This window comes from Pseudonocardia charpentierae (assembly GCF_031845345.1).
Lineage (GTDB): Bacteria > Actinomycetota > Actinomycetes > Mycobacteriales > Pseudonocardiaceae > Pseudonocardia > Pseudonocardia charpentierae.
In genome coordinates this window covers 1-54569 of sequence record NZ_JAVREJ010000018.1, presented here as the reverse complement: position 1 = coordinate 54569, position 54569 = coordinate 1, and the positions used below count along the sequence as shown (strand labels likewise).

Below are 54569 nucleotides of genomic sequence, written 5' to 3'. Positions count from 1 at the left end.
ACGCGTCGATGCCGATGATGGTCCCGCCGGGGCCCACCTTGTCCTGAAGAAGGGGGAGACACAGTCCCGTACCGCAGCCCACGTCGAGGACGGTGTCGCCGCGCTGGACCGGTAGCTGCTCGACCAGCAGTTCCCGCCAGCGGCGGAAGGCGTCGGTGCGCTGGTCGTAGTCGCGGGCCTGGCTGCAGTAGGCCTCGGAGGTCGCGTGGTGCGCCAGGCCGGGTGACGCGTCGGACCTCGGCTGAATCGTCGACGTTGCGGCGCTGTTCACGACATCACGTCGTGTTCGGTCAGCCAGTCGCCCAGCACGGCCGCAAAGCGGTCGGGGTGCTCGACGTGGGGGAGGTGTCCGCAGTCGGGGAGCAGCGCCAGCCGTCCGTGCGGCAGGAGGCCGACCGCCGTCCGGGCCTGGTGGGCAGGGAGCACGTAGTCACATCCGCCCCAGACGACCAGGGTGGGCGCGGTGACGGCGGGCAGCCGGTCGAGCAGGATCTGGCGTTGCCCCGTGGCGTCGAACAGGGCGCGGGCCGTCGCGGTGGAGGCTTCGAGTTGGCCGCGCCGGCGTCCGAGGTCGTGCTGCTCGGTGAAGAAGTCGGCAGGTGCTCGCCAGGGTTGGGCGAACAGCATCGCCGCGGACATGGTGGTGCGTCCCATGTTCCCGCCGGGCAGGCGGCTGAGCAGGATCGCCAGCTCGCCGACGAAGGGCAGGGTGTCGACGGCCAGCAGGGGGTGCACCTCGCGGCCGAGCCCGGCGCTGTCCACGAGGACGAGGGTCCGGACGCGGGCCGGGTCGGCGAGGGTCAACCGGAGGGCGACGGCGCCACCTGCGGAGTGTCCGACCACGTGCAGCCGATCAACGCCGAGGGTGTCGAGGAAGTCGGCGACGAACGGAGCGGTGTCGCTGCCGGGCGCGTAGGCCCTGGCCAGCGCGGTCTGGCCGTGGCCGGGCAGGCTCAGAGCGAGCACGCGGTGGGTGCGGGCCAGGGCGGGGATGACCCACCGCCAACTCGTCGCGCCCTGCTCGTGTCCGTGCAGCAGCAGGAGTGTCGGCCCGGACCCGGCCTCGAGGTACTGCGTGGTGATCCCGTCGACGGTCACGCGGCGGTCATGGACGACGACCGGGCTCTGCAGGTCAGACGTGGACCCGGTGTCGGTGGGGAGCGAAACGGCAGACATGGAACCTCCGGGTGTACGCGGCTGGTCGGTGAACCGGACTGCGTCACCGGGGGCACGGGCGACACCACTGCATCGAGACCGTCGGCAATGAGCCACCGATCGTCATTGCTAACTATAGTACGCGGCCTGGTCGCCCTCGGCGACTCCTGACCGCGGCGTGTTGTCCGTCGGTCGTTCGTAGGCGGTCCCTGGCCGGTCGGGTCGCGATGGGTTTATCCGGGAGCCCGAGTGTGTAGATCAGCCGGCGACTCGTTCCTTCGGCCGCTCGTCGACGACGCGGCCGCGCGCCTGCATGCAGGTCCGCAGCCTTGAGGGTCGAGGACACCGTTCGTCGGACTGGGGGATCGCTGTGCGTCGTGTGCTTGCCGAGGGTGTGGGGACCTTCGTTCTGGTGTTCTTCGGAGTGGGGTCGGCGGTGTTCGGGGCCGACCGGATCGGCGCGGTCGGCGTAGCGCTCGCGTTCGGTCTGGTGTTGCTGGCTCTCGCCTACGCGTTGGGCCCGATGTCGGGCTGTCATGTCAACCCCGCGGTCACCCTCGGGGTGCTACTGCGCCGGGGGATCACCGCACGTGAAGCGGGCGGGTATGTCGCCGCTCAGCTGGTGGGAGCGATCGTCGCGGGCGGGTTGTTGCGGTTGCTCGTCGCCGTGGGCGGGATCCGGGACCAGACTCGGGTGCTGGGCACCAACGGGTGGGGCGACACCGTCAACGGCGTCGGTGCATTCGTGATCGAGGTCCTGCTCACGTTCCTGCTGGTCACCGTGGTGCTGCTGGTGACGCGGGCCGACGCAGTTCCGGGTTTCGCGGGGCTGGCCATCGGGCTGGTGCTCACGGTGATCCATCTCGTCGGGATTCCGGTGACGGGCACGTCGGTCAATCCCGCGCGGTCGATCGGTCCTGCGCTGTTCGAGGGCGGGACGGCGTTCTTGCAGCTGTGGCTGTTTGTTCTCGCGCCGCTGCTGGGTGCGGTGCTGGCCGCGGGGGTCGTCCACCTGCTGGTCGAGGGCAACCGGAGGCTCGAGGTGGAGGGGGATCGAGTCGCGGCGGTCGGCCGCTGAGGGTGTCGGTGATCGTTCACACCAGTTGGACAACATATGGACTGATTTGCCGGTTCGTGGGCACACGCCCTCCGTCGAGGAGCGGAGGTGTGGGTCGATGGTCACGACCACGAGGTGGCGGGCGCGGGTGCCCCGCGCGCGGTCCCTGCCGGACGTGTTGGCGTTCCTGCGCACGCTCGACCCGGACGCCCGGCTCGTGGTGCCGCCCGGCCCGCCGGGCGAAGCACCGGTGATCGACGGAATCACGCTGGACAGCGGTGCCGCCGCTCCGGGTGACCTGTTCGCCGGGCTGCCCGGCACGCGTCGGCACGGTGCCGAGTACGCCGTCGACGCGGCCCGTGCCGGCGCCCGCGTCGTGCTGAGCGACCGGGTCTGCCTCGTTCTGCCCACCCTGGTCGTCGCGGCTCCGCGGCGGGTCCTCGGCCCGCTGGCCTCCTGGCTGCACGGCGATCCGTCGGCAGCGCTGGACGTGCACGGGGTGACGGGAACCAACGGCAAGACCAGCACCGTGCACCTGCTCGCCGCCGGACTCCGGGCGGCCGGACGACGCGTGGGGTGGGCGGGCAGCCTCGAACTCCGGGCGGGCGACCGTGCCCGGGTCGCCGAGCGCACCACCGTCGAGGCGCCGGCGGTGCAGGAGTTCCTGGCCAGCGCCCGCGACGCCGGTGCCGACGACGTGGCGTTGGAGGTGTCGAGCCATGGCCTGGCTCTGGACCGGGTCGCCGGCACCCGGTTCCGCTCCGCGGTGTTCACCAACTTCAGCCCGGACCACCTCGACCTGCACGGCGATCTCGAGAGCTACTACGCGACCAAGGCGTCGTTGTTCACCCCCGACAGGTGTGAGCTGGCGGTGGTCGGGGTCGACGGTGAGGCCGGCCGGCGGCTGGCCGGGGAGACCCGTTGCCCGGTGGTGACCTTCGCCGCCGGCGGGGGTCCGGCCGACTGGCGCGCGCTCGACGTGCACGCGGGGATCACCGGTACGCGGTTCCGGCTGTGCGGGCCCGGGGTGGACCGGCAGGTCCGGCTGCGGCTGCTCGGTGCCCACCAGGTCGACAACGTTCTCGCCGCGGTGGCGACCGCGGCCGCCGCCGGTGTCGACCCGGACGACGCGCTGCGTGGGATCGAGGAGGTGGGGGTCGTGCCGGGTCGGTTGGAGCGGATCGACGTCGGCCAGCCGTTCCTGGCCCTGGTCGACTTCGCTCACAACGTCGGCGGTCAGCGCCGGCTGCTGCCTTTTCTGCGCTCGCTCACCGGAGGCCGTCTGATCGTCGTACTCGGAGCGACGGGGGAGCGCGACCCGGCCAAGCGGGCGGACCTGGGCACCTATGTGGGTGCGCAAGCCGACGTCGCGGTGGTGACCGACGAAAGCGCGTACTCCGACGATCCGGCCGCGCTACGGGCGGCGGTGGCTGACGCCGCTCAACGGGTCGGTCGGGCCGAGGTGGTCGTCGAACCGGACCGGGCACGCGCTTTCGCGGTCGCCGTCGCGGCAGCGGCCCCAGGCGACGTCGTCCTCGTTGCGGGGCGCGGCGCCGATCGGGTGCAGGTGTCCGCCGCCGGCCGCCGCGAGTTCGACGACCGCATCGCCCTGCGCCGCGCGCTGGTCGAGCGGGCGGCGCAGGCCTGGGACGCCCCGGTTGCCGGCTGACGACGGCTGTTCCGCAACGACCACGGGTTCCGGCGGTGGCCCGGGCCCCGACGACCGGTCCCTGATCCGCGCCGGCGGATCGGTCGCGTTGGCCACGCTGGTCAGCAGGCTCACCGGTTTCCTGCGCACCGTCGTCCTGGTGGCCACGATCGGCCTGTCCCTGGTGAACAGCTCGTACACCGTCGCCAACACCCTGCCGGTCAGCGTGTACCAGCTGCTGCTCGGCGGGGTGTTGAGCAGCGTGGTGGTGCCGGTGCTGGTCCGGGCGGCGCGGGAGGACGGCGACGGTGGCGACGGGTTCGCCCGGCTGCTGCTGAGCATCGGCGCGGTCGGGCTCGCGGCCGCCACCACGCTAGCGACCGTCGCTGCACCGGTGCTCGTCCCGCTGTACCTCTCGACGGGGGACCGGTCGGACCCGGAGCTGGCCGTGGCGTTCGCCTACCTGCTGCTGCCGCAGATCTTCGGGTACGGCATGGGGGCACTGCTCGGGGCGATGCTCAACACCCGCGGGGTGTTCGGTCCGGCAGCGTGGGCCCCGGTCCTCAACAACGTCGTCGTCCTCGCCGCGCTCGCGGTGTACTGGCTCCTGCCCCCGGCGGGTGCCGGCGACGCCGGCGGAATCGGGACGATGCAATTGCTCGTGCTCGGCCTGGGGACCACGGCGGGGGTCGTCGCACAGGCGGCGGTGCTGGTCGTGGCCCTGCGCCGCTGCGCTTTCCGCTGGCGCTGGCGGTGGACGTGGGACCGCCGCCTGTCCGCGTTCGCCGGGTCGGCCGCGTGGGTGCTGGCGTACGTGCTGGCGGGCCAGGTGGGGCTCGCCGTGACCAACCGGGTGGCGTCGGCGGCCGACGAGGGCGCCATCGCGGTCTATGCCAACGCCTGGCTGTTGCTGCAGGTCCCCTACGGAGTGCTCGGGGTCTCCCTGCTCACGGTCCTGATGCCGCGCATGAGTGCCGCGGCGGCCGCGGGTCGCCTCGACCGCGTCGTTGACGACCTCGCGATCGGCACCCGCCTGTGCACGATCACGCTGCTGCCCGTCGCCGTCGGGTTCACCGCCTTCGGCCCGGCCCTCGGTGTGGCGCTGTTCTCCTGGGGTCGCAGCGGTGTGGAGGCCGCGACGGTCCTCGGTGAGACCGTGGCCGTCTCGGCGTTCGGTCTGCTCCCGCTGGCCGTGGTCATGCTGCAGCTCCGGGTGTTCTACGCCCTGGACGACGCCCGCACCCCGACGTTGATCATGCTGGTGATGACGGCTTTCCGGGTGCCTGCCGCATTGTTGGCTCCGCAGGTGCTGTCGGCCGAGCGGGTGGTACTGGGACTGGCCGCCGTGAACGCGGCCGCCTTCGGCGTCGGAGCCGTGGTCGGCTGGGCGTGGCTACGGGTTCGCCTCGGTCCCCTGCATACCCGGGCAACGCTGAGCGTCATCGTGCGCACCGGTGTGTCGGCGGCCCTCGCCCTGCCTGCCGTCCTGGCCGTGGATCGGTTGCTCGGGGCGGCGAGCACGGCCGTGACAGCGGGGCGCACGCTGGTGATCGCCGCCGTGGTGGGTACGGCCGTCTACCTAACCCTGATATGGCTGCTCCGGGTGCCATTCCCTCGATACAGAGGATCGGGTCCGCGCTGAGGGCCGATCATGCGTTCGGCGGAGAGGCCTCGGCACAACTCGTCGGATCGCCATAGGGTTCACGGATGCGCGAAGACGATCATTCTGGTCCCGATCTCTGCGCGCTGCTGGAGAGGGTCGAGTGCGGGGCGCCGACGGACGCGGTCGAGGCGGTCGCCGCCGAGCTGGCGGTCATGGTCGGGGCCCGCGCGGTGAGTTTCCTGATCGCCGACTTCAGCGGCCGTGCACTTGTCCGCTTCGGTCCGCCCGAGGCGCGGACGGGCCAGGGCCGGCAGGGCACCGTGCAGGCTGAGACCGTGGAGCTCGCGGGCAGCGTGTACGACCGCGTGCTCCGCACTCAGAAGGTCGACGTGCGCGAGTGTGACGGAGGCGCGCAACTGATCGTGCCGGTGACCGACCGGGGTGACGCGATCGGCGTTCTGGAGCTGAGCCTGCCCCGCTTCCCCGACGACCGGACCGTCGCCGACGTCGCCGCGATCGCCCACGCACTGGCTTATGTGGTCATCGCCAACCGTCGACACACCGATCTGTTCGAGTGGGGTCAGCGCACCACTCCGTTCTCATTGGCGGCGGAGATTCAGCGCCGACTGCTTCCCGCGTCGTACACGTGCGAAGCCGGGCAGTTCACCCTCGCGGGCTGGCTGGAACCGGCCAGCTCTGTCGGAGGTGACACCTTCGACTACAACCTCGACCGTGACGTCCTGCAGCTGTCGATCACCGACGCCGTCGGGCACGAGGTCCAGGCGGCGCTGCTGGCCACTCTTCTGGTCGCCAGCCTCCGCAACGGCCGCCGCCGCGGCCTGAGCCTTGCTGAGCAGGCATCCAGGGCCAACGACGACCTGGCGGCGAACACCGAGGCGGGCAACTTCGTCACCGGCCAGCTGCTGCGCATCGACCTGCACAGCGGGGCGGCGACCATCATCAACGCCGGGCACCCGCTCCCGCTGAGGCTGCGCCAGGGCCGCGTCGAGGAGATCCAACTCGACATCGACCTGCCGTTCGGCCTGCAACCGGGTCGCTCGTTCCGGGTGCAGCAGTTCCCCCTCGAGCCCGGCGACCGGCTCGTCTTCGTCACCGACGGCATGCTCGAGCGCAACGCCGCACGCCTCGACGTCTCCACGGCCCTGGGCGAGAGCGGCGACCTGCATCCCCGCGAAGTCGTCCATGAACTCGGCGCAGCGGTACTGCGCGCGACCGCAGGCGACCTCCGCGACGACGCCACCGTGCTGGTCCTCGACTGGTACGGCGGCGGCCCGCTGCGTCGCCGCGTCAGTACGGCCGGGGCCAGTGATCAGTACGCCTCGCCCTAGCCATTCGGCTCGGACTACGGAGCGAGCAGAGGAATTGCCACGGTGGCACCGTCCATCAGCGCGTGCGCGACCGCGGACGGAATCACCCTCCGCAGTCGCAAGTACAGGATTGTTTCGAAGACGGAGAACAGTGGTGACGCCAACAGTCGGAACGCCATGAACTTCGCGTCGAACGTCAGGGGCATGACGACATGTTGGAAGGACCAGGCGAACGCCACGAACGAGACCGCGACCGTCGTGCTCCGGGTGAGGACCTGCAAGCGGGGTAGCAGGTAGCCGTTGTAGGTGAGCTGCTCGGTGAGACCCCAGATGAACGGCCACACCAGCACGCCGTACAAAGAGGCCGGTAACGGCAGGTCGCCGAGCAGATAGGGCGGTGCGGGTGCCCCGTACACGATCCAGCCTGCCGCATAGGTGCCGGCGAGGATGAACACGAGGCTCACCGGGATGAGCGCCACGCCCAACAGCAGATCGCGGACGAGGCGTGTCCGGTCGACGCCGACGAGATCGACCAGGCCGATGCCCTCTCGGCGCGTGAACCGCCACAGCAGAGCGAGGCAGCCGGCGTCGATCAACATCCCGTACACCGGCAGCCATGGTTCTGCGTCATGCCAGGGAGTCGGCGACCCCCGTAGAGCGAAGACGACGGCGACGCCCGCTTGCGCGCCGACGGCGAAACCTGCCCGCGCGAACAGCATCGACGCCGGGCCGCGCCACGTGAGTGTGCCCACGGCGCGTCGGCGAACGAGAGCGGCACGGGAGTTCGGGCCCATGACGGATTCCTCCGGCGTTCAGGTCTGACACGCATCGATTCTGGACCTCACGGACGCTCTGATCGTCACTGCCGCAGTGAGGGCGCCGACCGCTGCGATTCCTGCGGCGAGTACGGCGACGGCGTGGAATGCGGCCGCGTCCAGCTGGTGCGGTACCGCGAGTCCGAGGACGGTGACGCCGATCGTGACTCCCACGGGCCGGGCGGTCTGCAGTACTCCGGAGGCCATCCCGCTGCGCTCGGTTGGCACCTGCGCCAGTGCGAGGTGCGTCAGCGGTGTCACTGCGAGGCCGGTGCCGATCCCGGCGACCGCCATGCCCGGGGCGACGTCGAGCAGTCCGGCTCCCTCGTCGACGCCCAGGAGCAACAGCATCCCGCAGGCGATCAGGCCGACCCCGACCGTCGGCACCGGTGCGCCGGGAATGCGTGCGAGCAGGCGCCCGGCGAACGGTGAGATGATCATGAAGGGCAGGATCGTCGGCAGGTACACCACACCCGTCTCGGTCGGGCCGTAGTGCTGGGTCCCCTGGAGGAACAGGCTCAGGTAGACGAGCGTGCCGAAGTAGGCCCCGCCGCCCAGTGCGGTGGTGGCGACCGCCCCTGCGAACGTCCGGTCGTGGAACAGGCGCAGGTCCACGACGCCGTCGGGGGTGCGACGCTCCAGGACGACGAACGCCGCGAGCGCGCTGACCCCGACCGTGGCGGCGGCCATGACCTCTGGTTCTGCCCACCCGATCGCGCCACCGCGTAGCGCGGCGTACAGCAGCGCGGCGAGCCCGAGCGTGAACGTGGCGACGCCGACGTAGTCGAACCGGGCCGGTCCCTGTCGGCGGGACCGGTCACGGAGCTCGGGGAGGGCGGCCCGGGCCGCGAGGGCGATGCCGGTGGCCACCGGGAGGTTCACGAGGAACACCGAGCGCCATCCGAGCGTGTCGGTGAGCACGCCACCCACGAGTGGACCGACCACGAACGACAGGGCCGCGATGGCTCCGGAGATGCCGAGCGCCCGGCCTCGTTCCGCGGGCGGGTAGATGCCCACGAGCAGGGCGAGCCCGCTCGCGGCGACCACCGCCGCTGTCGCTCCTTGTGCTGCCCGGGCGAGGTCCAGTACGAGCATCGACGTGGCGAGGCCGCAGGCGGCGGAGGAGCCGGCGAAGGTCAGCAGACCCAGCACGAAGACCCGGCGGCGGCCGAACCGGTCGGCGAGGTCTCCCGCCGTGACCAGCAGCGCTGCGCTCAGGAGGGCGAAGGAGTTGACAACCCATTGGACCTCGCCCGGACCGGAGGCGAGGGAGCGCTGAATGTCGGGCAGCGCGAGGTTGACCGCGGTCGTGTCCAGCCCGGCGAGGAAGCCGGCGCCGGCGGTGACCGGCAGCGTCCAACGGTTCCGGGTCACGGTCGTCTGTCGCCGCGTCGAGGTCGACATGGTGAGGCCCCCCGTACGGGTTGTGATCATTCGGCGAGGGCGCGGTGCAGGGCGGCGGCGAGTTCCGCGATCTGCCTCCGGGACACCTCGGCGGAGAGGATCGCCTGCGATCCGTGAAATGTGCCGGGCCACTGGTGCAGCTCGACCGGGACTCCCGCCTGCAGCAGGCGCAGCGCGTAGGTGATGCCTTCGTCGCGGAGCGGGTCGAACTCCGCCGTGGCGATGTAGGCGGGCGGCAGACCGGACAGGTCGACGGCTCGCGCGGGCGCCGCGTACGGCGAACCGGCTTGCGACCCCAGGTAGTGCCGCCAGGTCGCGGCCAGCTTGTCGCGGGTCATCCAGGGCGTGTCGGTGAAGTGTCGTGCCGACCAGGTGTCCTGACGGTCGTCGAGCTCGGGTTGGTTGAGCAGCTGGAACCGGATCGGCGGTCCTTGCTGGTCACGCGCGCGCAGGGCGACCGCGGCGGCGAGCCCACCGCCGGCGCTGTGGCCGGCGACCGCGAGGTGTGCTGGGTCGACGCCGAGCTCGGACGCGTGCTCGGCGGCCCAGGTGAGAACGGCGTAGGCGTCGTCCAGGGCGGCCGGGAACCGGTGCTCGGGGGCACGGCGGTAGCCCACCGAGATCACGACCGCTCCGGAGCCGTCGGCGACGCGCGTGGCCCACGGGTGTTCGGTGTCCAGGTCGCCCATGACGAACCCGCCGCCGTGCAACCACACGACGGCCCCCGGCGGCTTGTGTGGGCGGTAGATCCGCACGGCCACGTCGGGATCGGCGGGCACGGTGCGGTCTTCGATCTCCAACTCCGTGGTGTCCGGTGTCGGTGCCGAGGCGGCCAACCCCGCGAGGTTCTTGCGCGCGGTGATCGGGTCGCTCAGATCGGCAGGAGGAAACAGTGGGAGGAATGCTTCGAGCTCGGGATCCATGCCGTTCATCGTCACCGTCGGAGCCCGCGACATCATCCGACAGCCGTCGCGCAAAAGGCGTCATCCGCGCGCCGGTCGGCGCGTAACCTCGCACCATGGAAGCGCTGGTCGAGCGCCTGTCACACCTGGATGCGCAAGCCGAGGGCTCGCTTCGGGTCGTCATGTTCTTCGACACGCTGATCCGCCGACGAGTGGACCTCCCCGCACTCGCCCGCGCCTCGGCAAGCCTGGCCGAGTGCGTCGCGGGGATCAGCCTCCACGGCGCCGAGCGGCCGATCCGTGCCGCGCCGGACGGCACGCCGGCAGCGGCGCCGCCGATCCCCGCGGCGATGACGGTTCCGATCACCCTCGACGAGGAGGAGATCGGTACCGTGTGGCTGGAACGCCCCGGCCCACCCGGCCGCCTGGACGACGTCCTGCTGGACCGGCTCGCCATCGCCGCCGCCGCGGTCGTCGAGCGGTACGGCCCGGCCCGGACCACCATGGCCGACCCCGCCCTCGTCGAACTGGTGATCAGTTCCGGCACCGACGAGGCGGCCCGAGCCCGCGCGCTCCGGCTGCTCGGGTTCGCGGCCGACCTGCCGATCCGCGTGGCCGCCGTGCGGTCCGAACTTGCGCTCGACCGGGTCGCCGTCCTGGCCTGCCCGGGCCGGCAGGCGAAGGCCGCGCCGCTTGCCGACGTCGGCGTCATCCTGGCCACCGGCATCGACCCGACCCGGTTCCCGGCGGGTGTGCGCGCGGGCCTCGGCGCCGCGGTCGGCCCCGACCGGTCGTGGCAGCAGGCCCGCACCGCTCTCCGGTTCACCACCGCACGCCGGCCGGTCGTCCGCCACGACAACCTGGGCGCGTTGGCGCTGCTCGCCCAGGTTCCTCCGGGCGTCATGCGGGACAACGCCGACGTGGCGGCCGTCGGCCGGATCGCCGACAGCGCCGAGGATCTGGAGACGCTGGACGTCTACTGCGCCGCCGGCTCCCTACGCCGGGCAGCCGACCTGTTGCACCTGCACCACAGCAGCGTCGCCCGACGGGTCGAACAGATCGGCAAGGCCCTGGACATCGACCTCGGCGAGCCCGCCGGACTGCTCCGGGCTCGGCTCGCCCTCACCGCGTGGCAGCTGCTCGACAGCTGAGAACCCGGACCGTCAGCGCGCGCCGCTGCCGAGCAGGGCCGGCACGGTGCGGATCAGGATGCCCAGATCCGACTGCAAGGAGCGGCTGCGCACGTAGCGCACGTCCAGCTCGAGCATCTCCAACGTGCCGAGCGCACTCCGGCCGCTGACCTGCCACAGTCCGGTGAGACCCGGCCGCACCTCGAAGCGCGGCGTGAACTCGGCGGGGAACATCTCCGCCTCCCAGCCCAGGCAGGGCCGAGGGCCGACGAGCGTCATGTCACCACGCAGCACGTTGAACAGCTGCGGCAGCTCGTCGAGGCTGGTGCGACGCAGGATCGACCCGACGCGGGTGATCCTGCGGTCGTTGTTCAGCTTGGAGCTGCCGCCGTCGACGGTGTCCTCGCCGCGCAGCTCCCGGGCGATGAGGTCACGCAGCGCGCGGTCGTCGACGCCCTGGAACATCGTCCGGAACTTCAGCAGGGTGAACCGCTGGCCGCGCAGCCCGACCCGCTCCTGACGGAACAGGGCCGGTCCGCTGCCCTCCAACCGGATGGCGAGGACGATCAGGAGCAGTGGAACGACGAGAAGGACGAGCAGGACGACACAGGCCAGAACGTCGACCACTCGCCGAATGGTCTCCGCGCCGTCGCTGCCGACGACGCGTGGTGTCCTCACTGAGTAGCTTTGCGTGGTCATCAACACCCCCCGAGATGTGCTCTGCTTCCCTAGACGTCCGGGAGCGCCTCATGTGGGCTACTCGGCCGAGGTGTTGTCCGCGTCGACACCTGTCCGTTACCGGTTCGCGACTTTCGCTGGGCCATTCGTGAACCGGGGCCGCGCGCGGCGATGGCTGTCGACCAGCACCTAGGCATCCTCCCGGGGCGAGGCCCGTGGCCTTCCTGCGACCATCGACCCCGGACGTCGGCATCTGACGGTGCCGTTGTTCGGGCACTCGGGGCGGAGTTGCGGCTACGGCCGTGCCGCGGCGGGTGCCGAACCTGAGACGAGGGGGTCCACGTGGTGACCAGACCTACGGCCAACGCGATCATTGAAGACGGACCGCGCGCAGGGGAGACGGTGCGACTCGACATCGGACACGAGGACGACCCTCCGAAGGAGTTCCTTCTCGCCGATGAGCACCTCGGAGTGCACACGGCGGACCATGCGGGGCGCCCTCCTACCGGCTCGGTGTCGACCTACCGGCTCGTCGGCCGCGACGAAGAGCGGGGCGGCTACCGCTACCGGGTCGTGCCGCGAAAATGAGGAGAGCCCGGCCGTGACCGGCGCCGACGTACAGTCCAGATCACCCTGGCCGGAATGCCCGGCGCACCGCGACAGCCAGACCGGCGCGCCGCCGGTCGTGGTCGCGGCGCTCGTCGCCGGCCGCCGCTGTGACGGTCGGGGACGCCGGTGACCAGGTCAGCGACAGTCCGATGACCATGGCGTAGACGTCGTGCGGGTCGAGGTCGGGATCGACGACCCCCCCACGATCACCGGGGAGGTGCTGCGCACTTCCGGGACCGCACGACCACGATCCGGCTGCCACGGCGGTTGCGGGAGCTGAACGGGCAGATCTACGACGCGCCGCCGAGCTCGCCCAGCGTCTGGGCCGCGCCGCGCGGCCGAGCGAGATCGCCCGACACCTCGGCCTGGACGTCGAGGTCGTCCTGGAAGGGCTGGCGGCCCACGGCGCGGGTCACACGTCCTCTCCGGACGAACCGGCAGGGGACGACGGCGGGGGCAGCGACTCGAACGGCCGGATCCGCTTTGCGGCTGCGCTCGCGCAGACCGAGCCGGACTTCGATCTCGTCGAGTACCGCGAGAGTCTTGTGCCGCTGATCGCGGCGCTGCCGGAGCGGGAGCGGGAGCGGGAGCGGGAGCGGCGCATTCTGCTGTTGCGGTTCTTCGGCGAGCAGACACAGACCGAGATCGCCGTGCAGGTCGGACACTCCCAGATGCACGTGTCACGCCTGCTGTCTCGGACCCTGGTCCAGTTGCGCCGCCAGCTGGCCACGGACTGACCGACGGCCGGACCCGACCGAGGCGGAGATGCGCCGCCGATGCCCGCCGTGGGCCACGATGTGTCGGTGACCGTCCTGTCGGTGCCCTTCCACCTCGATGAACAGCTCACCGGGTTCGTACCGCCCGTGCCTCCCGATGAGGTGATCGCACCTGCCCTGCCTGCCGGTGATCCCTGGAAGCGGATGGCGGTGTTGTACGCCGAGGTGGCCGACGCGGTGGATCTCGACGAGGTCCCTGTGGTGCTGTCGGGTGACTGTACGACCGCTCTCGCCGTGATGGCGGGGGTGCAGCGGGCGGGGATCGATCCGGCGCTGGTCTGGTTCGACGCGCACGGCGACCTGCAAACGCCGGAGACGTCGACGTCGGGGTATCTGGGCGGCTTTCCTGTGCGCCAGCTCGTGGGGGGTTCCGACCGATCGGTTCCTGATCGGTTGGGCCTGCGTCCGGTGCCGGAATCGGAGGTGCTGCTGGTCGACGCCCGGGACCTCGACCCGCCGGAGGGGGGTTCCTCCGCAGCTCGGCCATCCGGCGCGTGTCGGTCGACGCCGTGGCCGAGGCCCTGCCCGAGGGCCCGGTGCACCTGCACGTCGACGCGGACGTCGTCGATCCCGGCGACCTGCCCGGTCTGCGGTACCCGGCGTCGGCCGGCCCACGATTGCCCCAGGTCCTCAGCGCGGTCCGGGCGGTGCTGTCGACGGTTCCGGTCGTGGCGGTGACTGTCGGCTGCACCTGGCGCGGCGCGGGAACGCCCCAGTTCGCGGCACTCGTGCGGGAGATAGCAGAGTCGCCCGCTGATCCGCGCCCGAGGGTGGCGGTCACCCCTTTCGGGGAGCGGGGTCGGTGTCGAGGATCGCCCAGACCGACTTGCCGTCGTCGTGCGGTGTGACTCCCCAATGCCGGCTGAGGCCCTCGACGATCAGTAGGCCGTACCCGTGGCCGTCGCGGACACCGGGCTGGGGGAGCCAGTGCGGGTCGGGCCGATGGTCGTCGACGGAGATGTGCAGGCGGCATTCGTCGAGCGCGAGGTGGAGCACACAGCTCGTGCGGGCGTGCTCGACGGCGTTGGTGACCAACTCGGTGACCACCGCCTGCGCCGCGTCGTGCAGCTCGTCGGGCAGGTCCCAGTCCTCACTGGTGACTGTCAAGTACGTGCGGGCGAGTGTGGGGGCGGTCGGGTCGTACGGCAGCTCGTGGTTGCGGACGATGCGCGGCGGCCGGGCGGCGAGCAGCCGCTCGGCCTCGTCGACGGAGGTGGCGAGCGGCACGGTGAGGTGCACCCGGGCGGCCCGCAGCATCTTCGCGGTGCGGGGTTCGGGTACGGCGAGTACGAGGCGGGCCAGCGGCCACCCGCCGGCATGGGCCAGCGCTCTGCGGAACACCCCGGTTGCCGGTGGCCAGCGCAGCACGGCCTCGGACAGGTCCACGATCACCCGCCCGCAGTCCAGCAGATGCTTGGACACTGCCGGCCGCACGGACCGGAGCGCCGTCGCCTGCGTCAGGTCGCCGTGGACGGTCAGGACGACATGGTCGCCCTCGTCGCGTTGCCGGGTGATCAGCTGTTCGGGACCCACCGCCGCACCGCATCCGTCCCGTTCGCTGGAGACCGACGACCCCGAGCTGGGCTGCGCCGGCTGCTCGGACGGTACCCACCGCAGCACAGCCCATGCCGAACCGGTTGAACGAGCTGGGACCACGGCCCGGGCCGCAGAAGGTCAGAACGGGATGAACGGCACCACGACGGTCCGGAGGATGATCACTGCCAGGAACACCGCGGCGAATGCCAGGTCGATGCCGACAGAACCGATCCGCACCGGCTTGAGTACGCGACGGACCGGGGCGATCACGGGTTCGGTGATGCCGTGCGTGATTCGGCGGGCCTGGTAGAGGCCGCCGCCACCGGCGGTCGCCGGCGACAGCACGCCGACCCAGTCGACGATGATGCGAGCTACCAGGACGAGTTGGAACAGAACGAGGACGAATCCGAGCAAGCCTGCGATCACCGCATGTTTCCTTCCGCTCGTCTTCGAGTGTCCTCCGCGCAGTTGAGAGCCGGCTGTGAGTTCCGGCCAAATCCGCTTTTCGGGCATACGGGGTGCAGCGCGATGACTTCCGCCGTCCCGATGAGTCCAGCACCCATGACTACGCACATGCTGACAACCGCCGACGTCGACCTCGCCTACGACGTGTACGGCCCGCTCCCCACCACCGATGGCCGTCCGCCGCTGTTCATGATCGCCCAGCCGATGACGGCGGAGGGCTTCGACGCACTGCGCGGGCACTTCCCCGACCGCACCGTCGTCACCTACGACCCACGGGGGCTGGGCCGTAGCACCCGGAAGGACGGACGCGTCGATCACACGCCGACCGATCAGGCGGCCGACCTGCACGCCCTGATCGGTGAGCTGGGCGGCCCGGTCGACGTGTTCGCCAGCAGCGGCGGGGCGGTGACGGCGCTGGTGCTGGTGGCGGCGCACCCCGGCGACGTCGCCACCCTCGTCGCACACGAGCCGCCGATGAACCCGGTCCTGCCTGATGCGCAGGCCGCCGACCGCGCCCGCGCGGCCTTGTACGACGCGTACCAGGCCAAAGGCCGCGGAGCCGGTATGGCCGCCTTTTTCGTGATGACGAGCTGGCAGGGCGAGTTCACCGACGACTACTTCGCACGGCCTGCTCCGGACCCGGCCGCGTTCGGCATGCCCACCGAAGACGACGGCTCCCGTGACGACCCGTTGCTCTCGGACCGGTCGTGGGCGATCACCGACCACCGGCCCGACGTCGCCGCCCTCACTGCGGCCCCGACCCGCATCGTGATCGCCGTGGGCGAGGAGTCGGCGGGTACCTACACCGCCCGCACGGCGGTGGCCACGGCAGAGCTGCTGGGCCAGGCGGCGACGGTGTTCCCGAGCCACCACGGCGGGTTCCTGGGTGGGGAGTTCGGTTGGTCCGGACAGCCCGAGGCGTTCGCCCGGAAGCTGCGTGACGTCCTCGACGTCCGATGAGGCGCGCGCCCGTGTGGAGTCGGTCATCTCCGGTGGCGCCGCTTCCCGGCGCAGTCCAGGCAGGTCTCCGCGGCGGGGAGGGCTTCGAGCCGGGCATCGGGGATCTCGCACCCGCAGTTCAGGCAGCGGCCGTAGGTCGTGGCCCGTAGACGGGACGCCGCGCGGTCGAGTGCGGCGATCTCCTCCCGGGCGCCGGCCAGCAGGCCGAGGATCTGGGCGCGTTCGAAGCCGATCGTCACCCCTTCGGGGTCGTGCTCGTCGTCGTGCGTGGTGAGGGCCTGTTGCTCGGCGAGTGCCTCGATCTGGGCGGCCAGGGCTACGGATCGGCTCGCGGCGTCGGCGCGTGCCGCCACGATCCGGACGGCGATCCGGGCGGCATCGTCACCACTGCTCACCCGATGAGTCTTGCAGTCGTTCCCGGTCTTCACTCCTACGTTCAATCGCCGTGAAGGAGAACGACATGACCGCCACCTACACGTTCGACGTCTTTTCCAGCCTCGACGGCTTCGGCGCCGCGAGCGCCAACTGGTCCGGTTACTGGGGGAAGCAGGGTCCCGAGCTGCTCGACCATCGTCTTGCCTTGTACGGCGCGGAGCAACGGATGGTCTTCGGAGCCAACACCTTCCGGGCGTTCGTGCAGATGCTGGCCTCGAGCACCGAGGAATCCGAGGTGCGCGACCCGTGGGTGACCCGGATGTGGAACACGCCGGCGACGGTGGTGTCGACGACGCTGGAAGAACCTCTCGACTGGCCGAACGCGACCGTGGTCAGCGGTGACGCCGTCGACGTCGTCGCCCGGCTGAAGGAGGAGTCCGATGTGCCGTTGCGCTCGCACGGGAGCCTGTCTTTGAACCGGGCCCTGATGGCCGCGGGCCTGGTCGACCGCGTGCAGGTGACGCTGTTCCCCGTCATCACCGGTCGGACCGGGCTGGACCCGATCTTCGGGGGTGCGGACGACTTCGACCTGGAACTGATCGAGCAGCGGACGCTCGACGGTCACATCCAGGAGCTGATCTACCGACCCACCCTGCACTGACCCCGGGCCGACGTGCTCACGAGGGAACGGGCGGGTCCCACGCCGTCGCCCCGAACTCGACGGCCTGCTCGCTCGCGCTGACGATCGTCACGAGCGCGAGCCGGTGACCGTTCGTCCGCACGCAGAGGGCGTCGCCAGGCTGCAGGTTCCGGAGCTCGATGGCCGAGTCGGCGTAGCCGGTCTCGCGCAGGCAGGTCGCGAACGCGAACGGGCCGTTCACGACGGCGTGGCCGTTGTCGACGGACAACCGGCGTGCGTCGGCGGCGAATCCGACGTCGTGGTCACCGCCGGTGCCGGCGTTCCAGGTCGGGGTGGTCACGTCGTCGAGATCGACGCCATCCGACGGGCGCAAGAATGCGGCAGAGCACCGGGCCGCGATCTCCGCCGGGTCACGGCGTCGGCGGCCGGGGCGAGGCGGTCTCGTTGCCCCGGCCGCCCGTAGCGCTTAACGTAGCCGCTGGTGTGCCGGGAAGTCTGGTCGGCGGTCCCGTCGTCGACCTCTCCTGGAGTCCGCTCATGGCCAGTCCCTCGTCCCGGTCCGGCGGTCTGTTCGGCCGCGGCAGCTGGCCCGAGGTCAGTCGGATCGCCGAGATCCTGCGGGCGGAGACGGTCGGCGGGATCCTGCTGGTCGGGGCGGCACTGCTCGCCCTCGCCTGGGCGAACTCCCCGTGGAGCGCGGCCTACCGGACGCTCGGCGAGATCCGCGTCGGCCCGGCGGCGTGGCACCTGGACCTGACACTGGCGCAGTGGGCCGCCGACGGGCTGCTCGCGATCTTCTTCTTCGTGGCCGGGTTGGAGCTCAAGCGCGAGTTCGTCGCCGGTGACCTGCGGGAGCCACGGCGTGCCGCACTCCCGGTCGTGGCCGCGGTCGGCGGAATGGCCGTGCCCGCGCTGATCTACGTCGCGATCAACGCCGGCGCGGGGACTCTCGCCGGCTGGGCGATCCCGACGGCCACCGACATCGCGTTCGCCCTCGCGGTGCTGGCCGTGATCAGTACGCACCTGCCGGCGGCGCTGCGCACGTTCCTGTTGACCCTGGCGGTCGTCGACGACCTGTTGGCGATCACCATCATCGCGGTCTTCTACACCGGCTCGCTGCACGTCGTTGCACTGCTGGCGGCGCTGGCGCCGCTCGGGTTGTTCGGGTTGCTGGTGCAGCGCCGGGTGCGGTCGTGGTGGGTACTGCTGCCGCTGGCCGCGGCGACCTGGGTGCTCGTGCACGAGTCCGGAGTGCACGCCACCGTCGCCGGAGTGCTGCTGGCCTTCACCGTGCCGGTCCGGCGTCGCGCCGCAGGGGAGGGCCCGGGGCTGGCGGAGTGGTTCGAGCACCGGTGGCGCCCGTTGTCGGCGGGCGTGGCCGTACCGGTGTTCGCGTTCTTCGCCGCCGGGGTCGCGGTGACCGGCGGTGCCGGGATCGGGACGAGCCTGACCCGGCCGGTCGCCCTCGGCGTGGGCGTCGGACTCGTCGCAGGCAAGGCGATCGGCGTGCTCGGGGCGACGTGGCTGGTGCAACGGTTCACCCGGGCCCAGCTCGCCGAGGGACTGAGCTGGTGGGACGTGTTCGGGCTGGCCCTGCTGGCCGGAATCGGATTCACCGTGTCCCTGCTCATCGGCGAACTCGCCTTCGGTGTCGGCACGGAGTACGGCGCCGAGGTGAAGATCGGGGTGCTGAGCGGGTCACTGGTGTCGGCGCTGCTGGCCACCGTGGTGCTGCGCATCCGCAACGGCCACTACCGGCGACTGTGGAACGACGAGCAGCGCGACAGCGACGCCGACGGCGTCCCGGACATCTACCAGCAGGACGATCCCCGGTAGCCGCTCAGGTGTGGAACCGGTACCCCATGCCGGCCTCGGTGATGAGATGCCGCGGGAGGGCGGGGTCGCGCTCGAGCTTCCGGCGCAGTTGGGCGAGGTAGACCCGCAGGTAGCTGGTCTCCTTGCGCTCGCTCGGGCCCCAGATGTGGTGCAGGAGTTCACTGCGGCTGACGAGCATGCCGCGGTTGCGGGCGAGCAGTTCGAGGATGCTCCACTCGGTGGGGTGAGCCGAATCTGCTCCCCCTCCCGGTACACCCCTCTGCGCTCGCGCAAGCAGAACGCAGAAGCAGTACACCGGAGCAGGCGACGATGCCTGAGGCGTTATGGGGCACGGTCGGCAGGTCAGGTTACGGGGCGTCGGCGTCGGGTGCTCGGCGATCGAGTTGTCCGCAACGACGGCAGGACCGAGCGGCGCCGGCGACCACCGCGTGCCCGACGATCGCCGTAGCGCTGGCGAGCAGGACCGCGGCGGGGGTTGCGGCGTCAGCCAGCACGGCGACGAGGACCGCGGTGGTGAGCACCATGGTCACGGCCGCGACGCTCGCGGTCCACGCGGTCGTCGTCGCCAGTCGGGCCGGTGTGTGCAGCGACCGAGCGAGGCGGCCGGTCGCGAGAAGGACGGCGCCGGCGTGCACAGCACCGAGGGCGGTCACCGCGGCCAGCGGGATCGCGACGAGTCGCCAGAGACCGCCGCCGGCGCCGACCCACAGCGTGTGCCAGCCGGCGAGGGCGACCGCTGCGCAGAGTGCGAGGCGTGCGGCGGTCGCCCGGGTCTGCCGGATCGTGAGCTCGCGCTGACATTCCGGGATCAGGTCGCGCGGGCGCCCGAACTCGTCGGTGGCCCGTTCCACGGCGGCGGCGAGTTCGCCACCGGCCGCGTGGTACGGCTCGGCCGCGTCCCGCAAGCCGTCGGCGATCTCGGCGAGCAGGCGCTCCTTCGCCCTCCGCGGCCCGTGCAGCGACGCGTCGAGGACCGCGGTGTACGCCGCGATCGGGTCCGGACCTGCCGACGTCGTCACGGCGTGCCGGGGGAGGGCGCCGGGTCCAGGACCGCTCCGATCGTGGAGGTGAACGTCCGCCAGGCCGATCGTTCGTCGGCCAGGGAGTGCCGACCGGCGTCGGTGATCTCGTAGCACCGCCTGCGCCTGCCGCCGTCGGCGAGCCAGACGCTGCGCACCAGGCCGAGCCGCTCCAGCCGGTTCAGAGCGGGATAGATCGTGCCGGTACGCAGCTCCAGCGCGCCGCCACTGCGGACCCGGACCGCGGTGATGATCGCGTAGCCGTGCAGTGGCTCGAGCTCGACGGCGGCCAGCAGCAGCCCGTCGAGGTGGCCGCGCACGGGATCGGGCTTCATAGGTTGACAGCCTACACATCTACTGAGTAGACAACCTACCTGTTGGCTATCTACTTATGGGGTGAGTATGGCCAAGGTCCTGCTCGCGGTGCACGTGCTCGCCGCGATCCTCGTCGTCGGGCCCGTGGCCGTGGCGACGTCGTTGTTCCCGCGCGCCGTCAGTTCTGGGGGCGGTCGGGTGACGGGAGAAGCCACCGGTCAGCAGGTCGAGACCGCCGGGTTGTTGCACCGGATCTGCCGCGGCTACGCGGCGGTGGGCGTCGTGGTCCCGGTCTTCGGGATCGCGACCGGCGCGCAACTCGGCGTACTCGGCGATCCGTGGCTGCTCGTGTCCCTGCTTCTCACGGTGGCTGCTGGGGCACTGCTCGGGGTGCGCATCCTCCCAGCCCAGCGCGGCTTGTTGGGAGCGGCCGGCGAGCGTGCCTCGACGGCGGTGGCGGCCCGCGTCAGAACGTTGGTCTTGGCCACCGGGGTGTTCAACCTGCTCTGGGCGGTCGTGGTGGTGCTGATGATCGTGCGACCCGGCTCGACGACGGGGGCGTGAGCCGTGCGACTGCTGCGCATCGCCGCAGGCACGGAGGCCGTGACCCTGCTGGTCCTGTTGCTGAACCTGGCCACCGTCCACGCGCCGGGAGTCGCGGCTGTGGTGGGGCCCGTGCACGGCGCCGCGTACCTGACGGCGATCGTCGCGGTGCTGCTGCACGACGGCGCCCCCTGGGCAGCCCGCTGGTGGGCTGCCCTCCCCGGAGTGGGCGGCCTCGTCGCGATCCGCTTGCTGCGACCGGCCTCCGCCTCGCCACCGTGACCGGCTCGCCCGTTCGCTACCGGCCCACGACGGGAGAACCCATGTCCTCGCCGCCCGATACCCCACCTTCCGGCACTTGTACCCGCCGGCGGCTCCTCGTCGCCGCCGGCGCACTCGCGGCGGTCGCCGGCGCGTGCGGCACTCCGGACGCTGCCACGCCGAACCACTCGGCGGCAGCCGTCGATCCGATCATGGATGACTTCGGCGATCTGCCGTTCCCGCGCACCACGCTCGCCGGTGCCGCGACCCGCCTCGCCGCGTCGACCGAAGACCCCGCGATCTTCCACCACAGCATGCGGACCTATCTCTACGGACGAGTCCTCGGCCGCCGACAAGGCGTCGAGCCCGGCCGCGACTACGACGACGAACTGCTCTACCTCGGCTGCGTTCTGCACGACCTCGGGCTCGGTACACGAGGTACCGGCGCCGGACGCTTCGAGTTGGACGGAGCCGACTTGGCGCGGCAGTTCGCCGTCGACAACGGAGTGCCCGATGGACGGGCCGATATCATCTGGGACGCCGTCACGCTGCACACCAGCCCCGATATCGCCGAGCGCAAGCGTCCGGAGATCGGCCTGGTCAGCATCGGTGCCGGGTTCGACCTCGGCGGCGACCCGGCCGCACTGCCCGCGGGGTACAGCGACCACGTGCACCGATGGCTGCCCCGCCTGCATGCGGCCGTGGCTCTGCACGACACGATCGTCGCCCAGGCGGTGAACCGCCCCGAGAAGGCGCCACCGTTCACCCTTGCCGGCGAGCTCGTGCGCCAGCAGACGGGGACGGCGTGGCCGAGCTGGCGTGACATCGTCGGCTCGCCCCGATGGGGCGACTACTGAGCGGTCAACTGGGCAGGCGCAGCTCCCGGAGCGAGGTGACGGCCTGAGCCCACTCGGCTTCGACGCCGATCGTGTCGTGGGGGCGCAGTTCGACGACGACGTCGCGCAGCCGCATGAAGGCGGCGCCCTCGTCGACGACGATGTCGGTGATGTCGCCGGGGGAGACGACGGTGGTGACCTCGTCGTCGGCGGCGAGGCACGTCAGTGCGGCGACGACCTCCGCGGCATGCGGGCCGCCGGTCCAGGAGACGCCGAAGCCCCCGCCGAGGCGCTCCCAGACGCTGACCCCGGCGGCCGTGCTGCCGCTCAGTGGGCTCATGTCGAAGATCAGTGTCATCAGTCGGCCGAACGTCTCGTAGGAGGCGGCGGTGCCGCGTGTCGTTCCGGTCATGGCCACACCGTTGCGGGTGTCGCCCGCCGGTGGACCGTCGACACGCGGCGCCGCAGTGGCGACCACCGGCACGAGCGATTCTCGCCTATCGGCGTTTAGCGTTGCCCGATTCGGTGGACCTGCGGCGGAATCGAGCGTCACCCGCCCGTGGGGTGAACGTTGGAACCGGTAGATGGGCTCGACGTGCTGGACCGAGCCCCGGACCGCCGGAGGACACGTGACCGTGACCGTGCAGGACCACCGCCCCATTCCCACGGCTGCCGCCGGGACGAGTGGGCTGGCGTTGGCGATCCGCCCGCTCGACGACTCCGTGCTCGGCGACACGGTCGCGAAGTTCAGTCGGTGCGGCACCCAGCTCTACGTCAACACCTCGTGTCCACGCGAAGACCAGCTGTGGGCGATCGGAGAGGCGCTGGACCACCTGCGCGGGCTCCCGGCGCTGGGGGCTCAGGAGGTGCAACCGCTGCGGTGGTCCCGCAGCGCGGTCATCCTGCCCTACTGACGGTCGCGGTCAGGTCGGGGAGGATCCCGAGTCGATCGTGTCGGCGAGCCGGCCGAGTACCCGCTCGACGGTGACGAGGCCGACGAGCCGTGCGCGCTCGTCGCACAGCACGGCCGGGACGTGGCGCTCGTCCGTCGGGCGGGTGGCGATGCGCCGCGCGACGTCGGCGAGCCGTTCGGTGGGGAGCACGTTCAGCGGAGGGTGTGCGCCGCCGCGCCGGTCGACGAGGCGGACCGGTCGGTCGTGCTCGTCGACGACGACGACCCACGCGGTGGCGGGGTTGCGGGCGAACGAGGTGGGGGCGGCCTCGATCTCGCTGACGTGCGGCGCGTGCTCCGCGAGATCGAACAGCCCGCCGTACGCGGCGATGGACCGCCGGCGTCGGCAGAGCGCGACCGCGTCGGAATGGGCCTTGCCCATCATGGGCTGCGGAGAGCCGATTCCGTAGCCCTGGGCGAGCGGCACGCGTAGCGACAGGATGCGGTCGAGTTCGGCAGTGGTCTCGATGCCCTCGGCGACCAACCACGCGTCGAGTCGCGAGGTGAACATCCCGAGCGCTTCGACCACTGCAGCCTTGGTCTCGTCCTTGTCGATGCCGGCGACCAGGTCGCGGTCGACCTTGACGAAGTCGGGCCGCAGCACGGTGATGTGCTTGAGCGAGGCGAAACCGGCGCCCGCGTCGTCGACCGCGAGCAGCGCGCCGGCCGCGCGTAGGGGCTCGATCGCGGCGGCCAGGGCGTCGTAGTTGGCCACCGCGGTCTGCTCGGTGATCTCGACGACGATGCCGCGGAGGTCGCCGGCGTCGGCGAACACGGTGGCGACGGCTGCGGTGAGCAGCGCATCGGGGCCGATGTTGATTGAGAGGAAGCAGTTCGGCGGCAGCGCGGATCGGGCATCGAGCGCGGCGCGCAGAGCCCGGGCCTCCAGCTCGGGGCCGACACCCGCGGCGCGGGCGACGGCGAACCAGCGATCGGGTGTGGTGTGCGGTGGGCCGCTGAAGCGGGCCAGCGACTCGTACCCGACGACCGTGCCCCGCGCGGTGTCGATGATCGGCTGGAACTGCATGCTCAGGACGCCGGGCCTGCGGCAGGCCCTGACGATGACGTCCTGAGTCATGTTCATTGCAGGTTCGCCAGAACCTGACGGACCAGTTCCTCGGGAACCTCGGGTAGGTCGTGATCCTCACGGGCGTGGCGGGCGACCTGCTCGAGGATGCCCTGCTCGGTCTCCGCGGCGAAGGTGGCGGTGCACCCAGGCACCACGGCACCGCAGGCGAATTTCTTCATCTGCCTGGCTTCCTGTTGCTTTCTGTAGTGGGCTCGTCACCCTACCGGACTGCTTCTTGGCGATACCCGGCGCCTCGCGGTAACAAGCATCTTGCTTTCAGTGATCAGAAGGACTCACGAGCTGACGTGGTGTGACGGGATTACGGTCGGTCGCCGACGGATACTCATTCGTCCGTGCATCTGCACTTGAATCTGTAATTGCGGGCGTGTCGAGGCCGTGACAAGCTCCACGCTCGCCTGACGGATCCTGACCTGGGCAACTGATGTGACTCACGTACTGCGGCGCGACGCTCCGAGGTGGTCGGGGTGAGCGCCCCCGACCCCGTGGTGGTCAGCGCTGCCTTCCATCACGCACCGATGGGCGTGGTCGTCACCCGTCCGGACGGGGTCGTGGTCGCCTGCAATCCGGCGGCAGGCCAGCTGCTCGGCAGGGATCCTGCCGACCTGCTCGGCGAGGTCCTGTTCGACGCGGTGCACCCCGAGGATCTCGACGACGCGCGCCGCCGCAGTACTCGACTGGTGGCCGGCGGAACAGGGATCCTGCGCCACGAATGCCGTTTCCGCCTGAACACCGGCCGCGTCATCTGGGTTTCCCTGAGCCTGTCGCCGGTGCCGGAAGGCGGAGACCGAGCCGAGCACGTGGTCGTCCACCTCGAAGACATCACCGAACGCAAACGGCGCGAAGCCGAGCTCAGTCACCAGGCCCTGCACGATCCTCTGACCGGACTGGCGAATCGGACGCTGCTGATCGCGCGGATCGGCGAGGCCCTGTCCGGTCGCGGCCGGCACGCCCGCCCCGCGTATCTGTTCTACCTCGATCTCAACGGTTTCAAGAGAGTCAACGACCGGTTCGGGCACGCCGCCGGGGACGCCGTACTCACCCAGCTCGCACACCGGATCGTGGCGCAACTCCGGCCTGGCGACATCGCAGCGCGCCTGGGCGGAGACGAGTTCGCGGTGCTGTGCGAGGACGCCGAACCCCACCACGCCGCCTCCATCGCCCAGCGGCTGCGCACGGCGGCCGCCAAGCCCTTTCTGATCAACAATGACCGGATCACCCTGTCCGCGGCGGTGGGCGGCAGTCCCGCTCATGTCGCCGACCCCGACGAGCTGCTCCGCGAAGCCGACCGGCGCATGTACGAGACCAAGCGACGTACCGTCGGCGTACCGGTTCCGGAACCACGCGGCGCCACGTAGATCCGCTGGTCCTCACCGCCGGTTGAGCAGCGCCCACACCGTCTTGCCACCGGCATGGGGGGTGACGCCCCAGCCCCAGCTCCGGCTCAGTCCTCGGACGATCAGCAGGCCGTACCCCCGTTCGTCGGGAACCACAATCTGTTGGTGTCCTTCGGTGACGGGGCTGTTGTCGCGGACGGCGATCTGGAGGCGTCTCGAGTCGACCGCCAGGTGCAGGACGCACGCGGTGGCAGCGTGTTCGACGGTGTTGCCCACCAGCTCCGTGACCACCGTTGCCGCCGCCTCGTACAGGCCGTCGTCGAGACCCCAGTCTTCGCACGCCGACGCCACGGCGGCCCGGGCGAGGCCTGGAGCCATCGGGTCGTTCGGCAGGTCGTGGTCGCGAACCACCCGCGGGGGGCGCACGTCGAGCAGACGGCGCGCTTCGGTGAGCGTCGTCGCCAGCGGCACCGTCAGATGCACGCGCGAGGCCTCGCCGGACTCGGGCAGGGGATGGTCGGTCGTGAAGCGGTCCGACGCTGGCATGTCCGGCAGTGGGTACTGCAGGACGACCCGCGTGCCATGGCCGTGATGGTCGATCGCGACGTCGGCGCCGAGCCGCCGGATCATGTCGAGCCCGCGGCCGCGGTCAGGGGACCCGGTTGTCGACTCCCGCCACTCCCCGTGGTCGGCCACCGAGAGGCAGAGGTTGCCGCCGTCGAGCCAGCAGGTCAGCTCGACGTGGCCACCGGTGTCGCCGGGTGGGTAGGCGTGCTCGATCGCGTTGGCCGCCGTCTCGTGCACCGCCAGGATCACGTCGTGTTCGACGTCGTCCGGCAGATCCAGCGTGCGAGCCAGCGGCGCGCCTCGGCTCGCACCGCGGCCAACTGTGTCGCCTCGGCCCTCACGTGGTGGACGTGGCGGTCCGGCCCACCGGGGGGAACAGATGACGCAGCCAGAGGCAGGTGCCGCTGCCGCTGCTTCGTCACCGACGATCATCAGCCGTCGAGCACGAGGAACGACCGACGGCCGGGCTCACAGGGCGAACGCCGCGGGCGCCACCGTGTTCAGGCATTGCGTGTCCGGTGCCGAGAGGCCGTCGAGGAAGCTCTGCATGACGGGCAGCGCGCAGGGAGTCGACCAGAGCAGGACATCGTGCGCGGAGTCGGGGAACAGCAGGCGGGTCGCCTTCGGGAGCGACCGGGCCACCAGTTCGCCGTTGCGTGGCGCGGTGATCGCGTCCAGACCGCCGTCGAGGATCAGTACGGGCGTGTCGCCGGTCGCGGGCGTGGCCACCGCCTCGGGTGCGGCGGGGACGTCCCAGCTGCGGCAGTCGCCCAGCAGGTAGGGAGCCTGCGGGAGCAGGCCCAGCACGGCGTCGGGCAGGTCGGGAAGCACGGGCCGGCCTGCGGCGACGATGTCCGCCCTGTCGATCGTCGCCGCTGCCTCCGAGCAGAACACGCCCAGGGCCAGCCCGTAGCCGGTTACCCCGGAGGGCGGCGCACCCGCGAGCAGCGCGGCGGCGAGCACGGAGCCGTCGCCGCGGGCGAGGTTCTCGACGGCCGCCGGCACCGTGGCGATCGTGCCGGGGACCAGGCTCGCCGTGATGGCGAAGTTGACCAGCTTGTAGCCGTCGACGACGACCGGAGCGGCCGTGCCGGTGGCCGGGTTGTCGACGGTGACGGTGCGGGGCGTGGTGGTGAGGTCGCGGGCGAGCCGGAAGAAGTCGTCCCGAAGGGTCGGATGGGCGTCCCGGCAGGCCGGCTGGGCGGCGCAGGCGTCGAACATCGCCGTCAGACCCGAGGCGGCCGAGGGCCAGAAGCTGAGCATGGTGTTGGCCTGCGGAGGCACCACGGAGTCGAGCACGACGCTGCGGATGCCCTCGGGGTGGTCGCGCAGCGTCTGCAGCGCGAGGTCGGTGCCGTAGGAGACGCCGTAGAGGTTCCACTGCTCGATGCCGAGCGCCACGCGCAGGTCGGCGACGTCAGCGGCGTTCTCCGTCGTCGAATACATGCCGAGGTCGGTTCCGGTGGCGGCGAGCCGGTCGCGGCACGCCCGGGTGGCCGCGGCACTGCGGTCGGCGGTGGCCGGGTCGAAGCTGCTCAGCCCGGTCCAGTCGGCGAGGAACGCGTCGATCTCCGGACAGGACAGCAGCGGATCGGATTTCCAGGTGCCCCGCTGGTCCAGGAAGATCACGTCGCGGTCCCTGTTCCAGCCAGCACCGATCCGTGGCGCCGCGCTGAGGAGTCCGCTGCCTCCGGGGCCGCCCGCGAGGTAGAGCAGCGGGTCCGCCCGGGGTGTGGCCGAGGTCGCCTTGGCCCGGGCCACCGCGAGCCGGATCCGACGGCCGTCCGGACGGGCGCGGTTCTCCGGCACGGTCAGGTAGCCGCACTCCACACCGGCGCCCAGATCGAGCTGGGGGACGTTCGGGTAGATCGGGTTGGGGCACGGTGCCGACACGTAGGTGCTGGTGCTGGTCGGCACGGCGCCAGCTCCCGTTGCAGGCGCACAGGCGGCCAGCATCCCGACCACCCCGACCACCCCGACCAGGGCGACGAGCACTGCCGGGCCACCCCACCCCGCCCGGCCCCTCCGTCGTCCCGCTCCATGAGCCACGTCGACTGGCATCCCGATCCGCCTTCCTCCGTCCTCCACGAACCCGGCTCGGGTCGGAGAACCGGCTCCCCGGGCCGAATGCTGTCGTCACGATCGGGCCGCGACAACCGACCTGGGGCGGGGGGCGCACAGGACCTGGGTCCTGGTCCACTCGGGGACCTCGTACCCGGTAGGAGAGACAGGTCGGTTTGACGAGCCGCCAGGTGGCGATCATGGTTTCTGCGTGACGAACATCCGGCGGAACCCCGGGTTCCGAGCCGCGAGGAGTTCGCCGGGCGCGTGGTCGGGCCATGCGTTGCAGCTCGCCCTCGCCCTCGTGCTGACACTCGGGACGGTCCTCGCCGTCGTCGGTGCCGGCGCGGTCGCCGCCGCGTCGCCGGCCGGGCTCGGCGACGCGGCGCCGTCCGCGGTCGGGCTGGTCTATCTCGCGGTCGGCGCCGTCGCCTGGAGCCGGCGCCCCGGGAACCGGCTCGGGCTGTTGATCTGCGTGACCGGGACGCTGTTCCTGCTCGCGTCGCTCTACAACGCCGCCGAGCCGGTGATGGTGTTCCTGGGTGTGCTCGGCGGCCAGTCGGTGCTCGCCGGCGTGCTGCACCTGCTGCTGGCGTTCCCGTCCGGGCGCCTGACCGGTGCACGCGACCGCGCACTGGTCGTCGCGGGCTATCTGACCACCACCGTTCCGCTGTTCCTGCAGTACGCCTACAGCGGCGAGCCCGTCGTTCTCCCGATCTTCGACCAGGGAGCCGACGCCGGGGTCGTGGCCGCCGCGGACCTGGCCCACCGGGTGCTGGCCACCGCGGTCCTGCTGATCTCGGCGGCCGTGCTGGTGCAGCGTCTCCGCAGGTCCGCGGCGGTCGGGGCGCAGCGCCGGACGCGTGCCGTCGTCTACCTGACCGGCATGCTCGTACTGACCTTCATCCCCTTCTCGGCGCTCGTGCTGGAGCCGGTCGCCGCCCTGTCGTCTCAGGCCCGGTTCCTCCTGCAGATCGGCGCCCTCGCCGTCGTCCCGTTCGTCTTCGCGGTCGCGATCCTGCGCGGCGGGTTCGCGCGCACCGCGCAGCTCGAGGAGCTAGGGCTGTGGCTGGGCTCGGCCGACGGTCGTCGACCGGTACGTGAGGCGCTGGCCGCGGCGCTCGGCGACGAGTCCCTGGAGCTGTACTTCCCGTCGAGACCCCACGGGTGGCTGCTCGACGAGGGCGGGCGGGTCGTCGCGCCGGAGCGCGACGGCGCGACCGTCTCCGTCGACGCCGCCGACGGGGCGGTCGCCGTCATCGCCTACGACAGCTCGCTGATCGGCGATCCGTCGCTCGTGCAACAGGCAGGACGCGTCGTGGCGCTGGCCCTGGAACGGGAGCGGCTGACCGCGGAGCTGCTGGCCCGCCGACAGGAACTGCTGGAGTCACGCTCACGGCTGGTCCAGGTCGCCGACGACGAGCGGCGCAGGTTCGCCCAGGACCTCCACGACCTGTTGCAGAGCCGGCTCGTGCTCGCGACGCTGCGCGCCGGGACGTTGGGCAGCGCACCGGGCCTGGACCCGGCGATCCGCCACGACGCCGACGCGTTGCGCGACGATCTCACCGAGGCCGTCCGCGAGCTGCGGCGGCTCGTGCACGGCGTGATGCCGGCCCTGCTGCTGGAGCGAGGGCTGTTCGCCGCGGCGGAGGACCTGCTCGACCGCTCCCCGATCCCGGTGGACGCCCACTGGTGCGGCGTGCTGACCGAACTCCCCGCGGCCGTGTCGACCGGGGCGTACTTCATCCTCGCGGAGGCGACCGCGAACGCGGTCAAGCACTCCCGGGCATCCGCGATCCGGGTCCGCGTCGAGCGGGCAGATGATGCGCTGACACTCGACTTCGCCGACGACGGCGTCGGCGGCGCGACCCCGACCGGCGCCGGCCTGCGGGGCGTGCGCGATCGGGTCGACGTGCTCGACGGGCGCTTCGAGCTGCTCAGCCCGCCCCACCAGGGCACCCGACTGCTGGTGCAGCTGCCGTGCGGTTGATCATCGCCGAGGACGAGACCCTGCTGCGCGAGGGCCTCGTCCTCGTGCTGGAGCGGGCCGGGTTCGAGATCGCCGGGACCGCGGCCGCCGCGGACACCCTGCTGGAGCTGGCCGAGCGCGTGCGGCCCGACGTCGTCGTCACCGACATCCGGATGCCACCCGGTCGGGCGGACGACGGCCTGACCGCCGCGATCCGGATCCGGCGCACGCTGCCCGGTGTGGGCGTCCTGGTCCTGTCCCAGTACGTGCAACGCCGCTACGCCCTCGAGCTGATCGGGACGAACCCGGCCGGGGTGGGCTACCTGCTCAAGGAACGGATCGGCGAGGTTCGCCGGTTCGTCGACGACGTCGAGCAGGTCGGGTCCGGCGGGACGGTGATCGACCCCGAGGTCGTCCGGGTCATGATGACCCGGGCCGCGCACAAGCACGGCGACCTCGAACGACTCACCCCCCGCCAGCGCGACGTCCTCGAACTGATCGCCCAGGGCCGCACCAACGCCGCGATAGCGGCCCGCCTGGGCATCGCCGAGAAGTCGGTGGTCCAGCACGCCTCCCGGATCTACGACGACCTCGGGCTCGAGGTCAATCCTGTCGACCATCGGCGGGTGATGGCGGTCATCCGGTACCTGTCCTGGTGAACGGGACCTGGGTCCATGGTCATCAGGTGCTGCGGGTCATAGCGTCGATCGCCGAGGAGTGTCCGCACGGAGAGGGGTTTTGAATGACGATGGTCCGGCGCGCCCCTGTGGCCCGGGCGGGCGTGGCGCTCGCGGTGACGGCGGTGTTCGCGGCCGGGTGCACGTCCGGACCGGCCGGTTCCGCTCGACCCGCGTCGACCACCGCACCGACCGCATCGACCGCGCCGGCCGCGGCCCCGGCGTTCGCGGCCGACCTCGGCCCGAAGATCACTGCGCTGATGGACGAGCTCAGCGTGCCGGGCGCCATCGTGTACGTCGACGTGCCCGGGAAAGGCACCTGGCTCACCGCGTTCGGCTCGTCCACCACCGAAGGCGCGCCCCCGATGAGCACCGACAACCACATGCGGATCGGCAGCGTCACCAAGAGCCTGACCGCCGAGGTGGTCCTGCAGCTCGTCGACCAGGGCGCCATCGGCCTCGACGACCCGGTGACGAAGTACCTGCCCGGCGTGCCGAACGGCGAGAACATCGCCATCCGCCAGCTGCTCGGCATGACCGCCGGGATCTTCAACTTCACCGAGGACGACTACTTCAACCTCACGCTCGACAAGGACCCCCACAAGCCGTGGACCCCCTTCGAGTGCATCGGCATCGGGCTCGCCCATCCGCCGTACTTCCCTCCCGGCCAGGGCTTCCACTACTCGAACACGAACTACGAGATCCTCGGTGTGATCGCCGAGCGAGTGGGCAAGGCGCCCCTGCAGAAGCTCATGCAGGATCTCGTGTTCGCCAAACTCGGCATGAGGTCGACGAGCCTGCCGGTCTACGACGACACCGCAATTCCTGACCCGCACTCGCAGGGCTACATGTACGGCACGAACGTCGAGGGCAACGTCGCCTACAACGCCGCCCTGGCCGGGAACAAAGCCGCCGCGCAGATCACGGTGGCGCCGGGGACGAAGCCGAACGACGTCACCGACCTCCCCTCGAACGGTGTGGCCAGCGGTGCCGCGATCTCCACCATCGGCGACATGGTCATCTGGGCGAAGGCGCTGGGAACCGGCTCGCTGCTGACCCCGGCCACGCAGGCCGCCCGCACGACGTTCGACCCGCGCGGCAACTACGGCCTCGGCGTGGAGAAGGCGTTCGGCGGCCTGATCGGGCACAACGGGGCCGTGCCCGGCTTCCAGACGTTCGTGGGCTACCAACCCGAGAAGGGCGCCACAGTCATCGTCATGGCGAACCTGCTGCTGGCGCCGAACACCTATTTCGGCGAGGCGCTCCCCGCGGACGGAATCGCGCAACTCGTCCAGCAGACGGTGCTCCCGGAATGATGGGGTCGTCCTTGCTCCGGTGGGGCAGAAGAAGTCAGGACGCCTGGCGCATGGTCAGTCCGGCTAGTGTCCTGCGCCGTTGATTCGGCGTAGAAGTCGTCCGAGTCGTTCGAGGATGTCCTCGGCGGTCTTGGTCCAGATGAACGGTCTTGGGTTGTCGTTCCAGGCCTTTACCCAGGTTCGGATGTCGGCTTCGAGGGCGTGGACGCTGCGGTGGTCACCGCGTTGGAGCAGGTCTTCGGTGAGGTAGGCGAACCAGCGTTCGACTTGGTTGAGCCAGCTGGAGTAGGTCGGGGTGTGGTGCAGGGTGAAGCGGGGATGACGGGCCAGCCATGTCTTGATCGCCGGGGTCTTGTGGGTGCCGTAGTTGTCGGCGATCAGATGGACCTGCAGGTGCGCGGGGACCGTGGCGTCGATCTTGGTGAGGAACTTCTTGAACTCGATCGTGCGGTGCCGGCGGTGCAATGAGGAGATCACGGTGCCGTCGGCGGTGTTGAACGCCGCGAACAGGCTGGTGGTGCCGTGGCGGACGTAGTCGTGGGTGGCACGCTCGGGCATGCCGGGCATCATCGGGAACGTCGGCTGGGACCGTGCCAGGGCCTGGACCTGTGACTTCTCGTCCACCGACAGCACGACTGCACCCTCGGGTGGGTTGAGGTAGAGCCCGACGACGTCGAAGACCTTCTCCACGAACAACGGGTCGTTTGACAGCTTGAACGTCTCGGCGCGGTGCGGCTTGAGTTCGAAGGTCTTCCAGATCCGTCCGATGCTCGAGCGCGACAGCCCGGTCCGTTCGGCCATCTTCGCCCGCGACCAGTGCGTGGCGTTCGCCGGCGTGGACTCCAGCGTTGCCACGACAACGTCCTCGACTTGCTCGGCGGTGATCGACGATGGGCGCCCGGGCCGCGGATCATCGGCCAGCCCGTCGAGGCGGGCCTGCACGAACCGGGCCCGCCATTTACCGACCGTCTGGGGCGAGACTCCGAGGTCGTCGGCGACTGCGGTGTTGGACCGACCCTGCGCGCACGCCAGCACGATCCGAGAGCGCATCGCCAGCGCCTGCGCCGAGGTGGCCCGCCGCGCCCACCGCTGCAGCTGCTCGCGCTCGTCAGCGGTCAGTTCCAGCACGGCTTTGGGGCGTCCGGTACGGGCCATACCTCCAGTCTAGGACTTACCCTGCGAAATACTGGCGCAGGACACTAGTGCGATCACGTAGTCCTTCGTCTGCTGGTCGACGTGGACGGTGTAGGTGGTCGGGTAGTAGGCCGTCTTCTGGTACGACTGGGGCTGCTTGAGGTTCTCCTGCACGGTCGGCTGGGTGAGCAGCCACTCGCGGGTGATCATCGGCTCGATGAACGTGTAGCGGCCGTCCCACGCGCCGTTGATGATGATCTGCTCGAAGTCGTACTTGCCCGGCACGAGCGTGGTGTCGCCGGAGTCGACCAGGTGCACACCCATGCCGGGCACGACCTGGGCCGCGACCGGAGGCCCCGGGGGAACGACGTAACCCTGGGGCAGGTACTTCGGCTCGGGAAGGTTTTCGGCCTTCGTCGCATAGCCCGGGTCGTCCGGGTTGATCGCCTGCATCGTGGACATGTCGACCATGTCGAAGTGGAAGTCGAAGTGCGGCTTCCCGAACAGTTCGGGAGGTTCGTGTCCCTGTGGGTTCCAGTTCAGCATGACGTGGTTGAGGGCGGTTCGGGCAGCCTGGTCGGGAAACGCGAGCATCACCATTTCTGCAGGGCCGGTGTCCTGAGGTAGACCGTCCATAGCGGTTGCGGTGAGCCGTAGACCGACTTCAGTGGGCTGCCCCGCGTCGTCCAGCGTGACGAAGGTCTTCACCGTGCCGTTCCCGAGTGGCTGTGAGGGGCCGAAAACGGTTTCGCCGCCCGGCCTGTCGGTGGCAATGATATCGGTAGCTCTGGCGGTGCACGAGCAGGCGAAGGCGACGACGGTGCAGACGGCCACCGCCAGTCGAGTACTCCGGCCCATGTGGTGGGAACGCACGATCCTCCTCCATCCTGATCAATTCACACTCATCCGGGGGGAGCGAGGCAAGGAGCGTGGCAGCGTCGCGCCCGTTCTGCGATACGTACTTCTACGTACTGCGGGGCGCGCGACGACGGCGTCGGTCGGGTATGACGATGCGATGAGATTCGGGATCGCCACGTTCATCACCGACGAGGGCATCCGGCCCGACGTGTTGGGGCGTGCTCTGGAGGAGCGGGGCTTCAGCTCGTTGTTCATCGCCGAGCACTCCCACATCCCCGTCAGCCGGGAGTCGCCGTACCCCGGGGGAGGCGAGCTGCCGCGGAAGTACTACCGCACGCTCGATCCTTTCGTCGCGCTGACGGCGGCCGGCACGGTGACGTCGCGGCTGCTGCTCGGCACGGGGATCGCGCTGCTGCCACAGCGCGACGTCATCCACACCGCGAAGCAGGTCGCCAGTCTCGACGTCGTGTCCGGCGGGCGCGTCGCCTTCGGGGTCGGGGTCGGGTGGAACCGGGAGGAGATGCGCAACCACGGCACCGATCCCGCCACTCGCGGGGCGCTGATGGACGAGCAGTTGGCCGCGTTGCAGCAGATCTGGACCGGCGAGCAGGCCGAGTACCACGGCGAGCACGTCGACTTCGACCCGATCCACCTGTGGCCGAAGCCCGTGCAGAAGCCGTATCCGCCGATCTACATCGGTGGCGAGAGCCCGGCGGCGTTGCGGCGGCTGGCGACCTACGGCGACGCATGGCTGCCGCGCGTGCGCACCCCACCGACGGAGATCAAGCGGGTGCGGAGCTGGCTGGCCGAGCAGGGTCGTGACGAGGTCCCGTTCACGGTGTTCGGGGCGGACACCGACGAGGGGCGCCTGGCGGGGTTCGCCGAGGCCGGGGTCGAGGAGGTCACCCTGACACTCGACACGCTGCCTGAGGACGACACGCTGCGGTCACTCGACGCGCTGGCCGCGGTCGCCGCCGCGCACCGGTGACCCGTCGTCGAGGGGGAGCAGGTCGTCAGGCAGCGGCGCGCCGCAGGTCGGCCTCCCGCGCAGCCGCGACGACGTGCGGAGCGAGTGCCGCGGCGATGCGTGCGTAGCCGGCTGACGAGGGGTGGTAGCGGTCGTCGGAGAACAGCTCGGGTTCGCTCGCGAAGGCGTCGGCGAGCTGCCCGGCGATCGGTGCGACGACGGCGCCCGCCGCCTCGGCCGAGCCGGCCTGCCGACGCTGCAGTTCTTCGCAGGCGACGTGCAACGCAGGGCGCAGAGCGGCCGGGACTCCGGGCACGCACGACAGGTCGGGCGCGGGTGCGACGACCACGGCGGCTCCAGCAGCGTGCAGTGTGCGGACCGCAGAGGCGAGCGCCGCCGCCGACCGGGCAGCGGGGACGGACCGGGCGAGGTCGTTCGCGCCGACCATGACGAGGGCGATGTCGGCGTCGAGCGCGACGGCCTGGTGCACCTGGCCCGCGAGCTCGAGCGAGGTGGCGCCGGGAACGGCGACGACGTGGACCTGGACCGTGTGTCCGGCGCGCTCGACCACGCGGGACATCCGTGCGCCCAACGTGTCGTCGGGGCGGGTGGCGCCGGTGCCGTGCGCGAGCGAGTCACCGAGGACGACAAGACGCAGTGGACCTTCATTCACGTCCTGGTTCAACGCCTCCCGACGCCATGGCATGCCGCCTGACATCGATCTGTGACGATTCAGACGGCTTCGGTCAGCCCTGGAGGTCGCCGGGGCGAAGTCGGTACACCTGCAGGTTCAGGCCGTAGTACTTCGTGGTCTCGCCGACCCACTGCATGTCGAGCCTCTTCACCGTCGCGAGTGCCCGGGCGTTGTTCGGCCGGGCGACCGCGAAGAGTTCGTCGATGTCCTGGGTGAATGCCCACGTGATCAGTCCGCGGGCGGCTTCGGTGGCGTAGCCCTTGCCCCATTCGTCCGGGTTGAGCTGCCAGCTCAGTTCGAGGTCCTCGGCGTCGGGCGGCAGGAGGCGGATTCCGACGCCTCCGACGACCGCGCCGTCGTCGTTGCGCTCGATCGCCCAGCGTCCTTGGGGCGGGGTCAGTCCCGGCTGTTCCTGCTGCCACTGCTCGAGTACCGCTCGCATCGCGTCGACGTCGGCGATGCGGCCGAGCACGGGGGTGAGCCAGTGGGCGACCTCGGAAGAGCCGTAGATCGCGAGCGCGGCCGGGGCGTCGTCGGTGGACCAGTCGCGCAGCGTCAGCCGGGTGGTCGTCACGAGAGGCTGCATGCCCGGTCCTCGCTGTTCTCGACGTACCGGTGCGCGAACGCGACCGGTGTCCTCGTTACGACGCCTGCGCCGGCCTGGTCATTCCGCGAACGCGCGGGCGTGCGCTGCTGCCCACCGGATCGCAGCTCGCGCCCGAGGACGTCGCCCGGGATGTGCGCGGCCGAATGCCAGGATGGCGGGTGGAGGGGGAGTCGTCGTACGTCGAGCGCGCCGTCGGGGGCTACGTCGACCGGCTGAGAGGACACGATCACTGATGGCCAGGGTTGTGATGCAGGCGGTGGTCTCGGTGGACGGCTTCATCGCCTTTCCCGACGACACGGTCGGGCCGCTGTTCGACTGGTACTTCAACGGCGACACCGAGTTGACCGCCAGGCCGAGCGGCTGGACGTTCCGTGTCTCGCGGACGTCCCACGACTACATCCAGCCCTTCTGGGACGAGATCAAGGTGACGGTGATCGGCCGCCACCTGTTCGACACCACGAACGGCTGGGACGGCAAGCCGGCCGCCGGCGACGAGCTGGTCGTCGTCACCCACCGACCGTTGCCGGAGCGGTGGCTCGCCGACCACCCGGACGCACCGTTCCACGCCGCCGGCTCGGCCGAGGAGGGCATCGCGCTCGCCAGGGAGCTCGCGGGCGACGGTCTCGTCTGCGTGACCGCCGGCGACCTCGGCGGGCAGGCGTTCGCGGCCGGGCTCGTCGACGAGGTCGCGATGGACGTCGTCCCGGTGGTTCTGGGCGAGGGGGTGCGGTTCTTCGGCAGCCACGTCGGCACCGTGCTCCTCGACGATCCCGACCAGGTGGTCCAGGGCGACCGCGTGCTCCACCTGCACTACACGGTCAAGCGCTGATCACCGGAGTCAGACCGGTGGGCAGGGTCTGACAGTGCACCTCGCAGACCCGTCGAACTCGTCGCAGAGGCAATCGCCTCTGCGAGGACGGGGCGGGCTTTGCGAGGACGCGTTACGCGCGGCCGCATCACGCAACCCTGAGCCCGAGACGTGGGCGCCCCGGGTCGGATCTCCGGGACCTTCCTGATCCGGGCGAACCCCGGGCAGCGCCAGGGTCGGTGCATGACCGAGTGCCTCCGCACCGCTGGTGAGGCGAACGACGTCCCGGACGAGCTCGTCCGGGACGCGGCGGCCGGGGACCAAGACGCGGTGGGGCGGCTGCTGGCCGTGGTCCGGCCGTACGTCGTGCGCTACTGCCGTGCCCGGCTGGGCCCGTCGCACCGGATGTCCGCGGACGACGTCGCGCAGGAGGTGTGTCTCGCCGTGCTGACGGGCCTGCCCGGGTACCGGTTCCAGGGCAAGCCGTTCCTGGCGTTCGTGTACGGCGTCGCCGCGCACAAGGTGATCGACGCGCATCGGGCGGCCACCCGGACCCGCTGGGATCTCGACGTCGAGATCCCCGACGCGGCGGACACGACCGAGGGGCCCGAGCAGCACGCGCTGCGCGCCGAGCTGTCCGGTGAGCTGCGCCGGTTGCTCGACGAGCTGCCCGACCCGCAGCGCGAGATCCTCGTGCTCCGGGTGGCGCTCGGGATGTCGGCGGAGGAGACCGCGGGAGCGGTCGGTTCCACCCCGGGAGCGGTGCGCGTCGCGCAGCATCGGGCCCTCGCCCGGCTCCGCAGGTCGCTCGCCGAAGACGGCGTCCCGACGCAGGTGCGGCGGGCCTCGCGCCTATCGACCGCCGCCGACGGCTTGTGGGACACGGAACGCGCGGCGGTGCTCTGAGGGCGTCCGGCCGTAGGTGTCGAGGAACGCCTGGCGCAGGGTCTCCGACGACCCGAAGCCGCACCGACCGGCCACCCGGGCCAGGGGAAGGTCCGTCGTGGCGAGCAGAGCCGCGGCGGCCTCGGTGCGGGTCCGCCGGACGTGCTCGGCCGGGCTGCGTCCGAGGTGGGTGCGGAACAGCCGGCCCAGGTGGCGTTCGCTGACCCCCGCGCGTTCGGCGAGCGCAGCCGTCGACAGGTCGCCGTCGAGGTGCTGGACGACGTGGTCGACGACGTCGCGCACGACGTCGTGCGCCGGGGCGGGCGCGGCGACGTGCATGCTCATCTGGGCCTGTGTGCCGGGCCGCTGCAGGTAGGTGACCAGTGCGCGCGCCACCCGGCGCGCGAGGTCGGGGCCGTGGTCCTCGTCGACGAACGAGAGAGTCAGGTCCAGTGCGCTGGTGACGCCCGCGGACGTCGCGATACGGCCGTCGCGGATGAAGATCGGGTCCGGGTCGACGGTGACGGCCGGATGGTCGTGCGCGAGGGAGTCGGCGAACGCCCAGTGCGTGGTGGCGCGCCGCCCGTCGAGCAGGCCGGCGGCGGCGAGCACGCTCGCCCCGGTGCAGACCGACGCGACGCGGCGGGCCCGCCGGGCGAGGCGGCGCACGTGGGCGACGAGCACGTCGTCGTGAGCCGCGCGCAGGTGGCCGTAGCCGCCGACCACAATGAGCGTGTCGACCGGACCCGTGTCGTGCTCCAGGGCACCGTGGGCCTCGAGCCGCAGGCCCGGCCGCGCGGTGACCGGTCGTCCGCCGACGGCGAGCAGGCGGATGTCGTAGCCGGCGCCGTCGGATGTCGTGACGGGCGGGGCGTCGGAATGGGCGGTGTGCTCTCCGGTCAGGAACCGGGTGGCGGTCGCCAGCGTCGTGGTGACGCAGGCGATGTCGAGAAGCTCGGCGTCGTCGTAGGCGACGACCGCGGTGGCGACGGCCATGGGTGGACGATACGGCACGGGGGGTCCGACCGGACCGGTTTCGCAGGAATCCGGACCAAGCTCGACGGATACCCCCTCTGGGTACCTGTGCCGCGCCATGCTCGTCGCCATGACCGCACACACCACCTCACCCCGTCCCTCCCTTCGGCTCGCCGCTCTGACGCACCGCTGGCCCAGCGTCGTCGGGTTCGTCGCCGCGGTCGGCATATTCCTCGCGGGGGCCGACCGCGTGTCGGTCGCTCTCGTGGTCGCGATCGCCGCCACCTGTTACGTGGCCGCGGCGGCGTTCTCCTTGCCCTCGATGGCGTGGGCCTGGATCCCCCTGTCGTTCGTGGCCGTGTTCGCGGGTGCCCTGGTCGAGCTCGATCCGCTCGTGGCGACGGCCGTGGCCGCAGCCGTGCTCGTCGTGGTGGGGCTCCTGCGGGGCGCGGCCCGGCCGGCGCTGACGCTGGAGGTCGCCGGCTTGCTGATCTACGGGGCCATCGCGGTGAGCGCGCTGCTGCTCGCTCCGACGGCCGGCCTGGTCCTGGTGGCCCTGACGCTGGTCGCGCACGGGGTCTGGGACCTCTGGCACCTGCGTCGGCACCGCGACCTGGTCTCCCCGTCCCTGGCCGAGGCCTGTGTGGCGCTCGACGTCCCGCTCGGGCTGGCGGTCCTCGTCGCCGTACTGGTGTGACGCGACGAGCTCGAGCCCGTTGCTGGCGCTGAACATGGACGGGGGGCGCTGCCGTGTGGTCGTCGATCGGAGACACTCACCCCGACCACCACGAGGGAGACGCCGCAGCGATGATTCTGAAGTTTCCGATCGCCACCGTCGCCGAGCAGAGCACCGACTTCCGACGGGTGCTCTGGACCGGTGACAACAGCCAGCTGGTCACCATGACTATCCCGCCGGGCGGGGAGATCGGTGAGGAGACCCATCCGCACACCGATCAGCTCCTCGCGTTCGCGAGCGGGACGGGTGAGGCGGTCATCGCCGGCGAGTCGGAGCAGATCGCCGCGGGCGACCTCGTCGTGGTGCCCGCCGGGACCGTGCACAACTTCCGCAACACCGGCGCCGACCCGCTCGTGCTCTGGACGATGTACGCACCCCCGGAACACGCCGACGGCACGGTGCACGCGACGAAGGAGGAGGCCGAGGCGGCGGAAGAAGCCGGGGACGACGAGCCACCGGCTTCCTGACCGCACACCGTCGACGACACTCCGGAGGTCGAGATGGACGAGCATGCGGTGGTTGCGACCCGCCGATCCCTGCACGCGGTGGCCGAGCGCCTGCTCGCCGGGCCGCAGTACCGGGAGCACGGCGAGATCCGGCTGCAGGTGACACCGGGCGGCATCGGGCAGTTCGTCGGGCCGCTGCGGGTGGAGGGGACCGACATCGTCGGCGCGAGCGGACGGGTCCCGTTGCGCGGCCGCATCGGCGACATCGCAGCCGAACTGGGTGTCGAGGCGGGCGAGCCCGCGGACCTCTACTCTGAGCACGCCCAGTTCGGCGCGGACGACGAGCTGACCGTCGACCCGGCGGCGGCCGCGCTGCTGCTCGACTGGTTCGCCCGCGGTGACGGCGCGATGCGGCGCTTCGCTCCGTCCGAGGAGCCGATCCTGTGGCCCGAGCACTTCGATCTGGGGATCTCCCTCGACGAGGTCAACTACGGCGTGTCGCCGGGCGACGGGGGCCATTCCCTGCCGTACGCCTACGTCGGCCCGTGGACACCCCGCGAGGGTGAGTTCTGGAACGCGTCGTTCGGCGCAGACCGGCCAGCGCACCGACTGCCCGACACCGACGCCGTCGTCGCCTTCTTCGCCGCGGGCCGTGCCGCCGCGGCCTGACCTTCAGCCGGCTGCCCGGGCCACGACGCGGCGTGTTCAGGCCGGCGGGCGGACCTCCTGGTCGAGCCAGACGCGGTCGAGCAGGGGGATGCCGTCGACCTCGAGCCCCGGCGGGTAGCCCGTCGCCGGGCCGAAGGCGTCGCGCTCGACCGAGCGGAACCGGAAGCCCTGGCGCTGGTAGAAGCGCAGGTTGCCGACGTCCGCGGCCCCGGTGGCGACGACCATCTCGTCGGCGCCCGCGACCGCCGCGAGGTCGAGGGCCGCCCGCACGAGCCGCGCGCCGATGCCGCGGCCCCGCACCGCCTCGAGCACCGCCATGTTCTTGATCTCCACCCGGCCCGGGCGGTCGGTCTCGACGAGCTGCAGGTGGCCGAGCAGGTCGTCCCCGGACCGCGCGACCAGCACCCGGCCGGCGTGCAGGTACGAGTCGAGCTCGGTGGGGGAGTCCTCGGCCAGCTCGAAGAGGCTCCGCAGGTCGTTGCGGGCACCGGCGTGGAGCTCGATCCGGACGGCTTCTGGCTCCGTCATGGCTGCTGGGCGATTGCAGCATGGTGGCTTTGCTGCACTCCTACCGCAGCAAAGCCACCATGCTTCACCAGGACCGCGCGGGTGTAGAGCAGGTCGAACCCGCAGCGCTGCGCGTTCTGCTGCGACTTTGATCCGGGCTGGGTGACCACGACGGCGACGTCGCAGCCGGCCGCCGCGGCGTCGACGAGTCGCGCCGACAGCAGCGCGGCCTGGATGCCGTGACGGCGGTGCGCGGGTGCGGTGGCGGCCCCGGCGAACTGCGCGACGCCCTCGGCGAGTCGCAGGCCGGCGGCGCCGGCGAGGACGCCGTCGCGCAGCGCGGCGTAGCGCACGACACCGGCAGCGGCCATGTCCCGCTCGGCCCGGATGTAGACATCGCGGGGGAACTCCTCGTGCCAGGGCACGCCCTCGGTGTCCGGGCGGGCGACGGCGTCGGCGGCGACGTCGAGCCAGGCGTCGAACTCCTCGTCGCCGCTGCGGCGGACCTCGATCCCGGGTGGCATGACGCGCTCGGTTTCGTCGCCCAGCGCTCGCCCGAGCACGTTCTCGAACGACTCGAGCCGGTAGCCCCGGTCCGTGAGGAGCGCGCCGATCTCCGGGTCGGCGAGGTGGGGGAGCTCGACCTGGACGGGGGAGTCGCAGGCCGCGAAGGCCCGTTCGATCTCGTCGAGGTCGGCCGCGTCCGGCACGCCGGCGAACCCGAGCCCCGCGACCTTGTTGAACGGCGAGCCCGGCTCGGCGAAGCTCGCGACGCCGCCGGCCACGGGCAGGACGAAACCCCGGCCGTGGTTGCGGCGATGGGCGGCCCTACTGGCCTCGGTGACGAGCTGCGTGTCCGCGCGCTCGATGCGTTCGGCGAGGGCGGCGTCGCAGAACAACGGTGTCCGCTCGGTCATCATCTCTCCACGTTCTCAAGCCAGTTCGTCCACTGTGCCCAGGGGGCGGCCAGGTCGGGAAGGTCAGGCGATGACGCGAGCTTTACGGCCGCCGCTCGGTTCCGGTCGTGTGGACGCCCGCTCCCGCAGGCCCACGGCGTCGACCCCGCCGACGCGCCCGAGTACGCCGCACACAACGACCTCGGCACGGCCGTCCTGCTCGCCGGGATGCACGCGGCCGGACTGCGCCGGCTCGTGCTGGCCGGCTCGATGGTCGTCTACGGCGAGGCTTACGGCCGCCGGGACAGGCCCGCCCGGCCGAGCGCGGCGTCGAGCGTTGCGGGTCCGCCACGCCACGCCACGTGGGCGTCGGGACGGACCAGCGTCCACGGCATGTCGGCATCCGCCGGGGACGCCGGCACGACGTGGTCGTGGCTCCCGCCCAGTTGCGCACGGGCCGGGTCCGGCGCCAGGAGCACGTACCGTCCGTCGCGCAGCACCTCGTACAGCCGCCGTGAATCCGTCAAGGCGACGTCCGCCGCGCGAGGGGCACCCGGGTAGTCGATCCCGATGCCGGAGATGGTGCCCGCGGCCTTGTGGGCGACCGGCGGAAGACGCAGGGCGGTGCCCCCGAGGACGTTGCGCGCCAACCTGCCGGCCCGGGACTTGACCATCGCCATCCGGATGATCGCGCCGCTGCTGCGCAGCACGAGCCGACCGACGGGGTGCCGCTCGCTCTCGTAGGTGTCGAGCAGCCCGTCGGGTGCCCAGCCCTGCGCCGCGGCGGCAAGCTTCCACCCGAGGTTGGCCGCGTCCTGCAGACCGGTGTTCATGCCCTGCCCGCCGGCGGGGGAGTGGACGTGCGCCGCGTCGCCGGCCAGGAACACCCGCCCGACCCGGTAGCGCGGGGCCTGGCGCTCGTCGCTGTGGAAGCGCGACAACCAGCGCGCCTCCTGGATGCCGAGATCGGTGCGGAGCGCATGCCGGGTGACGTCGCGGATCTCGTCGAGCGTCACCGGCGCGGTGTCGGGCATCTGGTGGCGGCGGTCCCAGGCGAAGACGCGGTACCACCCGTCGCCGAAGGGCGCGACGAAGGCGAACGCGTCGCCGACCGCGTTGACCATGAGCGTATCGGCGGGCGGGTGGGCCAGCCGCACGTCGGCGAGCATGATCGACTTCAGCACCGACCTGCCGGGGAACGGCAGCCCGAGCGCGCCCCGGACGGAGCTGTTGACCCCGTCCGCGCCGACGGCGTAGTCCGCCCGGAGGACGCCGCCGTGGACGGTCAGCTCGACGCCGTCCGCGTCCTGGCGCAGCCCCGTCACCTCGGCGTCGCGCACGATGCGGACACCGGCTGCCGTCGACCTCTTCTCCAACGCCTGCTCGACGTTGTACTGCGGGGTGATCAGGAGGAACGGGAACCGCGTCGGCAGGGTGGACAGGTCGATCCTGATGCTGTCGAAGAGGCTCAGACGCTCGATCCGGGCGCCGCTGGCCATGACCTCGTCGGCCAGCCCTCGGGCGTCGAGGTGCTCCAGCGTCCGCGCATGGACGCCGAACGCCCGGGTCAGGTTGGACTCCGTGCCGCGCCGCTCGAGCACGGTCACGTCCACACCGGCCTGGGCCAGGTCGCCGGCCAGCAGCAGCCCGGTGGGCCCGGCCCCGACGATTGCGACGGTGGTCTGCAGTTCCCGATTCATCATGGACAGGACGATCGGGGCGAACCGGGTGCCCGCACACCACCCCGCGCGCCATGTACCCGGGGTACGCCGGCTGGCACAATCGCCGGCGGGTTGCGGCGCCACGCCGCAGGTCGGGAGCACTGTGACGTCGGAAAGGCCCCCGCGGCCACTGCTCGCCGTGAAACGCACGATCCCGCCGGTCCGCGACGGCGCGATCTCGCGCGACCGACTCGCCGAGCAGCTGCGTGCCGCCCGCACCCGGTTGACCGTGGTGGTGGCGCCCGCCGGGTGGGGCAAGACGACCCTGCTCAGTGCCTGGGCGACGGATCCCGACGAGAAGCGGCGCATCGCGTGGGTCTCGCTCGACGAGAACGACGACGAGCCGGCCCGGTTCTGGACCTACGTGCTCACGGCGCTGCGCGACGTCAGCGACGACATCAGCAGGGAGCCGCTCGACGCGCTCGGCGTGGCCGATCTGCCCGCCGTCGACCTCGCGCTGCCGGTGTTGCTGAACGAGCTGGCCGCGACGACGGCCCCGCACGTGCTCGTGCTCGACGACTTCCACGTGCTCGCCGATCCGCGGATCCACGAGGCCGTCGAGTTCCTCATCGCCTACCTGCCCGCGTCGTTGCGGGTCGTCGTCGCCGGGCGCGCCGACCCTCCTCTGCCGATCGCGCGCCTGCGGGCCCGCGGCGATCTCACCGAGCTGCGCGCCGAGCAGCTCCGGTTCCGACCCGACGAGGCGGCCGCCCTGCTGTCGAGCGTGGCCGGCGTCGACCTCGAGCGATCTGCCGCGACGACGCTGTGGCGACGGACGGAGGGCTGGGCGGCGGGGCTGCAACTGGCCGCACTGGCGCTCCGGGCCGACCCCGGCCGTCGGCGCGACGACGACCGGCACCTGCTCGACTACTTCGCGGCGGAGGTCCTGCCCGGGCTGGCCCCGCGGCAGCGCGACCTGCTGGTGCGGTCGGCGCCGCTCGAGCTGTTGTCGGGTCCGCTGTGCGACGCCGCACTGGACGTCGCGGGCTCGGCCGAGGTGCTCGACGAGCTCGTCCGGGCCGACCTCTTCGTCGCCGCCCTCGACGACGACCGGCAGTGGTACCGGTGCCACCGCCTGCTCCGCGACGCCTTGCGGCACCAGCCCGGGGCCGACCCGCACATCGTCCTGGAACGTGCCGCCGACTGGTTCGCCGGCCACGACCGCATCGACGACGCTGTCAGCCACCTGCTCGTGGCCGGACGCGACGCGGCCGCCGCCGCACTGATGCAGCGGTGCGCGGCGTGGTTCTTCGAGCGCGGCGCCGCCGCCGGCTACCTGCAGCTGGGCGAGCGGCTGTCGCGCTCCGCCGTGGACGCGGCGCTGGCGTGGTCGCTGGCCTACGCCGCGGCGCTGTGCGGCGACCGGGACGGCGTGAACCGCTGGCTCGACCACGCCGAGGCGACCGGCACTGCTGACACCGTCGTCCCCGGCTGGCGCAGCCTCCGGGCCGCCGTGCTCACCCTGCGGTCGAACTTCGGGATCACTGACGACGAGGCCTCCCGGACCATCGACCTCGCCCGGGAGGCACTCGCACTTGAGACGGCGGACGGCGCGCCCGGGCATCCGAACGTCCGGCCGGCGTTGGGCGCCGCGCTGGCCCGCGACGGCCGCTTCGACGAGGCCGCGACGTTCCTGCTCGGCGTGTGGCGCGAGCGGCACGCCGATTCCTGGCCTCCCTGGCTGGTGCTGATGGTCGCCGGCACGCTCGCGGTCTGCCTGGTCGAGGCGGGCCGCGGTGACGAGTGCGACCGGGTGCTGCGCGAGGCCGCTCCGCTCGCCGCGGTCGTCGAGCGTGAGCGGCGCGAGGCGAGCACACCGGGGATCGCCGCCCTGCGCCTCGCCGAGGGCAGGCGCCGCCACCAGAACGCCGACGCCGGGGCGGCCGTCGTCCAGCTGCGCAGGGCCGTGGCGCTCACCGAGCTGCACCCCCGGCCGAGCGTGCTGTCGCGCGGCCTGGTGTACCTCGCCGACGCCGAGCTCGCGTGCGGTGACCGCGCGGCGGCGCGGGCCGCGCTGTCGCGGGCGCGGGAGGTCGTGGAGAACGAACCGGTCAACGCCTTCGCGGTGCGGCTGCTGGAGGAGGCCGAGGCCCGCATCGGCCGGGGGACCGCCCGGGCCGCCGCCCGTTCCGGCGCGCTGATGGAGGAGCTGACCGACCGCGAACTGTCGATCCTGCGGGCGCTGCAGGGCACGGCCAGCCAGCGGGAGATCGGATCCGCGCTGTTCCTGTCGATCAACACGGTCAAGGCGTACAACAAGAGTCTCTACCGGAAGCTCGGCGTGGCCTGCCGGCAGGACGCGGTCGACGCCGCGCGGAACCTCGGCCTGATCTGACCCGCACGGGGCTAGGGAGTGATCGCCGGGGCTTCCGCGCCGTCGACCACCTCGACGTCTTCGAGCGGCCGTCCGGCGACGGTGCAGTTCTCGAACCGCACGCCTCTGATGCCCTGGCCCTTCAGGAGGATGTCGTTTCGGGCGGCCCAGGTGACGTTGCGCAGCGTGACGTCGGACACCGTTCCTGTCCCCGAGTCCAGCATCACGATGCCGAAGTTCTCGTTCTCGACGTCCGCCTCGACGCGGATGTCGACGAACTGCACATCGTGGATGCGTGCCTGGTCTCGGTGCTGAATGCTGAACGCCATCCCGGTGTTCGCGCGGACGATGTCGCAGTCCTGGAACAGGATGCCGCTCATCTCCGGGCAGTAGGTCTCGGTACCGATCTTCAACGCGTCGCCGCCCTCTTTGGCGGTGGTCTTCGGGTAGGTCTCGAGGACGCAGCCACGGACGGTGACGCCCGAGACGTTGCGCCTGCTGCTCTCCGTCGACTTGATCACGATGGCGTCGTCGCCGGTGGAGACGAGGCAGCTCTCGATCATGACGTCCTGGCAGCCGTTCGGGTCGATCCCGTCGCCGTTGACCTTGAAGCTGAAGATCTTGACACCCTGGATCACCAGGTGATCGCACTCGTTGTAGCGCGAGGTCCAGCCTCGCGGGATGTCACGGATCGTGATGCCCTCCACCCGGGCGTTCTGGCAGGCGTCCATCACGATGGTGTAGAAGTCGGCCTCGTCCTCCAGGGCGCGCGGGTCGCTCGACTCGTCGGGCTCCTGCAGGATCCCCCGGCCCCGGATGCTGATCCCTGCAGCGTTCTGCGCGACGACCCGGCCGATCACGAGCGCGCCCGGGGCGAGGTAGAGCGTGTCGTCGGCGTTCAGCGCGATCGTGCCGGCCTGGTGCGTGCCGGGCCCGAAGAACATGAGCTTGGCCGCGGCTGCGGTCGGCGGGTCCAGTTCCGGCTCGTCGACCGTCAGGTAGAGCGGGTCGCGCCGGCCGTCCGCGGTCGTGACGAAGACGATCAACTTCCGGGGACCGTCGCCGTCGACGGTGAAACGGACCGTCGTTCCGTCCCACGAGGGCGCCGGCCCCCGGTGCCGGGGGCTCACCGTCACCGAGTCGACCTCCTCGTCGACCTCGATGCGGATCGGCACCGGCCCGGTGGCGGCGAAGTTGGCCACGTGGACGGTCCGGGTCCGGGCGAACTCCTCGGTCCAGATCTCCACGTCGCCCGCGAACACCCGGAACACCGTGCTCGTGGTCAGCGAGTCGATCCGCGGGTACGGCACCACCGGCCCCGTGGCGATCGGGCTCTTCCTGACCAGGGCGTCCACCGCGGCCGCGCCCGCGGCCAGCCCGACCCCCGCCCCGATCAGGCCGAGCACCCGCCGCCGGGAGAACGGAGGCGTGGGCCACGCCGGCTCCGACGGCTCCCGCACAGACGGCCCTGACGACACGGCGTTCCCCCCATCCGATCCTGCTGCGCCGATCCTCCTCCTGGTCGTGTCGTGGAAATCTGCGGGCCGGAACCTCAGGCGAGGATCGCGGCCATCCGGTCCGCGTCGAGCTGCGTCAGGTCCGACAGGACCACGGTGGCCCGGGCCAAGGTCTCGGGACTCGGCTGGAAGCCGGGCCGTGGCACGGCGACGACCTTCGTCCCCGCCGCCAGCCCGGAGGCGATGCCTGCTTCCGAGTCCTCGATCGCCACGCAGTGCCTCGGGTCGGCTCCCAGCCGGCGACACGCCCCCTGTAGATGAAGGGATCGGGCTTGCCCACGGCGACCTCGTCTCCGGCGACCGTGGCCGCGAAACACGATCTTAGGCCGGTGCTCGTCAGGACGGTGTCGAGCAGTACCCGGTCCGACCCGGATGCGACGGCGAGCGGCCAGCGCGACGCCATCGCCTCCAGGGCGGCGCCGCACGGAGCTGGCAATGAGCGTGTTCGGGCACTCCTACGGCGTCGGGATCTCCGGGCGCCTGATCAAGGACGGCGAGCCGATCCAGGCCCGGACTGTGGCCGAGGCCATCGGGCACGGCATCGCCTACGCGACAGAAGACCGCAAGCGCTACGGGCTCAACCTCATCGACGAGATCAAGCGCAACGTCTCCGCCGCCCGGCTGCACAAGCTCGCCCGCCACGGGTGGGTGGACGACAACGAGGAGTACCGGGTCGCGGAAGGCTTCCGGCGCAGCATGAACATCAAGGCGCCGACCGTCGCCAGCGTCACCGGAAAGCTCAGCGGCGGGAACCAGCAGAAGGTCGTCCTGTCCAAGTGGATCTTCATCGATCCGACGGGCTGATCCTCGACGAGCCCACCCGCGGCATCGACGTCGGCGCCGAGTACGAGATCTACACGATCATCAACCAGCTCGCCGACGAGGGGAAAGCGGTACTCGTCATCTCCTCCGAGCTGCCCGAGCTGCTGGGCATCTGCGACCGCATCTACGCCCTGTCGGCCGGCCGCATCACCGGCGAGATCGACCGCGCGGATGCGACCCAGGAACGCCTCATGCAGTTCATGACCCAGGCCACCACGGGATGATCCTGATCATCATCGCCGGGCACATCGACCTCTCCGCGGGCTCGGTCGTCGCGGCCACCGGTGCGGTGTCCATGGTGCTGATGGTGAACATGGACCTGCCGTGGCCGCTCGCGGTGCTCATCACGATCGTCGCCGGCGCCGCGATCGGCGCCTTCCAGGGTTACTGGATCGCCTACTTCGGCATTCCGGCGTTCATCGTGACCCTCGCGGGCATGCTCGTGTTCCGGGCGGTGACCCTGACGGTGCTGGGCAACCAGGGCGTCGGCCCCTTCCCCGACACCGTGCGCACCCTGTCCAACGGCTTCCTCCCGGCCTTCCTGGGCAACGTCGGGCTGGGCCCGCTCGGTGGAGCGGACCTGTTCACCCTGCTCGTCGGGCTCGCCGCGGTGCGGCCATCGCGTTGTCGCAGTGGCGCGCCCGCAGCGCCCGGCTGGGCTACGGCCAGGTCGTCGACCCGTTTCCCGTCTTCGTCCTCAAGATCGCGGCGCCCGCGGTGGCGCTGATGGCCGTCGTGGTGCAGCTGGCCCGGTTCCGCAACCTGCCGTGGGTGCTGGTGCTGCTCGCCGCCCTGGTCGTCGGCTACACGCTGTTGACCACCCGCGCGGTGTTCGGCCGCCACATCTACGCCGTCGGCGGCAACCTCGCGGCGGCGACGTTGTCCGGGGTGAAGGTCAGGTCCGTCACGTTCTGGATCTTCGTCAACATGGGTGTGCTCGCGGCGATCGCCGGAATCATCTTCGCCGGCCGGCTCAACCAGGCGTGTCCCACCGCCGGCACCTCCTTCGAGCTCGACGCCATCGCAGCGGCGTTCATCGGCGGCGCCGCGGTGCAGGGCGGGGTGGGCAAGGTCGTCGGCGCGATCACCGGCGGCCTGATCATGGCTGTGATCAACAACGGGATGTCGCTGATCGGTGCGCCGAGCGAGCGGGTGATGCTGGTCAAGGGGCTGGTGCTGCTGGCAGCCGTGGCGTATGACGTGTGGACCAAGCGTCGGGCGGGAGCGGCATCGCGATGACGGATCTGTCGGTCGGAGATCCCGGGCCGGGTGCGGCGCCCGTCGGTACGGACCTGATCGAGCTCGGAGGGTCCGCGCTCCAGGTCGGCGTCGTCGCGCTCGGCGCCCGGCTCGCGGTGCTGCGGGCCCCCGACCGCGACGGGACCTTCGCGGACGTGGTGCTCGGCCTCGACCCGGACGGCTACCGCGACGACCGCGCGTTCCTCGGCGCGACGGTTGGCCGGTTCGCGAACCGGATCGACGGCGGCACCTTCGTCCTCGACGGCCGCCGCCACACCGTTCCCTGCAACGAGAACGGCGTCGCCCTGCACGGCGGACCCGACGGCTTCGACCGGCAGGTTTTCGCCGCAGACCCGGTCGTCACCGGCCCGGACGGATCCCGCTCGCTCACCCTGCGGCGCACCAGCCCGGACGGGGAGAACGGCTTCCCCGGCACGCTCGACGTCGCGGTCGCCTACGCCGTCCGGGGCGCCGAGCTGCACATCGAGCACACGGCCACCACGGACGCGCCCACCGTGGTCAACCTGACCAACCACGCCTACTTCAACCTGACCGGCCACGGCGGCACGGTCGAGGGGCACCGTGTGCGGATCCCGGCGGACCACTTCCTGCCGGTCGACGACCGGCTGATCCCGACCGGCGGGCCCGCCCCGGTCGCCGGCACCCCCTTCGACCTGCGCACACCGACCCCCCTGGGTCGGCACCTGCGTGCCCCGCACCCGCAGCTGGCCCGGACCCGGGGTTACGACCACACCTTCGTCATCGACCGGCCCGCCGGGGCGGACCTCGCACTCGCCGCCCACGTCGAGGACCCGGGCAGCGGCCGGACCCTCACCGTGCTCACCGACCAGCCGGGCGTGCAGTTCTACTCGGGCAACTTCCTCGACGGCACGATCCGGCTGCGCGACGGGACGGCCGTGCGCCAGGGCGATGCGTTCTGCCTCGAGCCCCAGCATTACCCGAACTCCCCGAACGAGCCCGACTTCCCCAGCACCGTGCTCCGGCCGGGCGAGCGCTACCGCTCACGGATCGTGCTGCGTTTCGGGCTGATCGAGCCGCGCTGAGAAGAACTCTGCGATCAGGTCCTACGATCGCCGACGTCGCCGCGGCGTGACGGGAGGGTTGATGGGCTCGTTCGACGTGCTCCTCGACGACGAGCGCACCCAGCTCGACGCGTTCGTCGAGGAGTACCGCAGCGCCCTCGAGGCGACCCTCGACGGCCTCACCGAGGAGCAGGCCCGCCGCCGGCTCGTCGCGTCGGCGACGACGTTGCTCGGGCTGCTCAAGCACGTCACATGGATGCAGCGGGTGTGGTTCGAGGAGTGCGTCGGCGGCACGTCCCGCCGGGAGCTGGGCCTGGTGCAGAGCCCGGACGAGTCCTTCCGGCTCGCCGACGACGACACCGTCGCCTCCGTCACGGCGGCCCACCGGAAGGCCTGCGCGACGGCCCGGGCGGCGGTCGCCGACCTGCCGCTGGACGCCGTCGTGACCGGCCACCGGACCGGGCCGCGCACGCTGCACTGGGTGTACCTGCAGGTCCTGCGCGAGCTGGCCCACCACTGCGGGCACGCCGACATCCTGCGCGAGCAGGTGCTCGCCGACCGACCGTTGGGGGAGTAGTGCAGCATCAGTACGCGTCGCTGTGGGTGTCGGCCGAGGGGGAACCCGGTCCGACGAACGACGATCTGCAGCAGCACATCGACGAGTGGAACAACAGCGGCTGGTTCGTCGTCGGCTACTCGACCGAGAGAGTCGACGACGGCAGCATGCTGCACAACTTCATCTGGCGGCGCGACACCTAGACACGGTCTACACGTCCGCTGCGTAGGGCGGCGCCGGCTCGTACTGGATGTAGCGCTGCGTGGCGCGGGCGTGGGCGGGCGAGTGGAGCTGACCGACCAGCCACAGCGCCATGTCGATGCCGGCGGAGACGCCCTGGCTGCTCACCACGTTGCCGTCGCGCACCCACCGCACGTCGCCAGCGCAGCAGCACCGGGTTCTCCGCGCCGAGGAGGGTGCCCTCGCCGCCGGGGACGACGACCACGTCGAGCGGCGGATGGTCGGCGAAGGAGACGTCCGGCAGCACGCGCATGCCCTTGCGGCACCGCACCGGATCGAGCCGCTCCGCCACGAGCACCACGCGGTCCGGCGGTGCGCCGTCCTTCTCGAGCAGCGCCGACGACGCGGTAAGCACCTCCCACGGACCGACGAAGTCGAGTTCCTCCGCGCCGTCGAACACCGGGATCCCGATCGTGCTCATCGCACCCACTCCACTCGGTCGACCACGCTGCGGACAACTTCTCGACGAGCGTGCATGGTCAGCCGGTCCACCGGGCGAGTACGGCGGTGAGCGCGGCGACGAACCGGGTCAGCGCCGTGGTGTCGCCGGCGGCGCGGGTGGGGTTGAGCTCCCCGATGGCGAGCGCGCGGCACCGTGGGTCGGACACGACCACGTCCAGGGCCGCGCCGAGCTGGTCGAGCGTGGGCCCGATGTTGCGACCGCTGGTGTTCTCGGCCAGTGGCGCGTCGGTGAAGTCGAGGACGTCGACGTCGACGTGCACGGCGAACGGCGCGTCGGGCAACGCCCGGAGAGCCGCTGCGGCGGCGCCCGCCGGGTCGGCGATCATCTCGGCCTGAGTGGTGACGCCGATGTCGAGCGCGGCAATCTGCTCGCGTTCGAACTCGGTGGACTGGGTCGGGTCGGTTCCCAGGAACGCGAGCCGTCGCGGGTCCAGAACGGGGCGGGTGGCGAAGGCGCCGGCGAACTCGTCGCGGCTGCCGGGTAGGTCCAGCGCGTGCGCGAGGCCCATCCAGTCCAGAGCGCCCTCGATGGTGGTGCCCGGGGTGTTCATGTCGAAGTGTCGGTCGATGTAGAGCAGTCCGCACCGCTCGTCGAGGGCGGCATCGAGGCCGGCCAGCAGCCCCACGGCGATCGTGCAGTTGCCACCGAGCACGAGCAGGCGGCGGTCGTCGGCCATCAGCCGCGGGACGTGGTCGGCCAGTTCCTGGACCGAGGCCACGACCTGGCCGATGTTCTGGGCGAACCGGTCGTCCCGATCGGGCGCCCACACCTGAGCGGTGAGGTCCCCGGCGTCGTGGACGTCGATGCCGGCGGCGGCGAGTGCCTCGACGAGCCCCGCGTGGCGGAGGGCGCGCGGTGCCTGGTCCTGACCTGCGGCGTAGCTCCCGGCACTGCTCGGTACGCCGATCATCGTGAGAGTGCGCATGACGAGGAGAAGTCTAGGGCGACCCGGTGGCCTTGATCGGCAGTTCGGGGACATGAGGCTCATATATGAAGCTCATGTCCCCGTTTCGTCGATCTTGAGCTACCTGGGTGCGCGCTGCCCCTCTCGGCACCGCCGATGCCCACATCGCGTGGCGACTTGCCCGGGGTCGCCCGTCCGGACGGCTTGTGGTGCACTCCCCGGGACACGGGTCGCGTCCTCGGGCGGCTGGTGCTGATGCACGTGCAGAAGGGCCCGCAGTGACCGGTGAGCGATTCATCCCGTTCCGCAGGACCAGCATCGTCACGATGTGCGCGGACGAGGTTCCGGCCGAGGAGCGGGAGTCGTTCCTGGCCTTCACCGAGCTGCTGGCCAGCCTCATGCACCAGGAGTTCCGCACCCGGCTCGAGGCGCTGAAGGACACCTACCACCCGTTCAACCCGGACACCGAGACGCGCACGATCGTCGAACTGGGCCCCGCCGAGCGGCAGGCGGCGCAAGAGCACCTCGTCGACGAGCTCACCGCCCTGGCGGAGGACGCGAACTTCGAGCGCATCAGCACCGACGACCTCGGCCGCGCGTTCGTCGAGGAGTCGTTGATGAAGGTCCGGCTGGAGGCCGACTTCGACGACTTCGAGGAGGTCGTGTTCTACCGCCGCGGCGTGCGCACCCGCCAGGAGGAGGTGACGCACCTGTTCGGCCTGCGGCGGCGGACCATCGAGTTCACCAACTACGCGAAGGTCCTCGTCTACGTGAAGTTCAAGGACGCGGAGCACTTCGAGGCGAAGGGCAAGGACGTCGAGAGCCTGCCGTTCACCCCGGGGTCGACGATCATCAAGCTGTTCCAGGACGTGCCGCGTGCCGACCTGGAGATGCTGTTCCCCAACGCCCAGGTCCGGATGCGGCTGATCGACAAGCTGCTGATCGGCGTTCCCGCGGTCGTGTCCGGGGTCGTCGTGGTCGTCACCAAGCTCATCGCGTCACTGCTCCCGGTTCTGCTGCTCCTGGGTTTCTGGATCGGAGTGCGCCGGGAGCCCGTGGAGCTCAACCAGGGTCAGCTCGTCGCGCTCGGGGCGGCGCTGGCGGCCGTCGGCGGCTTTCTGGTCCGCCAATACACGAAGTTCAAGAACCGCAAGATCCAGTTCATGAAGGCGCTCTCGGAGAGCCTCTATTTCCGCAACCTCGACAACGACGCCGGGGTGTTCCACCACCTCCTGGACGCGGCCGAGGAGGAAGAGGTCAAGGAGGCGGTGCTCGCCTACCACTTCCTCCACGCGGCGGGGCGGCCGTTGACCGCCGCTGAGCTGGACCAGCGGATCGAGGACTGGTTCGTCCAGAAATGGGACGCCACGTTCGACTTCGAGGTCGACGACGGTGTGGGCAAGTTGCGTCGGCTGCGGCTGATCGACGACGGCGGGGAGGGGCGGTTGGCCGCCGTGCCGTTGGACGAGGCCAACCGTCGCCTGGACCAGACCTGGGACGATCTGTTCGCCTACAGCTCGTCACGTCAGGGGAAGGCCTGAGGCGCCAGCTCCTTGCCATCCCGCAGGATGGTGGTAGGCTGGTTTGCAGATGGGGAAGAGGTGACGGCATGGCTGAGGTCGACAAGAGCGAGAAGATCACCATCAACATCGGGCTGGTCGACCTGGGCCAGATCGATCTGCTGGTCGACGAGGGGTTCTACGCCAACCGC

At 71.3% G+C, this 54569-nt stretch carries 62 protein-coding genes and 6 pseudogenes (1 of these 68 running past the window's edge); 36 read left to right on the top strand and 32 right to left on the bottom strand.

The window, feature by feature from the left end; genetic code table 11:
- Both RM445_RS22895 and RM445_RS22890 read right to left on the bottom strand, forming a co-directional pair.
- A protein-coding gene (locus tag RM445_RS22895) for a class I SAM-dependent methyltransferase (RefSeq protein WP_311558882.1) crosses the window boundary here: on the bottom strand, positions 1-271 show its start. The gene continues 416 nt to the left of window position 1, outside the view; only the first 271 of its 687 coding nucleotides appear in the window; the start codon lies at positions 269-271; its stop codon lies beyond the left edge, outside the window.
- Complete coding sequence (locus tag RM445_RS22890; RefSeq protein ID WP_311558881.1) at positions 268-1176, bottom strand: alpha/beta fold hydrolase; 909 nt, start codon at positions 1174-1176, stop codon at positions 268-270. The genes RM445_RS22895 and RM445_RS22890 overlap by 4 nt, the downstream gene beginning before the upstream one ends.
- 292 nt (positions 1177-1468) lie before the next feature.
- Here RM445_RS22890 and RM445_RS22885 point away from each other — a divergent pair, with 292 nt between their 5' ends.
- From RM445_RS22885 to RM445_RS22870, 4 genes are all read left to right on the top strand, one after another.
- Positions 1469-2233 (top strand): aquaporin, encoded by a 765-nt coding sequence (locus RM445_RS22885; RefSeq protein WP_311558880.1) that lies wholly within the window; start codon positions 1469-1471, stop codon positions 2231-2233.
- 97 nt (positions 2234-2330) lie between these two features.
- Positions 2331-3881 (top strand): Mur ligase family protein, encoded by a 1551-nt coding sequence (locus tag RM445_RS22880; RefSeq protein WP_311558879.1) that lies wholly within the window; start codon positions 2331-2333, stop codon positions 3879-3881.
- 88 nt (positions 3882-3969) lie between these two features.
- A complete protein-coding gene (murJ, locus tag RM445_RS22875; protein ID WP_311558878.1) occupies positions 3970-5502 on the top strand; it encodes a murein biosynthesis integral membrane protein MurJ in 1533 nt (510 codons plus the stop codon).
- 65 nt (positions 5503-5567) lie between these two features.
- Positions 5568-6812, top strand: a complete 1245-nt coding sequence (locus tag RM445_RS22870) for a PP2C family protein-serine/threonine phosphatase (RefSeq protein WP_311558877.1) — start codon at positions 5568-5570, stop codon at positions 6810-6812.
- Positions 6813-6826: 14 nt separating this feature from the next.
- Here RM445_RS22870 and RM445_RS22865 read toward each other — a convergent pair whose 3' ends face one another.
- Genes RM445_RS22865 through RM445_RS22855 form a run of 3 tightly spaced genes read right to left on the bottom strand, consistent with a single transcriptional unit; the run spans position 6827 to position 9933 of the window.
- Positions 6827-7585 carry a CPBP family glutamic-type intramembrane protease gene (locus tag RM445_RS22865; RefSeq protein ID WP_311558876.1) on the bottom strand — a complete coding sequence of 253 codons (759 nt, stop codon included), beginning with the start codon at positions 7583-7585 and terminating at the stop codon, positions 6827-6829.
- Between the two features lie 18 nt (positions 7586-7603).
- A complete protein-coding gene (locus RM445_RS22860; RefSeq protein ID WP_311558875.1) occupies positions 7604-8980 on the bottom strand; it encodes an MFS transporter in 1377 nt (458 codons plus the stop codon).
- Between the two features lie 56 nt (positions 8981-9036).
- A complete protein-coding gene (locus tag RM445_RS22855) occupies positions 9037-9933 on the bottom strand; it encodes an alpha/beta hydrolase (protein WP_311558874.1) in 897 nt (298 codons plus the stop codon).
- Between the two features lie 95 nt (positions 9934-10028).
- On the opposite strand from RM445_RS22855, the gene RM445_RS22850 reads away from it, so the two are divergent.
- The gene (locus RM445_RS22850; protein ID WP_311558873.1) at positions 10029-11063 is read left to right on the top strand and encodes a helix-turn-helix domain-containing protein; all 1035 of its coding nucleotides are present in this window, start codon (positions 10029-10031) and stop codon (positions 11061-11063) included.
- A 12-nt stretch (positions 11064-11075) separates the two neighbouring features.
- Here RM445_RS22850 and RM445_RS22845 read toward each other — a convergent pair whose 3' ends face one another.
- The gene (locus tag RM445_RS22845; protein ID WP_311558872.1) at positions 11076-11669 is read right to left on the bottom strand and encodes a sugar transferase; all 594 of its coding nucleotides are present in this window, start codon (positions 11667-11669) and stop codon (positions 11076-11078) included.
- A gap of 396 nt (positions 11670-12065) precedes the next feature.
- Between RM445_RS22845 and RM445_RS22840 the strand changes: the two genes are divergently transcribed.
- A complete protein-coding gene (locus RM445_RS22840; RefSeq protein WP_311558871.1) occupies positions 12066-12308 on the top strand; it encodes a hypothetical protein in 243 nt (80 codons plus the stop codon).
- Between the two features lie 40 nt (positions 12309-12348).
- On the opposite strand, the gene RM445_RS22835 is transcribed toward RM445_RS22840, so the two are convergent.
- On the bottom strand, positions 12349-12591 hold the full coding sequence (locus tag RM445_RS22835) for a hypothetical protein (protein ID WP_311558870.1): 243 nt from the start codon (positions 12589-12591) through the stop codon (positions 12349-12351).
- Between the two features lie 283 nt (positions 12592-12874).
- Between RM445_RS22835 and RM445_RS22825 the strand changes: the two genes are divergently transcribed.
- From RM445_RS22825 to RM445_RS32450, 3 genes and pseudogenes are all read left to right on the top strand, one after another.
- Entirely contained in the window at positions 12875-13066 is a 192-nt protein-coding gene (locus RM445_RS22825; protein ID WP_311558868.1) for a sigma factor-like helix-turn-helix DNA-binding protein, read from the top strand.
- 39 nt (positions 13067-13105) lie between these two features.
- Positions 13106-13504 (top strand): annotated as a pseudogene (locus RM445_RS32455) (arginase family protein); the annotation flags it as partial.
- Between the two features lie 95 nt (positions 13505-13599).
- Positions 13600-13953: an arginase family protein gene (locus RM445_RS32450; protein WP_397469387.1), complete on the top strand. Its 354-nt coding sequence runs from the start codon at positions 13600-13602 to the stop codon at positions 13951-13953.
- Here RM445_RS32450 and RM445_RS22820 read toward each other — a convergent pair.
- The gene (locus RM445_RS22820; RefSeq protein WP_311558867.1) at positions 13883-14638 is read right to left on the bottom strand and encodes an ATP-binding protein; all 756 of its coding nucleotides are present in this window, start codon (positions 14636-14638) and stop codon (positions 13883-13885) included. The genes RM445_RS32450 and RM445_RS22820 overlap by 71 nt on opposite strands.
- A 141-nt stretch (positions 14639-14779) precedes the next feature.
- Positions 14780-15067 carry a YggT family protein gene (locus RM445_RS22815; protein ID WP_311558866.1) on the bottom strand — a complete coding sequence of 96 codons (288 nt, stop codon included), beginning with the start codon at positions 15065-15067 and terminating at the stop codon, positions 14780-14782.
- A 135-nt stretch (positions 15068-15202) separates the two neighbouring features.
- Here RM445_RS22815 and RM445_RS22810 point away from each other — a divergent pair, with 135 nt between their 5' ends.
- The gene (locus RM445_RS22810; RefSeq protein WP_311558865.1) at positions 15203-16066 is read left to right on the top strand and encodes an alpha/beta fold hydrolase; all 864 of its coding nucleotides are present in this window, start codon (positions 15203-15205) and stop codon (positions 16064-16066) included.
- 23 nt (positions 16067-16089) lie between these two features.
- Here the strand turns inward: RM445_RS22810 and RM445_RS22805 are convergent, their stop codons facing one another.
- Positions 16090-16461, bottom strand: coding sequence for a TraR/DksA family transcriptional regulator (locus tag RM445_RS22805; RefSeq protein WP_311558864.1), 372 nt, complete (start codon positions 16459-16461; stop codon positions 16090-16092).
- 65 nt (positions 16462-16526) lie between these two features.
- Between RM445_RS22805 and RM445_RS22800 the strand changes: the two genes are divergently transcribed.
- Positions 16527-17102, top strand: coding sequence for a dihydrofolate reductase family protein (locus RM445_RS22800; protein WP_311558863.1), 576 nt, complete (start codon positions 16527-16529; stop codon positions 17100-17102).
- A gap of 16 nt (positions 17103-17118) precedes the next feature.
- Here the strand turns inward: RM445_RS22800 and RM445_RS22795 are convergent, their stop codons facing one another.
- Positions 17119-17421 (bottom strand): hypothetical protein, encoded by a 303-nt coding sequence (locus tag RM445_RS22795; RefSeq protein WP_311558862.1) that lies wholly within the window; start codon positions 17419-17421, stop codon positions 17119-17121.
- Positions 17422-17618: 197 nt separating this feature from the next.
- On the opposite strand from RM445_RS22795, the gene nhaA reads away from it, so the two are divergent.
- A complete protein-coding gene (gene nhaA / locus RM445_RS22790; RefSeq protein WP_311558861.1) occupies positions 17619-18917 on the top strand; it encodes a Na+/H+ antiporter NhaA in 1299 nt (432 codons plus the stop codon).
- Positions 18918-18921: 4 nt separating this feature from the next.
- On the opposite strand, the pseudogene RM445_RS22785 reads toward nhaA, so the two are convergent.
- The 3 genes and pseudogenes from RM445_RS22785 to RM445_RS22775 form a co-directional block, all read right to left on the bottom strand.
- Positions 18922-19172: pseudogene (locus RM445_RS22785) on the bottom strand (winged helix-turn-helix domain-containing protein); the annotation flags it as partial.
- A gap of 92 nt (positions 19173-19264) precedes the next feature.
- Positions 19265-19936: a permease prefix domain 1-containing protein gene (locus tag RM445_RS22780; RefSeq protein WP_311558860.1), complete on the bottom strand. Its 672-nt coding sequence runs from the start codon at positions 19934-19936 to the stop codon at positions 19265-19267.
- Positions 19933-20271 carry a PadR family transcriptional regulator gene (locus tag RM445_RS22775; protein WP_311558859.1) on the bottom strand — a complete coding sequence of 113 codons (339 nt, stop codon included), beginning with the start codon at positions 20269-20271 and terminating at the stop codon, positions 19933-19935. Before RM445_RS22775 ends, RM445_RS22780 begins: the two co-directional genes overlap by 4 nt.
- Before the next feature lie 67 nt (positions 20272-20338).
- On the opposite strand from RM445_RS22775, the gene RM445_RS22770 reads away from it, so the two are divergent.
- From RM445_RS22770 to RM445_RS22760, 3 genes are read left to right on the top strand one after another with little or no spacing between them, the layout of a single operon-like run.
- Positions 20339-20815, top strand: coding sequence for a hypothetical protein (locus RM445_RS22770; protein WP_311558973.1), 477 nt, complete (start codon positions 20339-20341; stop codon positions 20813-20815).
- A 3-nt stretch (positions 20816-20818) separates the two neighbouring features.
- Positions 20819-21076: a DUF3817 domain-containing protein gene (locus tag RM445_RS22765; protein ID WP_311558858.1), complete on the top strand. Its 258-nt coding sequence runs from the start codon at positions 20819-20821 to the stop codon at positions 21074-21076.
- Between the two features lie 41 nt (positions 21077-21117).
- Positions 21118-21912, top strand: coding sequence for an HD domain-containing protein (locus RM445_RS22760; protein ID WP_311558857.1), 795 nt, complete (start codon positions 21118-21120; stop codon positions 21910-21912).
- A 4-nt stretch (positions 21913-21916) separates the two neighbouring features.
- On the opposite strand, the gene RM445_RS22755 is transcribed toward RM445_RS22760, so the two are convergent.
- Positions 21917-22303: a hypothetical protein gene (locus RM445_RS22755; protein WP_311558856.1), complete on the bottom strand. Its 387-nt coding sequence runs from the start codon at positions 22301-22303 to the stop codon at positions 21917-21919.
- A 217-nt stretch (positions 22304-22520) separates the two neighbouring features.
- Between RM445_RS22755 and RM445_RS22750 the strand changes: the two genes are divergently transcribed.
- Complete coding sequence (locus RM445_RS22750) at positions 22521-22805, top strand: hypothetical protein (protein ID WP_311558855.1); 285 nt, start codon at positions 22521-22523, stop codon at positions 22803-22805.
- 9 nt (positions 22806-22814) lie between these two features.
- On the opposite strand, the gene RM445_RS22745 is transcribed toward RM445_RS22750, so the two are convergent.
- Together RM445_RS22745 and RM445_RS22740 are read right to left on the bottom strand one after the other, a co-directional pair.
- Positions 22815-23921: an EAL domain-containing protein gene (locus RM445_RS22745; protein WP_311558854.1), complete on the bottom strand. Its 1107-nt coding sequence runs from the start codon at positions 23919-23921 to the stop codon at positions 22815-22817.
- Positions 23922-23923: 2 nt separating this feature from the next.
- Positions 23924-24091, bottom strand: a complete 168-nt coding sequence (locus RM445_RS22740; RefSeq protein WP_311558853.1) for a DUF1059 domain-containing protein — start codon at positions 24089-24091, stop codon at positions 23924-23926.
- Positions 24092-24397: 306 nt separating this feature from the next.
- On the opposite strand from RM445_RS22740, the gene RM445_RS22735 reads away from it, so the two are divergent.
- Positions 24398-25288, top strand: a complete 891-nt coding sequence (locus tag RM445_RS22735; protein WP_311558852.1) for a diguanylate cyclase domain-containing protein — start codon at positions 24398-24400, stop codon at positions 25286-25288.
- 12 nt (positions 25289-25300) lie between these two features.
- Here RM445_RS22735 and RM445_RS22730 read toward each other — a convergent pair whose 3' ends face one another.
- Positions 25301-26266 (bottom strand): ATP-binding protein, encoded by a 966-nt coding sequence (locus tag RM445_RS22730; RefSeq protein ID WP_311558851.1) that lies wholly within the window; start codon positions 26264-26266, stop codon positions 25301-25303.
- A gap of 36 nt (positions 26267-26302) precedes the next feature.
- Positions 26303-27829: an alpha/beta hydrolase gene (locus tag RM445_RS22725; protein WP_311558850.1), complete on the bottom strand. Its 1527-nt coding sequence runs from the start codon at positions 27827-27829 to the stop codon at positions 26303-26305.
- 277 nt (positions 27830-28106) lie between these two features.
- On the opposite strand from RM445_RS22725, the gene RM445_RS22720 reads away from it, so the two are divergent.
- From RM445_RS22720 to RM445_RS22710, 3 genes are all read left to right on the top strand, one after another.
- On the top strand, positions 28107-29885 hold the full coding sequence (locus RM445_RS22720) for a sensor histidine kinase (protein WP_311558849.1): 1779 nt from the start codon (positions 28107-28109) through the stop codon (positions 29883-29885).
- Entirely contained in the window at positions 29876-30523 is a 648-nt protein-coding gene (locus RM445_RS22715) for a response regulator transcription factor (RefSeq protein ID WP_311558848.1), read from the top strand. Before RM445_RS22720 ends, RM445_RS22715 begins: the two co-directional genes overlap by 10 nt.
- A gap of 83 nt (positions 30524-30606) precedes the next feature.
- Positions 30607-31857 (top strand): serine hydrolase domain-containing protein, encoded by a 1251-nt coding sequence (locus RM445_RS22710; protein ID WP_311558847.1) that lies wholly within the window; start codon positions 30607-30609, stop codon positions 31855-31857.
- A 63-nt stretch (positions 31858-31920) separates the two neighbouring features.
- Here the strand turns inward: RM445_RS22710 and RM445_RS22705 are convergent, their stop codons facing one another.
- Both RM445_RS22705 and RM445_RS22700 read right to left on the bottom strand, forming a co-directional pair.
- Positions 31921-33012, bottom strand: coding sequence for an IS630 family transposase (locus RM445_RS22705; protein ID WP_311558846.1), 1092 nt, complete (start codon positions 33010-33012; stop codon positions 31921-31923).
- A 9-nt stretch (positions 33013-33021) separates the two neighbouring features.
- Complete coding sequence (locus RM445_RS22700) at positions 33022-33825, bottom strand: DUF5602 domain-containing protein (RefSeq protein WP_311558845.1); 804 nt, start codon at positions 33823-33825, stop codon at positions 33022-33024.
- A gap of 181 nt (positions 33826-34006) precedes the next feature.
- Between RM445_RS22700 and RM445_RS22695 the strand changes: the two genes are divergently transcribed.
- Entirely contained in the window at positions 34007-34837 is an 831-nt protein-coding gene (locus RM445_RS22695) for an LLM class F420-dependent oxidoreductase (protein WP_311558844.1), read from the top strand.
- Positions 34838-34862: 25 nt separating this feature from the next.
- On the opposite strand, the gene RM445_RS22690 is transcribed toward RM445_RS22695, so the two are convergent.
- Both RM445_RS22690 and RM445_RS22685 read right to left on the bottom strand, forming a co-directional pair.
- On the bottom strand, positions 34863-35489 hold the full coding sequence (locus RM445_RS22690) for a GDSL-type esterase/lipase family protein (protein ID WP_311558843.1): 627 nt from the start codon (positions 35487-35489) through the stop codon (positions 34863-34865).
- A 73-nt stretch (positions 35490-35562) separates the two neighbouring features.
- Positions 35563-36096 carry a GNAT family N-acetyltransferase gene (locus RM445_RS22685; protein ID WP_311558842.1) on the bottom strand — a complete coding sequence of 178 codons (534 nt, stop codon included), beginning with the start codon at positions 36094-36096 and terminating at the stop codon, positions 35563-35565.
- Positions 36097-36349: 253 nt separating this feature from the next.
- On the opposite strand from RM445_RS22685, the gene RM445_RS22680 reads away from it, so the two are divergent.
- A complete protein-coding gene (locus tag RM445_RS22680; protein WP_311558841.1) occupies positions 36350-36946 on the top strand; it encodes a dihydrofolate reductase family protein in 597 nt (198 codons plus the stop codon).
- A 222-nt stretch (positions 36947-37168) separates the two neighbouring features.
- On the top strand, positions 37169-37831 hold the full coding sequence (gene shbA / locus RM445_RS22675; RefSeq protein ID WP_311558840.1) for an RNA polymerase sigma factor ShbA: 663 nt from the start codon (positions 37169-37171) through the stop codon (positions 37829-37831).
- On the opposite strand, the gene RM445_RS22670 is transcribed toward shbA, so the two are convergent.
- On the bottom strand, positions 37778-38806 hold the full coding sequence (locus RM445_RS22670; protein ID WP_311558839.1) for a GlxA family transcriptional regulator: 1029 nt from the start codon (positions 38804-38806) through the stop codon (positions 37778-37780). The genes shbA and RM445_RS22670 overlap by 54 nt on opposite strands.
- Positions 38807-38915: 109 nt before the next feature.
- On the opposite strand from RM445_RS22670, the gene RM445_RS22665 reads away from it, so the two are divergent.
- From RM445_RS22665 to RM445_RS22655, 3 genes are all read left to right on the top strand, one after another.
- Entirely contained in the window at positions 38916-39482 is a 567-nt protein-coding gene (locus tag RM445_RS22665) for a hypothetical protein (protein WP_311558838.1), read from the top strand.
- A 110-nt stretch (positions 39483-39592) separates the two neighbouring features.
- Positions 39593-39988, top strand: a complete 396-nt coding sequence (locus tag RM445_RS22660) for a cupin domain-containing protein (RefSeq protein ID WP_311558837.1) — start codon at positions 39593-39595, stop codon at positions 39986-39988.
- 33 nt (positions 39989-40021) lie between these two features.
- Positions 40022-40636, top strand: coding sequence for a hypothetical protein (locus RM445_RS22655; protein WP_311558836.1), 615 nt, complete (start codon positions 40022-40024; stop codon positions 40634-40636).
- A gap of 36 nt (positions 40637-40672) precedes the next feature.
- Here RM445_RS22655 and RM445_RS22650 read toward each other — a convergent pair whose 3' ends face one another.
- On the bottom strand, positions 40673-41164 hold the full coding sequence (locus RM445_RS22650; RefSeq protein WP_311558835.1) for a GNAT family N-acetyltransferase: 492 nt from the start codon (positions 41162-41164) through the stop codon (positions 40673-40675).
- Positions 41161-42063, bottom strand: a complete 903-nt coding sequence (locus RM445_RS22645; protein WP_311558834.1) for a GNAT family N-acetyltransferase — start codon at positions 42061-42063, stop codon at positions 41161-41163. The genes RM445_RS22650 and RM445_RS22645 overlap by 4 nt, the downstream gene beginning before the upstream one ends.
- A 126-nt stretch (positions 42064-42189) precedes the next feature.
- Between RM445_RS22645 and RM445_RS22640 the strand changes: the two are divergent.
- Positions 42190-42330, top strand: a pseudogene (locus RM445_RS22640) (NAD-dependent epimerase/dehydratase family protein); the annotation flags it as partial.
- Here the strand turns inward: RM445_RS22640 and RM445_RS22635 are convergent.
- On the bottom strand, positions 42330-43742 hold the full coding sequence (locus RM445_RS22635) for an FAD-dependent monooxygenase (RefSeq protein WP_311558833.1): 1413 nt from the start codon (positions 43740-43742) through the stop codon (positions 42330-42332). The pseudogene RM445_RS22640 and the gene RM445_RS22635 sit on opposite strands and share 1 nt — an antisense overlap.
- 157 nt (positions 43743-43899) lie before the next feature.
- On the opposite strand from RM445_RS22635, the gene RM445_RS22630 reads away from it, so the two are divergent.
- A complete protein-coding gene (locus RM445_RS22630; protein WP_311558832.1) occupies positions 43900-46095 on the top strand; it encodes a helix-turn-helix transcriptional regulator in 2196 nt (731 codons plus the stop codon).
- Positions 46096-46106: 11 nt separating this feature from the next.
- Here RM445_RS22630 and RM445_RS22625 read toward each other — a convergent pair whose 3' ends face one another.
- Complete coding sequence (locus RM445_RS22625) at positions 46107-47534, bottom strand: glycosyl hydrolase family 28 protein (protein WP_311558831.1); 1428 nt, start codon at positions 47532-47534, stop codon at positions 46107-46109.
- A 92-nt stretch (positions 47535-47626) separates the two neighbouring features.
- Entirely contained in the window at positions 47627-47908 is a 282-nt protein-coding gene (locus tag RM445_RS22620) for an HAD-IA family hydrolase (RefSeq protein ID WP_311558830.1), read from the bottom strand.
- Between the two features lie 118 nt (positions 47909-48026).
- Here RM445_RS22620 and RM445_RS32445 point away from each other — a divergent pair, with 118 nt between their 5' ends.
- From RM445_RS32445 to RM445_RS22595, 6 genes and pseudogenes are all read left to right on the top strand, one after another.
- Complete coding sequence (locus tag RM445_RS32445; protein ID WP_397469386.1) at positions 48027-48395, top strand: hypothetical protein; 369 nt, start codon at positions 48027-48029, stop codon at positions 48393-48395.
- Entirely contained in the window at positions 48368-48637 is a 270-nt protein-coding gene (locus RM445_RS32440) for a hypothetical protein (protein ID WP_397469385.1), read from the top strand. Before RM445_RS32445 ends, RM445_RS32440 begins: the two co-directional genes overlap by 28 nt.
- A pseudogene (locus tag RM445_RS22610) lies at positions 48631-49652 on the top strand (ABC transporter permease subunit); the annotation flags it as partial. The gene RM445_RS32440 and the pseudogene RM445_RS22610, both read left to right, overlap by 7 nt.
- The gene (locus RM445_RS22605; RefSeq protein ID WP_311558829.1) at positions 49649-50716 is read left to right on the top strand and encodes an aldose epimerase family protein; all 1068 of its coding nucleotides are present in this window, start codon (positions 49649-49651) and stop codon (positions 50714-50716) included. The pseudogene RM445_RS22610 and the gene RM445_RS22605, both read left to right, overlap by 4 nt.
- A gap of 61 nt (positions 50717-50777) precedes the next feature.
- On the top strand, positions 50778-51272 hold the full coding sequence (locus RM445_RS22600; protein ID WP_311558828.1) for a DinB family protein: 495 nt from the start codon (positions 50778-50780) through the stop codon (positions 51270-51272).
- Complete coding sequence (locus RM445_RS22595; RefSeq protein ID WP_311558827.1) at positions 51272-51454, top strand: hypothetical protein; 183 nt, start codon at positions 51272-51274, stop codon at positions 51452-51454. The genes RM445_RS22600 and RM445_RS22595 overlap by 1 nt, the downstream gene beginning before the upstream one ends.
- Before the next feature lie 7 nt (positions 51455-51461).
- On the opposite strand, the gene RM445_RS22590 is transcribed toward RM445_RS22595, so the two are convergent.
- The 3 genes and pseudogenes from RM445_RS22590 to RM445_RS22580 form a co-directional block, all read right to left on the bottom strand.
- On the bottom strand, positions 51462-51626 hold the full coding sequence (locus RM445_RS22590; protein ID WP_311558975.1) for a type 1 glutamine amidotransferase family protein: 165 nt from the start codon (positions 51624-51626) through the stop codon (positions 51462-51464).
- A gap of 103 nt (positions 51627-51729) precedes the next feature.
- Positions 51730-51912: pseudogene (locus RM445_RS22585) on the bottom strand (DJ-1/PfpI family protein); the annotation flags it as partial.
- A 58-nt stretch (positions 51913-51970) separates the two neighbouring features.
- Positions 51971-52879: an arginase family protein gene (locus tag RM445_RS22580; protein WP_311558826.1), complete on the bottom strand. Its 909-nt coding sequence runs from the start codon at positions 52877-52879 to the stop codon at positions 51971-51973.
- Between the two features lie 257 nt (positions 52880-53136).
- Here RM445_RS22580 and RM445_RS22575 point away from each other — a divergent pair, with 257 nt between their 5' ends.
- Positions 53137-54399: a TMEM143 family protein gene (locus RM445_RS22575; RefSeq protein WP_311558825.1), complete on the top strand. Its 1263-nt coding sequence runs from the start codon at positions 53137-53139 to the stop codon at positions 54397-54399.
- Positions 54400-54467: 68 nt separating this feature from the next.
- Positions 54468-54569, top strand: a pseudogene (locus tag RM445_RS22570) (hypothetical protein); the annotation flags it as partial.

What these genes read in the sequence shown, in the direction of transcription:
- RM445_RS22670 (WP_311558839.1), bottom strand. Translation starts at nt 38,806, where the DNA reads ATGGCCGTCGCCACCGCGGTCGTCGCCTACGACGACGCCGAGCTTCTC.
- RM445_RS22645 (WP_311558834.1), bottom strand. Translation starts at nt 42,063, where the DNA reads ATGATGACCGAGCGGACACCGTTGTTCTGCGACGCCGCCCTCGCCGAA.
- RM445_RS22885 (WP_311558880.1), top strand. Translation starts at nt 1,469, where the DNA reads ATGCAGGTCCGCAGCCTTGAGGGTCGAGGACACCGTTCGTCGGACTGG.
- RM445_RS22850 (WP_311558873.1), top strand. Translation starts at nt 10,029, where the DNA reads ATGGAAGCGCTGGTCGAGCGCCTGTCACACCTGGATGCGCAAGCCGAG.
- RM445_RS22635 (WP_311558833.1), bottom strand. Translation starts at nt 43,742, where the DNA reads ATGATGAATCGGGAACTGCAGACCACCGTCGCAATCGTCGGGGCCGGG.
- RM445_RS22680 (WP_311558841.1), top strand. Translation starts at nt 36,350, where the DNA reads ATGGCCAGGGTTGTGATGCAGGCGGTGGTCTCGGTGGACGGCTTCATC.
- RM445_RS22600 (WP_311558828.1), top strand. Translation starts at nt 50,778, where the DNA reads ATGGGCTCGTTCGACGTGCTCCTCGACGACGAGCGCACCCAGCTCGAC.
- RM445_RS22880 (WP_311558879.1), top strand. Translation starts at nt 2,331, where the DNA reads ATGGTCACGACCACGAGGTGGCGGGCGCGGGTGCCCCGCGCGCGGTCC.
- RM445_RS22710 (WP_311558847.1), top strand. Translation starts at nt 30,607, where the DNA reads ATGACGATGGTCCGGCGCGCCCCTGTGGCCCGGGCGGGCGTGGCGCTC.
- RM445_RS22745 (WP_311558854.1), bottom strand. Translation starts at nt 23,921, where the DNA reads ATGACTCAGGACGTCATCGTCAGGGCCTGCCGCAGGCCCGGCGTCCTG.
- RM445_RS22865 (WP_311558876.1), bottom strand. Translation starts at nt 7,585, where the DNA reads ATGGGCCCGAACTCCCGTGCCGCTCTCGTTCGCCGACGCGCCGTGGGC.
- RM445_RS22810 (WP_311558865.1), top strand. Translation starts at nt 15,203, where the DNA reads ATGACTACGCACATGCTGACAACCGCCGACGTCGACCTCGCCTACGAC.
- RM445_RS22855 (WP_311558874.1), bottom strand. Translation starts at nt 9,933, where the DNA reads ATGGATCCCGAGCTCGAAGCATTCCTCCCACTGTTTCCTCCTGCCGAT.
- RM445_RS32445 (WP_397469386.1), top strand. Translation starts at nt 48,027, where the DNA reads ATGAGCGTGTTCGGGCACTCCTACGGCGTCGGGATCTCCGGGCGCCTG.
- RM445_RS22760 (WP_311558857.1), top strand. Translation starts at nt 21,118, where the DNA reads ATGTCCTCGCCGCCCGATACCCCACCTTCCGGCACTTGTACCCGCCGG.
- RM445_RS22685 (WP_311558842.1), bottom strand. Translation starts at nt 36,096, where the DNA reads ATGCAGCCTCTCGTGACGACCACCCGGCTGACGCTGCGCGACTGGTCC.
- RM445_RS22705 (WP_311558846.1), bottom strand. Translation starts at nt 33,012, where the DNA reads ATGGCCCGTACCGGACGCCCCAAAGCCGTGCTGGAACTGACCGCTGAC.
- RM445_RS22660 (WP_311558837.1), top strand. Translation starts at nt 39,593, where the DNA reads ATGATTCTGAAGTTTCCGATCGCCACCGTCGCCGAGCAGAGCACCGAC.
- RM445_RS22695 (WP_311558844.1), top strand. Translation starts at nt 34,007, where the DNA reads ATGAGATTCGGGATCGCCACGTTCATCACCGACGAGGGCATCCGGCCC.
- RM445_RS22770 (WP_311558973.1), top strand. Translation starts at nt 20,339, where the DNA reads ATGGCCAAGGTCCTGCTCGCGGTGCACGTGCTCGCCGCGATCCTCGTC.
- RM445_RS22870 (WP_311558877.1), top strand. Translation starts at nt 5,568, where the DNA reads ATGCGCGAAGACGATCATTCTGGTCCCGATCTCTGCGCGCTGCTGGAG.
- RM445_RS22730 (WP_311558851.1), bottom strand. Translation starts at nt 26,266, where the DNA reads ATGATCGTCGGTGACGAAGCAGCGGCAGCGGCACCTGCCTCTGGCTGC.
- RM445_RS22775 (WP_311558859.1), bottom strand. Translation starts at nt 20,271, where the DNA reads ATGAAGCCCGATCCCGTGCGCGGCCACCTCGACGGGCTGCTGCTGGCC.
- RM445_RS22755 (WP_311558856.1), bottom strand. Translation starts at nt 22,303, where the DNA reads ATGACCGGAACGACACGCGGCACCGCCGCCTCCTACGAGACGTTCGGC.
- RM445_RS22800 (WP_311558863.1), top strand. Translation starts at nt 16,527, where the DNA reads ATGACCGCCACCTACACGTTCGACGTCTTTTCCAGCCTCGACGGCTTC.
- RM445_RS22650 (WP_311558835.1), bottom strand. Translation starts at nt 41,164, where the DNA reads ATGACGGAGCCAGAAGCCGTCCGGATCGAGCTCCACGCCGGTGCCCGC.
- shbA (WP_311558840.1), top strand. Translation starts at nt 37,169, where the DNA reads ATGACCGAGTGCCTCCGCACCGCTGGTGAGGCGAACGACGTCCCGGAC.
- RM445_RS22665 (WP_311558838.1), top strand. Translation starts at nt 38,916, where the DNA reads ATGACCGCACACACCACCTCACCCCGTCCCTCCCTTCGGCTCGCCGCT.
- RM445_RS22655 (WP_311558836.1), top strand. Translation starts at nt 40,022, where the DNA reads ATGGACGAGCATGCGGTGGTTGCGACCCGCCGATCCCTGCACGCGGTG.
- RM445_RS22890 (WP_311558881.1), bottom strand. Translation starts at nt 1,176, where the DNA reads ATGTCTGCCGTTTCGCTCCCCACCGACACCGGGTCCACGTCTGACCTG.
- RM445_RS22580 (WP_311558826.1), bottom strand. Translation starts at nt 52,879, where the DNA reads ATGCGCACTCTCACGATGATCGGCGTACCGAGCAGTGCCGGGAGCTAC.
- nhaA (WP_311558861.1), top strand. Translation starts at nt 17,619, where the DNA reads ATGGCCAGTCCCTCGTCCCGGTCCGGCGGTCTGTTCGGCCGCGGCAGC.
- RM445_RS22740 (WP_311558853.1), bottom strand. Translation starts at nt 24,091, where the DNA reads ATGAAGAAATTCGCCTGCGGTGCCGTGGTGCCTGGGTGCACCGCCACC.
- RM445_RS22605 (WP_311558829.1), top strand. Translation starts at nt 49,649, where the DNA reads ATGACGGATCTGTCGGTCGGAGATCCCGGGCCGGGTGCGGCGCCCGTC.